Here is a 57,671-nt window from a genome sequence, read left to right as displayed (position 1 = left end):
GGAACTTTCTCATCTGTTAGCTCCTGCTCTGTTTTACCGATACAAGAGATTTCAGGAATGGTATAGATACCAGTCGGTACACTAGATACTGGTTCCGCATCACTGTCACCAACCATAAATGCAGCGGCACAGCGACCTTGATCGTAAGCAGCTGAGGCTAGTGATGGCCAACCGATGACATCACCCGCAGCATAGATATTGTCAATACCAGTACAATAAGTATCATCTACTTTTAGCTGACCACGGCTATTTGCTTTTAGTCCAATGGCTTCTAAATTCAGGCCTTCGGTGTTACCTGAGCGACCATTTGACCAAAGAATGGCATCGGATTTGATGCGCTTGCCACTCTTTAAATGTAACACTACATAATCATCATGAGTTTCTAGATGATCAATCTCTTCATTACTACGGATAAGCACACCGAACTGCCTAAAGTCATGCGCGATCGCGTCACTGATTTCGCTGTCTAGATAGTTGAGCAACTGATCTTGGTTATTGATTAGATCGACCTTGTAGCCAAGACCAGTAAAGATAGACGCATACTCACACCCAATCACCCCTGCACCATAGATGATGATTTTTTTGACCACATAATCCATTTGTAGGATTTTGTCAGAGTCAAAAACGCGTGGATGATCGAAGTCTAGAATATCCGGACGATAAGGACGACTACCGACAGTGATGATAGCTTTATTAAAGGTAATAGTTTCGTAGACATTGTCGTCGACTTCAATGCGCAGCGTATGAGCGTCAATGAAACTTGCCCAGCCTTGAATCACTTCGATACGGTTGCGCTCATAAAAACGGGTATGGGTACTGACTTGACGACGAATTACTTGACGCGCCTTAGCCAATACTTCATTTAGCGGAACTTGCTTATACTCCATCGCTTTGGTAAACATTGGATCGCGACGGTAGTTAATTAAGTTAAATACAGATTGGCGCAATGCTTTGCTTGGAATGGTGCCAACATGGGTAGAGTTACCACCTACCTGATCTCGCGGATCAACGACTACCACTCTTTTGCCAGATTTTGTCAGCTTCATGGCAGCCGCTTCACCAGCAGGACCAGCCCCTAAAACCACCGCATCATACTCATACTCATGATCGTCACTTTTTAGTCGACGAGAATCTTTGGTAAATCCAGATTTGATATCAATACGAGTGTCATCAAGCGGGTTGATGAGGTCAGGGTGGTGCATGATATCTTCAGTGACCTGCTCATGAGTCTGCTCGATTTTTTGTTTTGTGTCTTTACCTTCAGTATGTTCAGGACTGGGTGAACGGCCATTAGATTTATTCGATACTTCAGTATGGACGTCTTTACCAGTATCATTGGTTGCGTCACTTATATTCTTACTTACCATCATGTCCTCTTTATGTATTGTTTGCTCTATTAATATCTATGTGCACGAGTTAATATTTTTAATATTCAAGCAACTTAGTGAAGTTGTACTCACAATAAGGCATGAATATACTTTTTACAAACTTGATGACGATTACATATTATAAAATTAATAGTCCATTACCCAATGCGGCGTTTAAGACCTGTCATTTGTAAGATACGCGTCGCAATCTCTTCAACAGACATCTCTGATACATCTAAGCTTGGGATACCATGCGTGATATAAATCCCCTGAATTGCACGCTGCTCTTGCTGGCATTGCTGATAACTTGAGTAACGACTGCCTGCACGGCGCTCTTGACGGATTTTTACCAAGCGATCGGTATCAATGAGTAAACCAAACAGTTTGTCTTTATGCTCACGTAGTGCCTTTGGTAGTTGATTGTCGTACAAATCATCTTCAGTCAAAGGATAGTTAGCGGCTCGAATACCGAATTGTAATGCCAAGTATAGAGAAGTCGGTGTCTTACCAGAGCGTGACACACCCACCAAAATAATATCTGCTGCATTATAATGACGAGTACGCGCGCCATCATCGTTGTCTAAGGCGAAATGGACTGCATCGATACGCTCTTTGTATGTCTCAGAATCAACATCATCATGCGCATGACCTGAATGACCATCTGGCTCTACGCCAGTCTCTTCCGCAACACGACCAATCAACCCTTCGTACATATCCAAATTACAGCTGTGTGCTGAATTGATTTTTTCACGAATCTCTGGATTAACGATCGTATCAAACACTAACGGTAACGACCCATCACGTTGATACGCCATGTTGATTTGCTCCACAGCATCATCAGCACGCTCTAGGCTATCGACGTATGGCAACACTCTTGTCTCAAAAGGGACCGAGGCAAACTGACTCAAAATAGCGCGTCCGAGAGTCTCAGCCGTAATCGCGGTGCCATCTGAGATAAAAAACGCCGTTCTAATGGCTTGTGAGCTATCCAAATTCAACGCATGACGATTTTGGATAGTGGACTTAACTTGTTCAGATGGATTGCTTGAGTACATAACGTTGACACCTCGGTTGAAAACTCAATAATGATCTTCATTTCATTTTTAGTATTGATCTAATAGCATTTATCTAACTTTGGCTGCCTTATCTCTTTTAAATGCAGAACGATGGCAGCGCTGCTATTGCACATTTATATAGCCATATGCATCACTTATCTATCCGCTACATTATACGCATATTAGCACCCTAATAGAAATCAATGTTACAGGTGTACACTTAGAGACTCATGCTGTTTTAAGTTCATACATCACCCCTAATTTGTGTTCAGTTATCTGCTGTTGATATCACATGCCGTATATAAAGGTAGAAATTTTGCGAATAATTCGAATAAACCTGCTTTAGACATGTCTATTTTTAACCTCTTTAGCAATTATTAATACATATCATCATCTCTACTACTGATATTTTTTATCTTGCTAAGGGTAATATCTTTAGAAACTTGCCTTAATTTATATGGCAATTCCTACAATTTGTGTATTTTTAACAAGTTTTTTGGTAAAACCCCTCGAATTCCTCCTAATATGGCGGTATAATTCACCGTTATAATCTTTACTAAATAACCTTATTTTCTGGAGTTATCATGGCAGCGCAATCTACAGCACTTGTAATCAATCTTGATCAGCTAGGAAAAGACGACATCGAAATGGTTGGTGGCAAGAATGCCTCACTTGGCGAGATGATCAGCCATCTTTCTGATTTAGGCGTTAGTGTTCCAGGCGGCTTTGCCACCACTTCAAATGCATTCAATCGCTTTTTAACAGAAACAGGTTTACTAGAAAAAATCAACAGTGAGCTAAACACATTGGACGTCAATGATGTTAATAAGCTTGCGGCGACTGGTAAAAAAATCCGTACGTGGATTATTGAACAAGAACTGCCAAAAGATCTTGAGCAAGAAGTACGCGAATCATTTGAAACCATGAGCGGCGGCGAAGACATCGCTGTTGCTGTACGCTCTTCTGCTACCGCTGAAGATTTGCCAGATGCGTCATTTGCTGGTCAACAAGAAACTTTCTTGAACATTCGCGGTATTGATAACGTCCTAATTGCTATTAAAGAAGTATTTGCCTCGCTATATAACGACCGTGCCATCTCTTACCGTGTACACAAAGGTTTTGAGCACGAAGGCGTTGCATTGTCTGCTGCCGTACAGCGTATGGTACGTTCAGAGACTGGTGCGGCTGGTGTTATGTTCACGCTAGATACCGAAAGCGGTTTTGATCAAGTCGTGTTCATCACGTCAAGCTATGGCCTAGGTGAAATGGTTGTACAGGGCGCGGTTAACCCAGATGAATTCTATATCTCAAAACGTCTGCTAGCCGATGGTAAGCCTTCTGTTATCCGTCGCAACCTAGGCAGCAAGCACAAGAAAATGGTTTATGGTGACGAAGGCAGCACCGCAAAATCAGTGAAAACAGTCGATGTTGAAAAACAAGATCGCATGCAATTCTCTTTATCTACTGAAGAGCTAACCTCTCTTGCCAAGCAAGCGGTCACGATCGAGCAGCATTACGGCCACGCGATGGATATCGAATGGGCAAAAGACGGTGACAGCGGTGAAATCTTTATCGTTCAAGCACGTCCTGAAACTGTTAAGAGTCGCCAAGACAGCAATGTCATGGAGCGTTATGTCATCGACACGACTGGCGCAAAAGTATTGTGTGAAGGTCGTTCAATCGGTCAGCGTATCGGTTCAGGTAAAGTCCGTATCGTTACTCATTTAAACGAGATGGACAAAGTAGAAGAAGGCGACGTATTAGTATCAGACATGACTGATCCAGATTGGGAACCAGTCATGAAGCGCGCTTCTGCCATCATCACCAACCGCGGTGGTCGTACATGTCACGCAGCCATTATCGCGCGTGAGCTAGGTGTGCCAGCCATCGTTGGTTGTGGTAACGCCACTGAGCTATTGGTTGACGGTCAAGAAGTGACTGCGTCTTGTGCTGAAGGCGACACTGGTTTTATTTATGAAAGCCAGATTGATTTTGAAGTGCAGACTAACTCGGTTGAGTCTATGCCAGAGCTTGCATTCAAAGTCATGATGAACGTTGGTAACCCTGATCGCGCCTTCTCATTCACCCAAATGCCAAACGAAGGTATTGGTCTTGCGCGTCTTGAGTTCATTATCAACCGTATGATTGGTGTGCATCCAAAAGCGCTACTAAACATGAACAGCTTGCCACGTGAGATCTCACAAGCCATTCAAGAGCGTATCGCAGGCTATGCCTCACCTGTTGACTTTTATGTTGATAAATTGGTTGAAGGCATCTCGACCTTAGCCGTTGCTTTCATGGATCAGCCAGTTATCGTTCGTATGTCAGATTTCAAATCAAACGAATATGCTAACTTGCTTGGTGGTAAGCTGTACGAGCCATCAGAAGAAAACCCAATGCTTGGTTTCCGCGGTGCTAGCCGTTATGTGTCTGATAACTTCCGTGACTGTTTTGAGCTTGAGTGTAAAGCGCTAAAACGTGTTCGTGATGAGATGGGCTTAACCAACGTCGAGATTATGATTCCATTCGTCCGCACCACTGGCGAAGCGGCGCAAGTAATCGAGTTACTTGAGAAAAATGGTCTAAAACGCGGTGAAAATGGTCTACGCATCATCATGATGTGTGAGCTACCAACCAACGCGCTATTAGCAGAAGAGTTCCTAGAATACTTCGATGGTTTCTCAATCGGCTCTAACGATTTGACTCAGTTAACGCTTGGTCTTGATCGTGACTCAGGTATCGTCTCACATCTATTTGATGAGCGTGACCCTGCTGTTAAGAAATTGCTCACTATGGCTATCGACGCTTGCCGTAAGCAAAACAAATATGTCGGCATCTGTGGTCAGGGCCCATCAGACCATCCAGATCTAGCGTTCTGGCTAATGGAGCAAGGTATCAGCTCGGTATCATTGAACCCTGATTCTGTACTAGATACTTGGTTCTTCCTAGCTGGTGAAGAAAAGTAGACCGTTACGTTCAGTCGCAACGGTAACTCACACAGTCATTAAAGATACCACTATTAGGGTCTATTTGATTTTTTCAAATAGACCCTAATATAATGTCTTAAGACATGACTAACTATGCAGGCAATTATGCAGATTTTCCTTGCTCGAAATAACGTACAAGCTGGTCCATATAATTTGGAACAGCTTAATATCATGCTGGCATCAGGCGAAGTATTGCTTGATGATTTAATCTGGCATGAAGGCTTAGATCAGTGGCAGCGCGTAGGAAATGTGACCAATAATCAAACGGTTTATCGACCGACTGGTGCCACCACCCCTGATGCGAATGATTCTATTATCAATAATGTGACCGTCTTCCCTGAGGAGACGACCAGCAATACTAAAGATAATAATTCAGTATCATTAGATAGACTATATGGCAAGCCTGAACGTTCTAAAAATGTGAAGGCCGATATGACGACCAATCGTCATCAGACGCCACACAATAATGTATCATTAAGCAAGCCGACTATTAAGAAGACTGCCACGGACAAAGATAAAACCGTGGGCAACGTGGTACTTGCCCCGATTATGTCGCGAGTATTGGCGACTGCGCTTAATGGGCTGCTGTATGTATTGGCCATATTGCCATTAGTAATGGCATTGACCAAAATGGATGTGGACTATACCAAATTTCAAAACATCCAAGATATGGATGCTGCTTATCAATACTCAATGACATTGATGGAAAGCCTTCCTAGTAGCACGCTCATGATGTCGCAAGTTATGGTTTTTGGCTTGTTTGCACTGCAGCTGGTATTTATCACCATGCGTGGTCAATCCCTAGGCAAAGTAATCACTGGTATTCGGGTTGTGGATCAGACCACACACCGTCTACCCTCGTTTATTAAGCTTGTCGGCACACGTACATTACTGTTGTTTATTATTTATAATCTACTGTTTTCGTTTACTAGCTTTTTAGGTTTTGTGATTATTGCCATTCATTATTACATGGCATCAAAAAGCCCTGAAAATATTGGTTGGCATGACAAACTTGCCAAAACCTTAGTGGTCAAAGCTGACAGCAGTCAACTGGTAAAGAAATCAAAATCTGAGTAAATGTTTTTTAACCATATAATTCATGATAGTCATGAAAAAGCTGCGCATGATCGCAGCTTTTTTATTGAGCAAACACAATAATTATATGATCTCTAAATTTTATTGACAGCCGCTTGGTTATTAACCTTTGTTTTAATCGCCAAGTACTGTTATAATACGGCGCTTTATAAACTAAGCTTATTTCTTACTATATTTTTAAGAACGTGGGCTTACCTTATAAATCTCCTTGCTATTAACATAGGGTTAATAGCTACTAATCCGTAAGGAGTCATAATGCGACATTACGAACTGGTGTTACTTGTACACCCAGACCAAAGCGACCAAGTGGTTGGCATGGTTGAGCGCTACATCAAGTTAGTTCAAGACAACAACGGTGTTATCCATCGTCTAGAAGATTGGGGCCGTCGTCAATTGGCTTACCCAATCAACAAGATTCACAAAGCTCATTACGTTCTTTTCAACATTGAAACTGACGGCGAGACTTTGGCTGAACTTGAAGAATTATTCCGCTATAACGACGCGATCATTCGTAGTCTAGTTATGCGCCGTGACGAAGCTGTCACTGAAGAGTCGCAGTTAGCCAAGAATGCCGATGAAAAACGCGCACGCAAAGCAACTACTCGTCGTCCAGACAATCGTGAAAACGATAATGACGACAACGACAACAGTGAAGACTAATTAAAGGAGAATACTCATGGCACGTTTCTATCGCCGTCGCAAATTCTGCCGTTTCACTGCTGAAGGCATTACTCACATCGACTATAAAGATGTTGAATTGCTAAAACAGTACATTAGTGATAATGGCAAAATCGTACCAAGCCGTATTACCGGTACGTCTACTAAATATCAGCGTCAACTAGCGACTGCTATCAAGCAAGCTCGTTATTTATCGCTACTTCCATACACTGATAACCATCAAGGTTAACCGCTAACTAGGAATGACTCATGCAAATTATTTTGTTACAGCGTATCGTCAACCTTGGTAAACTCGGTGAAACTGTCGATGTAAAACCAGGTTACGGTCGTAACTTTCTTATCCCTCAAGGCCGCGCTCTACCTGCGACTAAAGCTAACATTGAAAAGTTCGAAGCACGTCGTGCTGAGCTTGAAGCTGAAGAAGCAAAAGAGATCGCAGTTGCTCAAGAGCGTGCTGATGCACTAACTGACGTTAATGTTATCATGCGTGCGAAATCAGGTGACGAAGGCAAGCTATTCGGCTCTATCGGTACTCGCGATATCGCTGAAGCATTGACTAACTCAGGTCTAGAAGTAGACCGTGCTGAAATCAAGCTACCTGAAGGCACTCTACGTCAAGTTGGCGAATACAATGTTGATATTCAGCTACACCATGACGTTACTGCTAGCATCTTAGTTACTATTCTTTCTGAAGATGGTAACAACGAAGATTCAGCTGACGAAGAAGAAGCTGACGAAGATTATTCTGAAGAGTAATCTTCTAGATAATTAGACTCAGTCTATAAAAAAGCCAGTGACCTTGTGTTGCTGGCTTTTTTATATCTATATATTCTCTATTGACTAATTGACTAGACGGCAACTCTCGCTACACTCATGCCACTAAAATTACTATCCTATCTCGACTTTTGACCCTGTTATGATCATGATATATACCAGTAACCATCTGCAACAACTAACTCAAAAACATCATACCAAACAATAAGATACTGTCTATGTATTACGAATATAATTTTAGCCGCAAACAGCATTCAGATACTGCTCCATATTATTTATAAAAGGCCATCATATGATAAACGACAATGAGATACATACCGATGATAAGTTAATGTGCATTCAAGGCAATACCTTTTATTCGAAGGGTCAGATTTACACGGTAGGTAGAATCGTTAATGATAAATACTTTCAGATACTGACCAGCGGCGATGATGATCACTGGTATGCAACGCTAGATGATAAAGGTATTTATGTAAGCTTCGATTCTATGATAGCCACTGACAATAAAGCGTTCTTCGATAAGATTGCTTAGATTGGAATTTATATAAAAAACTCATCTTGAACAAAAAAATAAGCGATACCTTATAAAAGACTGGCCATCTATAGTGGTCAGTCTTTTTTTTAGCGAAAAACCTTGATTAAAGGCGGTCTGAAATTCGAAAAAACGATAACCCTGCAGGCACAATAATGCCACTACTCTCATCAGAAAATGTTCATATCGCCATAACAAACAGCATCTATTTGACAAATGTATTTCCTAGTGACGCCTATTTGCTATAAAATATGCCCCTTCAAAATTTCGTATCGTTATTGATGCCTGTTCGCATGAATAACTCATTAAGATATAAACCATATTGAGACAGTGATGATTGTATTTTGGCTTTTGCTGACCATTCTTTTTATTATTTTCGCTACCGCAAAATTGAAGTGGCATCCTTTTTTAGTGTTAATTTTGTCCGCTTTTTTGGTCGCGCTATTTTATCAAGTACCACTTAATACGGTCGCAAAAACGATCTCTGATGGTTTCGGTGGTATTTTAGGCTATATCGGTCTGGTTATCGTATTTGGTACGATTATCGGCTTAATCCTTGAAAAAACGGGTGCTGCTATCGTGATGGCAGAGTCAGTCATCAAAGTATTGGGGCCACGCTTCCCTACTTTGACCATGTCTATCGTCGGTGCGGTCGTTTCGATACCTGTATTTTGTGACTCTGGCTATATTATCTTAAACTCTCTGAAAGAGTCTTTGGCTGAGCGCCTACATGTATCAAGTGTCGCGATGAGTATTGCCTTGGCCACTGGTCTATATGCTACCCATACCTTTGTCCCGCCTACGCCGGGTCCAATCGCGGCAGCAGGTAACTTAGGTCTAGAGTCCAACCTAGGTTTGGTCATTATGGTCGGTGTGGTCGTGACAGCAGTTGCAGTACTGGCTGGCTGGTGGTGGTCTAATCGCTTTCTTAACGCGACTCCTGATAATATCAATGCGGTGGATGCTCCAGCAGCCATGCCTGAAGGAATGAAAACTCGTGACGATTATAGTCACCTGCCTTCAGCGACAATGGCGTTTTTACCTATCATTGTTCCTATCATTCTAATCTGCCTGTCGTCGGTTGCTAATTTCCCAAGTGCACCATTTGGCAGTAGCATGGTAGCAGAGATTTTAATATTCATTGGTAACCCATTGACTGCGCTACTTATCGGTTTGTTCTTATCCTTTTTCTTGATTAAATCAAGCCAAAAAACGCAAGAAATCAGCGAGAGCATCTCGCAAGGTTTGGTAGTAGCAGCCCCTATCCTATTGATCACTGGTGCTGGTGGCGCGTTTGGTGCCATGCTAAAAGTGACACCCATTGGTGACTACCTAGGCTCAACGCTATCTGCTTTGGGTTTAGGTATCTTTATGCCATTTATCGTCTCTGCTGCGCTAAAAACAGCACAAGGCTCGACCACAGTGGCATTGGTTACGACTTCTGCTATGGTTGCACCACTATTGAGTCAGATCGGCCTAGACAGTGAACTTGGACGCGTGTTCTGCGTGATGGCAATTGGTGCTGGTGCCATGACCATCTCACATGCCAATGACAGCTTCTTTTGGATTGTTAGCCAGTTCAGTCGCATGAGCGTGGCACAAGCGTACAAAGCCCATTCCATGGCCACTGGTATCCAAGGTGTGACTAGCATCGTATTTATCTGGTTGTTGACCCTAGTGTTTATCTAGTTCATGAGATTGGGTACGTATACATACGTTTATTTTATGATTGCTAAGTAAACGTTTTAAAGCATGACACTATCGCAACGATCGTGTCATTAAGATATTCAAAGAGAGCCGTATGAAAGTTTTGATCGCCCCTGACTCGTTTAAAGAAAGTTTAGAAGCACTGGACGTGTGCCATGCTATTCAATCTGGCTTTAGCCAAGTGTTTCCAGATGCTGACTACAAGCTATTGCCAATGGCCGATGGTGGTGAAGGTACTTCAGCGGTATTGTCTTATGTATTGGGCGGGCGCTGGAAAGAAGTCAGAGTACATGACCCATTGATGAGACCGATTACGGCAAAGTATCTGTTATTGCCTGATGCGACTGCTGTTATTGAAGTGGCTCAAGCGTGCGGATTGCATCTACTGACAGCTGATGAGCGTAATCCTGTTATTGCGAGCAGTTATGGTGTTGGGGAGCTGATCGAAGATGCATTAGAAGAAGGTGCTAAGCGTATTGTCATTGGTCTAGGTGGTAGCGCAACCAATGATGCAGGACTTGGTATGCTAATGGCGCTAGGCATCACCTTTCATGACATTAATGACAGCCTACTCACTCATGGTGGTGGCGCACTTGCCAGCCTACATAAGCTCGATAATACTAGCCTGCATGCACAGATATCAGACACGGTATTTGAGGTTGCTTGTGATGTGACCAATCTACTATGCGGTCTGCTGGGTGCAAGCGCAGTATTTGGCCCACAAAAAGGCGCCTGTCCAGAGCAGGTTAATACCTTGGATAAAGCACTCAGTCACTTTGCTACCATATGTGGACAGCATGGCTATGAAGACTGTCAATACGTTGAAGGCGCTGGCGCTGCTGGCGGTCTTGGTTATGCGATGATGACTTTCTTTCAAGCTCAGTTAAAGTCAGGCTTCGATACGGTTGCCGAAGTGGCTCACCTATCACAGCATATCGCAGAGGCTGATCTCGTCATCACTGGCGAAGGCAAGCTCGATGCGCAAACAGCCATGGGTAAAGTGGCAGGCGGTATCAGCCAAATCGCTAAGGCTAGCCGTACTCCTGTCATCGCTATCTGCGGCAGTGTCGACGGACTAAAACCTGCCCAGACCAGCCAGTTCGATGTGGTCATGCCAAGTATCCAAAAAGTAGACACGATTGATAATGTGTTAGGCTCTGCTTATAACAACATTGAAACGACTGCTGCTAATATTGCTGCAAGTATCAAACTTGGGCAGACTTTAAAATAGACGCAAGTTTTAAAATAGACGGCAATCTATCAAGAAGACTCTTTTGTTAAACGCACAGCTATTTAACCTTTTATTAGCCCTTTGTTAGCTGTGCATTTATCACTCTCAATATATCTACAGGCATTTTTTTACTTCATCAATGACCGTCTGCATTCTATTAGAGAGTGCCTGCTGTCGTCTGACTGCCAGATATAGCGTTTCTCTAACGGCAACTGATAGATAGTGACTGTTAATCAGCTCAGGCTTCGGATAAGCAGCTACGGCATGTGATGGCAAGACAGTAAAACCTATTCCTCTGCTGACTGGCTCTAAAATCAGGCCAATCTGATTCGAAAAGCCCTTTTTCTCAAAATTATTAATATGCTGGAATTGCTCATAATTGGCGGTCAGTAGCATGCCTGCATGATGAGCGCCATCTGGATGATCGATAAATCCCAGCTCGATAAGTTGCTCCCAGCTCGGCTCCACTGTGGCCGCAGGAGTCACTAGTATCAATGCTTCTTGTGCCATAGGTCTGCAGCTAACCGTTTCATCATCTGAGATATCCGTCATAAAGCCGATATCAATCTCGTGATTAGCCAGTGCTCGCTCTATATCAGAATTGGGTGCAAAACGATAATCAATGACTAGCTTTGGGTGCTGCTGCTGTAGTGTCAAAAGCTGCGGATACAGTTTAAGTCCCACACTCCCCGGTGACATCAACCGTACCAATCCTTCATAAGGCGGATCTTCACCGATACGTTGCTCTAAATTTGATAGACGCTGCAATATCTCGCCTGCCTCCTTATAGAGCTGCTCTCCTGCATTGGTCAGTGAGAACTGCTTTCCTTGTCGAATCAACAAGTCTGTATCTAGTTGCTCCTCTAACTTACTTATGTGTTGGCTCACACCAGACTGCGTCATATATAGACGTTCAGCTGTGCGGGTAAAGTGCCCAACTTCAGCAAGCGTACAAAAGGTGCGTAACCATGTGATATTTATCATTACGTTTTATACTTATTTATATAATATTTGATAATTTTACATAATGAATGTGCGTTTGTATACTGGTCTCACGTTAAACAAGCGTACAGCAAACAGGAGCACAAGTTATGAACAACATTTATCCAAGAAGCTTTTCGCACATCGGTCTATCAGTCCCAGACCTAGATGCTGCCGTAAAATTTTATACTGAAGTAATGGGATGGTACACCATCATGGAACCAACTGAGATTGTCGAAGATGACAGTCCGATTGGTGAGATGTGTACTGAAGTATTTGGTTCTGGTTGGGGCAGCTTCCGTATCGCTCACTTGTCTACTGGTGACCGTATCGGTGTTGAGATTTTTGAATTCAAAAATCAAGAAAACCCTGAAAACAACTTTGAATATTGGAAAACAGGTATCTTTCACTTCTGCGTTCAAGATCCAAACGTGGAAGAGTTGGCTGAGCGTATGGTTACCGCAGGCGGTAAAAAGCGTATGGAAAAACCACGCTACTACTATCCTGGTGAAAAACCTTACCGCATGATTTATATGGAAGACCCGTTCGGCAACATCGTCGAGATATATAGCCACAGCTATGAGCTTATCTATAGCGAAGGCGCATACTAGGTTCAGTATAAATACAGCTTATATCTGATTAAAAATCCAATAGCGTACTCATAATCTGAGTGCGCTATTTTTTTGTGAGCTTTCTATGTCAGTCATCTATTGTATAGGATATGAGCCATGCTACTATTTAGTTAGCTATATATAAAATTATAAACCAACCCATTATCAAGGATGATAAATGACTCAATCTGACATTACTCTAGACCTAGACGACCTTTTGGTTATTAGAGAAGACAGTACAGAAAGTGGCGTCGTCACACTTACCTTAAACCAACCCAAACAATTCAATGCGTTGTCCGTTGAAGTACTATCTACCATGCAAGCAGAACTGGACAATATCGCTCAAGACGATACGATCAGAGTGGTGGTTATTCAGGCGACGGGCAAGGCGTTCTGTGCGGGTCACAATCTAAAACAAATGCGTGCAAACGATGATGAAGCGTTTCATCGTGCCCTATTCCAACAATGCAGCCAGATGATGCTTACCATCAACCGTATGCCGCAAGTTGTTATCGCAAAAGTACAAGGTATTGCCACAGCCGCAGGATGTCAGCTAGTCGCAGCTTGTGACTTAGCCGTTGCCGCTGATGATGCGAAGTTTGCCACCTCTGGGATAAACGTTGGACTTTTTTGCTCTACGCCTGCCGTTGCCGTCAGTCGTAATTTGCCCCGTAAGCAAGCATTTGAGATGCTAATTACAGGTGAATTTATCGATGCGCATACTGCCTTACAATATGGATTGATCAATCGAGTTGCGCCAGCAGAGCAACTCGATCAAGTGCTAGACGCTCTGATCATGGCCATTACTGCTAAATCTCCAGTAGCAGTAAAAACTGGCAAAGATATGTTTTACAAACAGCTGGATATGAGTGTCGAAGACGCTTATGACTATGCCAGTGAGGTAATGACTTGCAATATGATGGCAGACGATGTGGGTGAAGGGATTGATGCTTTTATTGAGAAACGCCAAGCAGTATGGAAAGGGTGTTAGCCTATATAATATTAATCATTGTATTGCTTAGCTGACATTACACAGCGCAGGCTTTATTTGGAAAGCTAGCATATTCCTCTTTAATAATCGAGTTGGCTTATTGCTACGTATAGAAAAGGCCATGATAGCGATATCATGGCCTTTTTTATTTCTATTTGATACAGGTGCTATAGGTACTATGAGCAGTCTTTACTCAGCAGCGATAGCTATCATTTCAACCAATAACTCAGGACGTGCCAAAGCTGACTCACCACAAGCGCGAGCTGGTGGCTGAATACCTTCAAACCACTGGTCGTAGACTTCATTCATAGCAGCAAAGTCTGCCATGTCTTTGATCCAGACAGTTACTGATAGTAGCTTTGATTTGTCGCTACCCACTTCTTCTAATAGCGTTTGGATTTTTTCCAAGCAAGTCAATGTTTGCGCTTTGATATCGTCTTCTGCATTACCGACCTGACCACACAAATAGATAGTTTGGTTATGGATTACGGTTTTGCTCATACGTTGATTGCTGTGTAGCTTCTTAATCATGTCTATACCTTTTATTTATTAATTTAATTCTGTGCTAACTATAGTCAATCCACTATAAAAGCGTTACAGCGTTAACCTCGCTTGAAGTATGACATATACATCTGCACTCGGTTGCCTTGTACCGCTCTTAAATTGGATCAACTATATATTAGATACGCGCTTAGTTAGAAAAACGCTGAGCGCTAAATGGCGCTAAATCGACCAATGCTGGCTTATTATGAATCATCTCTTCAACCAGACGGCCGGTCATTGGCCCTAATGTAAAGCCTTGATGGCTATGACCAAAGGCGAACCAGAGCTTATCATGCTTATCAGCAGGACCGATGACTGGCTTCATGTCAGGCATACAAGGACGTGAGCCTGCCCATGCTTCACTCTCAACCGCATCTTCTAATGGCAAGATTTTTTTAGCAAGCTTCAATACGGTTTGCAATTGACCAAAGTTCTTTGGCGCATTCATGGTAGTCATCTCAGCACCCGTGGTGATACGAATACCCTGCTGCATTGGCCCCATGACAAAACCTTTGTCCATATCAAACATACTGTGATGGATGGTATTTTTTTCTGTCACTTTGAAATGCTGATGATAACCACGCATTGGGAACAGTGGCAGATTGTAACCAAGTGGTTTGATCAAATCGTTTGACCAAGGGCCTGCTGCGATGACCAATTTATCACTATAATACGTATCTTTATCAGTGATAACTTTCCAGCCGTCCGCTTCTTGGACGATTTCTTTTACATCATTTTCTTTGATCGTACCTTGCATGTCTTGGAAGTTTTTCGCGTAGGCTTTTACAAGCGAGCTTGGGTTTGATACTTGCCATGAATTTAACCAATGAATGGCACCAACAAAACCTTCGAAATTGGCACGAGGCTCCATTGCTTTTAGCTCTTCAAGGTTTAATACATTATGCTCAACACCTTGGTTACGCGCATCAATGGCGGATGCTTGCGCTTCTTTGAACGTCTCTTCTGAGCGATGTAGTTGTAACCAACCATCACGAGTGATCAATTCATCAGCACCAGAAGCGCTAATCATGGTTTGGTGCTCACTAGTGCAATGCTCAATCAACGTCTGCCACTCTGACTCGATTTTTTTGACAGACGCAGGCGTAGAGTATTTCCAGTATTGCAGTAGCGCTTGATGATAACGCAGAATGGCTGGAATACGATAACGAATATCAGTACCTTGGTTCGGCAATACTCGGATCATCTCTGTCAGCTGACGAGGAAAAGGATGCGTATGAATCGCTTCGCGCTGAATCAATCCTGCATTGCCATATGAGGTCTCTGACCCTGGCAATTTCTTGTCTAAGAGTAATACATTTGAGTTATTTTTTTGTAGATGCCACGCGATTGACGTGCCAACCATACCTGCACCGATAACGATAACTTCATAGCGCATAACCTATCCTTTTCTTAGAGTGTTAATACAGAGTATCAAATATAAAGGTCTAACCAAATTAGGTGGTAATAGTAACGCATTGTGCTCAATATTAAACCCTTATCTGAAAAATATTTTTACTATTAAATACTTTTGGCTATACCTTTATTTGCAGGTCATTTTTAAAAGGAATAGTTGGCGTATGAAGCCATGATTTGGCGATAAACACAAAGCAACATTATCTGAAATTTAGAACAAAGATATTCGTTAATGACAATTAGAAATCACCACCACATTGGATCATCGTTATCTATGACAGGCAGCTTGGTTGTTTCAACTGTCACTTCATTATCAGATAACTCTGCAATAAAGCGTGAGGCCATGTCAAAGTATCCAGAATAACTAGAAAAATAATTCGGCGCGGTCAGATACAGCTGAGTTTTTGCACGGCTACAAGCCACATAAAACAGCTTGCGCTCTTCTTCTAATGCTTCAAAGTCGTCCAGCGAGCGGTGATGCGGCGTGATGCCATCGACCAATGAGTTGACGAACACCACTGGCCACTCTAGCCCTTTTGCGCTATGAATGGTTGAGATAGTGACTTTATCATTACTTTGTCCATCTTCAGAGCTTCCCATGACAGCAACTGAGTCATTCGGTGGGTCTAAAGCTAGATTTTCCAAAAAGCTATCAAGGCTAGCGTGTTCTGTCGCTAAGTTTTTTAGTACGCGAAAGTCTTCGGTACGCTCACGCCAATTGTCTTCAATCAGCTTTAATACTGGAATATAAAACTCAAGAATATGCTCAATGGCTGTCTCAACCGTTTCCGCTTGCTGTGCATTGGTAAGCGTGTGGTAAAGCGGTTTCAGCTGATCGCTTTTTTTGGCAAACGGTGCTGCTAGTAACGGCTCAAACGCATTATTGTCAGCAGTAATGGCTTGGGTTAACCGTGTCGCGGTGACTGCGCCTACTCCTTTGAACAAGGTCAAGATGCGGTGCCAAGCAATCGTATCATTTGGATTATAGAGGATTTTGACAAATGCTAACACGTCTTTGATGTGGCGTCTTTCAATGAACTTAATACCGCCTACCACGATAAAGGGAATATTGCGCGCCATAAATTCTAGCTGCACATAGTTGGACTGGAAAGACGTGCGGCATAATACAGCAAAGTCGTTGTAGTCATACTCTGGCTTTAGCGTGATGATCTTGTCAGTTATATAGCTGGCTTCTTTTGTCTCTTCGCTGAGTCGTCGGAATATTGGCTTCTCCCCTTCTATCGGTGCGTCAGAGTAAAGCTGCTTTTGATAGCCTAGCGTGATTTGTGCTGACAACGCATTGATATATGTTAAAACTGACGGCGAGCTACGATAATTTTGTTCAAGCTTGATAAGTTTGGCATTGGGATACGTCTCACCAAAGAGCAAGATATTTTCGTAATTGGCGCCGCGAAAGGCGTAGATGCTTTGATTGTCATCGCCAACGACCATTAGCGATACTGACTCAGGCTCACATATTAAGTCAATTAGCTGCTTTTGCGGAATATTGGTGTCTTGATATTCGTCAACCATGACATAACGATAGGTGTTTTGGAGTCGCTGCCTAAAGGTGTCGTTGGTTTTTAGATGACGTACCACTTGACTGATGATATCGTCAAAATCGTATAAATGATTGGCGCGCTTATACTCATGAAAATCGATTGCCAATTGCTCGATGATAGGAATGTGTACGGCAATATCAGGATAATTAGTCTCGATTAAGTCACGAATATGAATCCGTCTATTTCTAGACGTCGATATGATATTTTGCAGCGTTTTTTTGCGCGGAAAGGCTTGATTTTTGGTCTGCGTGGAATACTTTTTTTCTTTATGTACCAAGTCGATAGCATCCTCGCTATCGCCAGTATCTAAAATCGTAAATCGTGGATTGATACCGAGCAGACCAGAGTATTGACGCAGCAGCATATTGCAAAACGAATGAAAGGTACCACTCGTGATGCTGTTTAAGGCCTTGTCGGTTGGCAGCTTATCTTCAGCCAATGCATCATCAGATAGCTCTTGATTTGAAAGACTACTTGCCAGCAAAGACTTAGCGCGATCTTTGATTTCGTTTGCCGCTTTGCGCGTAAAAGTCAGCAGTAATATCTCTTTAGGCGATATACCGTTTTCGAGCAAATAACTGGTGCGATAGGTCAAAGTCTTGGTTTTGCCCGATCCTGCACCCGCAATCACCAGCACTTTACCTTCGATAGTAGTGGCAGCCATGAGCTGATCGGGATTGAGCTCACTGGCATAATCTACTTTCAACCTTAAATGACTATCCAATCTTTGCGTCAACAAATTCGTGTTTGCTTGATCATTAGCATCAATGAGGTTTGCCTCTAGCTTTTTGATGGCCTGTTCAAGTCGAGCAAGTTTTGGCTTCATCTCAAGGAAGTTTTGTGGATATTTATAGCGGCGTGTGTCAAAAATCGAGGTTGTCATTATCGGATATTGCCTTACATTTTGTTTTGGAGCGAGCTGATTGTTTGAAAAAAATTAAACCAGCCAGCAGATTGCACTTACTGTTTGTGAGCCTGATGCCACTATTTATCTATGATAACTTACTATAGCAAAAAATACTGAATACCAAATCGAACACAACTTATCTAAATAAAAAGCAACCCATTGTATTCACTTTTCAGCGTCTGACATATCCTAACCTTAGTAGAAACACACCTGCCATCGCTGAGTAAAAACCTAAGCATATACCGTAACAACCTCACCCCTATTCCGGTAAATTTGCTACAATGTGCCCAATTTTGATTTACTATTTGACTAATATTTCAAACAAGCTGAGTTTTAGATGAACTCAGTTTTATCCTGACTAAATATCAAGTCTTATATTAGCTCAGTACCAACTATTTTATTAATACATTGAGAGACTGTTATGGGTTTTAATTGCGGCATCGTCGGCCTACCAAACGTGGGTAAATCCACCTTGTTTAATGCGTTGACCAAAGCGGGTATCGCCGCTGAAAACTTTCCGTTTTGTACCAAAGATCCCAATACCGGTATCGTACCAGTACCAGATCCACGTCTAAAGAAACTGGCTGATATCGTTAACCCTGAACGCGTATTGCCAACGACGATGGAGTTTGTGGACATCGCAGGTTTGGTCGCAGGCGCGTCAAAAGGCGAAGGCATGGGCAACCAGTTCTTGGCTAACATCCGCGAAACTGATGCGATTGCTCACGTCGTTCGCTGTTTTGATGATGACAACGTGGTACACGTCGATGGCCGCGTTAGCCCGATTGATGATATTGAAACCATCAATACTGAACTGGCATTGGCAGATTTGGAAGCGGTTGAACGCGCGATACTGAACTTGACCAAAAAAGCCAAAGGCGGCGACAAAGACGCGAGCGCCATGCTGGATGTGTTCAAAAAGATTGAGCCATTATTAGCAGAAGGCAAAGCGGCGCGCGCGGCCAACCTAGACGCTGATGAGAAAAAACTCATCCGTAGCTACGGTTTAATTACTCTAAAGCCAACCATGTATATTGCCAACGTTGCTGAAGATGGTTTTGAAAACAATCCATATCTCGACGCTGTTCGTGATTACGCGACTGGTGAAGAATCTATCGTTATTGCCCTATGCAACCAAATCGAAGCTGAAATTGCCCAGCTTGATGAAGAAGACAAAAAAGACTTTTTGGCTGAAATGGACATGGAAGAGGCCGGTCTTGATCAAGTGATTCGCGGTGGTTATGACTTACTTGATATGCAGACTTACTTCACCGCTGGTGTCAAAGAAGTACGTGCATGGACCGTCGCTATTGGCGCTACTGCCCCGCAAGCCGCTGGCGTGATTCATACGGATTTTGAGCGCGGCTTCATTCGTGCCGAAGTCATCGCTTATGATGATTTCATCGAATACAACGGTGAAAAAGGCGCTGCTGCCGCTGGTAAGTCACGCCTAGAAGGCAAAACTTATATCGTTCAAGATGGCGATGTCATGCACTTTAGATTTAACGTGTAGCTTTAGCTAGTCAATACTGTCTGATAGCTAATCAGCCGATGTTGGATATTTTCCAGCATCGGCTTTATTTTATCGACTTATTGTTATAATATAACATATCTTTATCTTACTTATTTGAGGGCTTATATTTTGACTGACTTTTTCTCTTTTTCCAAATTTGCAAGCGCTGCTATAGTAGGCAGTGTTATGACAGTTTCACTATTAGGCTGCCAGCCAAAAACAGACGGTGAGCCAGCAGTATCTGAAGACGTGACAACCGTAGACAGTCACGAAGCGCACGATGAACATGTCCATGAGGGGCATGACCACGAAGCCCATGATGATATGGAACACGATCATGAAGGACATGACCATGAAAGTCATAATGACATGGACGTTCACGAAGGACATGATCATTCTGAGCACGCTAGCAACAGCACACCATTCTCTTGTGAGCCTACTGCTACTATCGGCGTATACTATCATACCGATGCCACACCGCAGACCGCGCACCTACTTATTGACGGTATCGAATACGATTTGACAGCTGCCTCTGGTAGCGACGCCCTTACTGACAAAACCATCTATACAAGTGATATTGGATTAGATAACACTCATGGCATTATATGGCAAGTGGATGGTGACAACGCAACCTTGCTAAACAAAACACTAAATAGTGATGTGTCTATCGAAGAGGAAGACGTTCTTTTTGATTGCCAGAAGTCTTAGTAGCTGTACCAAGGGCGCTATTTTGTTATGCTAGAGGCTCCCTTGGTTTCGGATGTTCCAATATGCTAAGTACCCCAACCTCTTTGTCGTCTTCTACTGCGCAATGGTCTCATCTTCTCAACTCACAGCGTCTTGGCGCTGCCAAAAAATTCAACGCTAATACGAGTACTCGCTCTCAGTTTCACAAAGACTATGACAGACTGGTGTTCTCTCACTCATTTCGCCAGTTGAATCAAAAAACCCAAGTCCACCCATTGACCAATCAGCTAGGTATCCATACTCGCCTGACCCATTCGCTTGAGGTCTCCTCTATTGGAAGATCTTTGGGCATGATGACCGCAGAAAAGCTCCATGATAAGCTAGGCAATGGTCTACTAGCAGGAGTTTCGCCATCTGATATTGGTGTGATCGTACAAGCAGCCTGCCTCGCTCACGATATTGGTAATCCGCCGTTTGGTCATGCTGGAGAGTACGCCATTCGTGATTGGTTTCGGCAGCCTAATCCTCAAGCGATTTTGCAAAAACTAAGCAGCAATGAGCGACTGGACTTATTGGCCTACGAAGGCAATGCACAAGGGTTTCGGTTACTAGTACGCAATGAGCACCATCCTGATAAAGGTGGCATGCGTCTTACCTGCGCAACGCTAGGCGCTTTTATGAAATACCCTTGGCTTGCCACTCACAGCAATGATGCGAATGACAACGCCCATAATGTACAGAAATTCGGCTGCTTTTATAGCGAGGCCTCTCAGTTAGAGGAGCTGGCAGCATGTTTGCATTTGCCACGCTCAACACATCACGATGGCTTTGCACGCCATCCGTTGGCGTACCTGTTAGAAGCTGCAGATGATATCTGTTATGCGCTGATAGATTTAGAAGATGGTATTAATCTGAATATGCTAACCTATAGTGAGGTTGCCACGATATTTTACGAGCTGATTGGCGAGCGTCCTGATAGCGTGAGCTTGCCCACGCATATGTCAGTCAGGCAGAGTCTGGCCTCTTTGCGATCACGCGCTATGATGCGCTTGGTCAATACGATCACCGATGCTTTTGTGGCCAATAGTGAAGACTTGCTGGCAGGTACGCTCCAAGGCAGCTTGTTTGCGCATTGCGACACCAGTGTGCAAAACGGTATCTTGCAGGCCAAGCAATTGGCCCGCGAAAAAATATTTAATCATCCAAACAAAGTAAGAATGGAGTTAATGGCCAATCAATGCTTGCATCGCCTAATGGATGCCTTTGTACCACTGGCTTGGACGGGCACTGAGGCATTAGAAGCTGCTGCATCATCTATGTCGTTTGAACAGCAGAGTCTACTAAGATTACTACAGCCACACTTAGGTGAGCATCGCCGCGTGTTATCAGACAATATTTATCACAATATATTGAATATTTTAGATTTTATTACAGGTATGAATGACCACGAAGCCTATCGATTGGCGCAAGAATTGCAAGGTCACTGGGGTACGGTGGTTTAAAAGATTAATTAGTGCAGGCTTAGTAAATTAGCACGAATTGTGCATTTCAGTCGTATTTGTGCGCTGAAATGAGTATGATAAACCTCTATCGGACAATTTTGAAACATTATGAGCAGTCGCGAACAAAAAAAACTTCAAACTCGGCACGCTTTTTTTAATGCCGTACTCGATCTATGTATGACAGGGCAATCTTTTAGCTCTATTAGTCTTAGACAAGTCACGCGTGAGGTTGGCGTTGTGCCGACTGCGTTTTATCGCCATTTTGATGATATGGAGTCGCTCGGTCGCGCCTTAGTCATCGAAGAGTTGGGTGGTACGCTCGCCACACTTAGCGATAGCCTACAAATTGGACGCAAGCGTAGCTTTGATCGTCAGATAGCGAAGAGCATTCAGCTGTTCTTGTATATGGTCAGCGATCAGCCTTATTACTGGCAGTTTTTGGTCAGCGAGCGCTACGGTGGCTCAGAATCTGTGCGAAAAGCCATCAATGAGCTGGTTAAAAAGCACGCCCAAAGTTTGGCAGATGACCTAGCATTACAGCCAGCATTTACCCATATCAATGATTATGACCGTCGTCTATTGGCTGAAGCTGGCGTAAATATGTTCTTTTCTTGGATTATCGACTGGTTAGAATTGACCTACACTGAAGATCACGATGATGAGATCGATCTAAATGTCATCGAAGAGAATAAACAGTTGATGCTACATAACTGCACTCGCCAAGCGCAGATGTTATTTTATGGGGCATACAACTGGAAATCTAGTGAAGAGACCCGCTTGAGAGATTAATGAAAAGCGCACTACCATTCATCAAAAGCTAGGACGAAACGCCCATAGTCGCTGCGTGACCACTTTGACTTCTTTGGGCTTTTCGCTAGTGATATCGCTACTGTTACCACTAGTGTCATTTGTGGCTTGACTGTCGTTCGCTGCGTTTTTACTAATCAATACGGTAGCAAAGCGCTGTCTTGCCTGACCAACAGTTGCATTATCACTCGCGGTAATAAGCGCCATAAAGGCTTGACTATCAACTGCCAACAAAGGCGTCAATGCTGCACGCCGCTTTTCATCTAAGCCATTCAAAATTGGCAGTTGCCATAGCTCATCGATAGACGTGAGCGCTTGCTTACTGCGCGTATCGACTATCCCTTGCATCTGCTGACTGGTTGCGCCATCGATCAGTGCGGCAAGCAATGCAGGGCTCGCAGTATTAATATTGATAGGCAAATAATAAGGAACCGCCGTCAGATAAGGTCGTAGTGTCGCTAGCACTTCTGCACTCACCCCTCGAACCTCTTGTAGCTGATCAACGCTAACAAATGGCTGGTTTGGTAATGAACCACCTACTGAACTGTTTCGCTGCTGAGTATATACCGCACTTTCATCAACGCTATCTAGATAGACCTCACTGTCCGTATCTTGCCAATCAAGGACGGCAACCGCAATATCTGGTTCTAAATTCAACTGTGTTAAGAGACGCTGAAACACTTCTAAAGCAGCAGTATCAACCGTACCACCTTGGTACAAGTTATTGATATTAAAACGCCCCGCCTCATCACGCAGCTCGATGCTGACACTATGGTTTGCTAATGTGTATGGCGGTATCGGCTGTGCCCAGATATCTTGCTCACTATCGGTGTCGTTGAGTTTGCTGTCCGCACGAATCATGGTCACTGCTAACTGCTGACCGGCATCGATATCTTGCAATAGCTGATTTTGATCAAACAATAATCCGCTACGCCTAATCGCAACTTTTTGGCTAGCAAGCATCGCGCCTGCAACCACAGTGATGCTCACCACCAATAGCAAGATAGTGAGCAGCGCCACACCGCGCTGAGAGTTTGCTTTCATTGTCATAGAGAGCTTATGTTGCTGAGCAAATGATGCATGTTAAATACTACCTTCTCAATTACTGTTTTCCACACTGCTATTATCTGTATTACTACCGCTATTACTGTTGTTACTGTTATTATCATTGTTACTACTATCGTTGCTATTGGCAGCCTTTGCGCTACTACGGGGTATTGGTTGTGGCGCTAGGGCCCACTGCCAAGTGATAGGCATGTCTTGATAAATAAAGTTGACGGCAATCCCTTTCGGTAGCAAAACAACATCGGGCTTAGCACCCGCTGCTTGCCCCAATGCTATATTTGTATTGCTACTATCATTGACGTCATCGCTTGGAAATTCGGTGCTCAGCTCTGGCAAATAGGCTTGCCAACGCCCAGCAGTAACACCTTCTAATAATACGCTGTCTAGACTGACGCTATCGCGCTTATCTTCAAGACTGGTATATTGACGACGTATCAGGCGCTCATCTGCAAAAATATATTCAATATGCTGTAGACTAGTGCTGCTTTGATAACGTGGATCAGGATCAGCAAAGCGTACAAAGCTGACACGCTCACCCTCTACCCTCATAAAAGGCTCAGGTGCTATTTCATTTTTTTGCTCGCCTGCTTGGTTATTGTTGTCTGTACTGTCGTTTGTACTGCTATTTGCCGCACCAATATTCTGAGTACTAGGCGCTTGATAAGGAATCACTTGCGCCATGTCTTGCTGCAGTTGTAGATAGGCGTATTGTAGTACGGCCAAATTATCAGCATGGAACTGTGCTCGCTCACGCGCGCGGTTGACACTGTCAAATACTTGCCAGCCTGCGACTGCCAACATGGCAAATATTGCCATAGCAACCATCAGCTCAAGCAGCGTAAACCCGCGCTGTAGTCTCACACTCACAAGCCGCCCTCTGCTTGCCCGATACTACTTTCACCACCCAAATCTAAACTGCCCGTATCTTGGTTGGCATTGCTTAACATGACACTAATATCAGTGACCGACGCGCCTGTCTGTCCGTCTATGATAGGCACCACTGCGATATTTACTTGTTTTAGTGCAGGTGTGATGGCATCACCGACAGTCATGACTATTTGCCAGTCACGCCCTTGAGCGTTAATCGTTTGAGTACGGTTGGCGGTCAACCATGTGTCTTGAATACGTAAATCAGCAGCGGCATTTTGTGCAACAAAATGAGCAAGCGTGCGGGTGCGCAATATATCAACCGATTTCAAATATGCACTGCTAGCACGGCTCGCCGCGACGGCTACTACTGCCAGAATGGCTAAGGCAACCATTACCTCAATCAAGGTAAAGCCACTCTCGCGCCCAGACTTGAGTGATATAGACTTGAGAGGCATAGACTGAGCCTTCGTCACAGAATATTTGGACAACTTATTCACTATAATCCCTGCCCTATCATCATACTACCATCGGGCATTATCGTAATTACCTCACCCACCAGACGCGAATCGTGAATCACTTCTATGGTGACTGGCGTCGCTTGGCCCGTACCAAACCACAATACCTGCGGCACGCTTTGATTACTAAACCAAGGCTGTAGCGTTTGCGTCTGCCCTGTACTCGTTGAATTACTAGTATCCAAGCTCTGCACTCTGATACTCACGCCAGCGGGCAGCTCAGGCAAGCTAACCTCTGGCTCAACCTCCCAGCTCGGTGTTGGCTGCGTCTCTCCAGTAGAGTCTGACAGACTGCTCAAATCAGCAGACAGCTCCATTGCGTTCTTGGGCTGGCTGTCCCTGCTACCTACTGCAATATCAGCCGTTTGATAGGCAATATAAGGATTCGATAAGGTAACGATTACAGGCGCTACCTGCCCCTGCTTATCTGCCTGCAAACGCAAACCCATCGGCTGCATACGCTCAGCTGATAGCAAACGGACGTAGCTCAGTGAATCAGTGAGATGTTCATAAAAGGCGCGGTTTTTGCGAGAGTCACTACTGCCGACAGACAGACTCATCATGCCAGCAAATATAGATAGAATAACCACCACTACTACGATTTCAACGAGCGTAAAGCCAGCCTGCCTATGACTGCTTATTGATAAGGTATGTTGTGAGGGACATGCATTACTTGATAGGGAGAGACAACTACAATCAGACGATGTAGCTAAAATACCAAAGCGATTTGGACAAGGCGTTTGACCGACTATGGCTAAAGGGCAATTGGCCGCTGAGCTGGACTGAGTCTTGACAGTGACCGGCATATTGCACCTATAAGCCTGTAATTCAGTTTTGTATATAGGACGATAACGTTCATTTTTATGAACGCTCAGAAAGATAGATTTTGACGTGCTGTCATATCAGGTATGACAACACATAACACTAAATAATCAATGATATCGAAAATCAGTCGACATTCTAATAATTGGTATTGCGATGCTCTTCTGATTCAGTATCGATCTGCTCTACTAATTCTTGCATATCTTCATCCATGACTTCATCTTCTTCAGCAGGATAGTGACTGGGCAATTCTAGCATTTGCTGAACAAAGGCGTAGCGCAAGGTATCACGGCGACCCAAATAACGCTGATAAAAGCTTGAGTTTAGTAGACCCGCACCGCCTTGACCCATCGCCCAAATAGAAGATAAATAATCGCGAGTACTCAGACTACTATGCTCGTCTTTCAGATAGGCACTGATAATATCAATCAAGCGCTTCATACGCTGGCGACGAATATCATACAACTCGCCAAATAAGCGATTCAGACCAGTGACCGATGCTGCCAGACGCTCTTCGATTTGATTCAATAGCATGGCTTTTTGCGGATTAAATAGCTGCTGAAAAATCATGCGGGCAACGCCTGCCGATGGGCAGTCATCAATACGGTTGATATCAAATAGCTGCTCTTCGTAACGAATAATAATACGCAGATAAAGCTCATCTTTACTAGAAAAATGCTTATATAGCGTGCCTTTAGCCAAGTCGAGCTGATCTGCCAAACTATCCAAAGTAATATCACCATCGCCTGACTCAAGTAGCAATTGCTCTGCCATCGCTAAAATATTTTCTTCTCGTGCCTTAAACTGATGCTGACGACTCATAATCTCTCCTAAAACATGACAAGATTAAGCATACAACCATCATTTACGGCAGTACATCGGCAATGAAAGTATGGGACTGTACCAAGACTGCTCGAGGACCACAAAAGGGAATATGCTTATGTTTGCTAAATAGTCATTGATAATCAGGTGGCTATATTTAGTATGATAAATACCTAAGGGGATTGAACCACAAGACTATCGAATAAATGACTGAGTGGTCATAGCATAACCATTTTAATGATACTGTGCCAGTAAATTTTCAAAGTTTTTTGCCGTCAGTGCACCGACTTCCTCGCTACTACATCCATACATGTCTGCGATACAGCTTGCCACGTAGGGAACATATGCAGGCTCGTTTGGTCTGCCGCGTTTGGGGACTGGCGCCAAATATGGACTGTCGGTTTCAATGAGTATTCTGTCTCTAGGCATTTTTTGGGCTGCATCTTTGATGTCTTGCGCACTCTTAAAACTCACGATACCTGAGAATGAGATATAAAACCCTAGATCTAGCGCGCGCTTCGCCGTCTCCCAATCTTCAGTAAAACAATGAATGATGCCATGTTCAGCACCTTCACTTTTTAGAATATCAATCGTGTCTTCTTTGGCATCACGCATATGGATGACGAGTGGCTTTTTTGATTGTTGGCTGGCATGAATATGACGTGCAAGGCTGGCTTGCTGCGCTTTTTTATTTTCGGTCGACCAGTAGTAATCCAAACCAGTTTCTCCTATGGCCCATACATGATCGGAGCTAGCGGTCTCTATCAGACGCTCTACGGTCGCTGACTGTAATATACCCATGTCCTCACAAGGATGGATACCGACGCTCATCCCTAGATTTAGCATCTCGTCACCATAGGTGCTGACAATATTAGCGATTTCATCATATTCAGCAAAATCACACATAATGGCCATCGCGCGAGTCACATTGGCAGTTTTCATGGCATCAATCGCGCCGGACAACTGGCCATCATATTTGGTTAAATCTAAACGGTTGAGGTGGCAATGCGTATCTGTAAACATAAATAATCTCGTTATTGGAACAATATCAGTAAAAGTTATTGAAATTTAAAATTCGTTGATAAGTTGATTGCTATAAAGGGTGCTGTTTTCAAGTAGCGCAAATGTGAGCGTTTTTAAAGGCTTGCGCATAAATGCCTAAAATCAATGCAGCGGCACAATACTCAGTGCAGCGGCACGACGCGCATCACTTCTTCTATCGTTGTCACCCCTTCACTAATGCGTTTTGCACCTGATAGACGTAGAGGCTGCACCCCTTCTCGGTACGCTTGCTGCTTGAGCACATCCAAGTTAGCATCGGCGGCGACCAATTTTTTTAACTCATTGGATAGCGGCATAATCTCGTAGAGTCCGACTCGACCTTGATAGCCAGTATGTCGACAGTGCTCGCAGCCTTGCGCAGTATAAATCTGTGTGGGTACTGGCGCGCGCCAAGGTTGTACCAACTCTTGCCACTGGATGGCTATTTCGCTGTCCGGTGTCACCTCTACTGCTTTTTTGCAGTGCGGACATAGCGTCCGTAACAAGCGCTGTGCCATAACCCCTAATATAGTCGCTGACGTCAAAAAAGGCTGGATACCGAGATCATGCAAGCGAGTGATGGAACTTGGCGCATCGTTGGTATGTAATGTCGAGAGCACCAAATGTCCTGTAAGTGAGGCTTGTACTGCCATATTTGCTGTTTCTGCATCCCGAATCTCTCCAACCATAATGATGTCGGGATCTTGACGCATCAGGGAGCGAATACCATCCGCAAAGTACAAATCGACACCTGGGTTGACCTGCATTTGGTTAAAGGCAGGCTCAATCATCTCAATAGGGTCTTCAATCGTACAGACATTCACTTGCTCAGTGGCTAGCTGCTTGAGCGTGCTATAAAGGGTGGTGGTTTTACCTGATCCGGTTGGGCCCGTGACCAAAATAATGCCGTTGGGATTTGCGGTCAGCTCATGCCACGTCTCAAGCTGCTTACCCGACAGACCAAGCTGCGCGAACGAGCGCACGAGCACTTCAGGGTCAAAGACTCGCATGACCAGCTTTTCACCAAAGGCAGTGGGCATGGTAGAGAGACGTAGCTCAGTCTCTAACCCTTTCGGCGTACGGGTTTTTAGTCGACCATCTTGCGGCTTACGTTTTTCTGCAACGTTCAGACGCCCTAAGATTTTGATACGTGCCGTCACTGCCACGATAATCGCGAGTGGCATCTCGTACACCGTATGTAGCACACCATCAATACGAAAACGCACTTTGCCCGTCTCACGGCGCGGCTCTAAGTGGATATCACTGGCGCGCTGCTCAAAAGCATATTGTAGCAACCAATCAACGACTCTAACGATATGCTGGTCATTGGCATCAGGGTTGGTATTATCACCCAGTTGCAGCAATGCTTCGACATTAGTAACATCAGCCGCGGCACGTTTGTGAACACTATTTGCCCCTGCTATGGCTTGCGTGACTTGATAGAACTCTTGGCGGTAGCGATTGATTTGCTCAGGATTAATATAAACCGTACGATAGCTTTTTGATTTAATCAGCTTTTCGATATTTGAGTGCCAGTCGGTATAAAAAGGCTGATCTGTCCCGATGACCACTTCATCTAAAGTGACCTCAATAGGCAAAATATACTGTGAGCGTGCATATTCAAAAGACATCAGCTGCGTCACTGCCGGGACGTCAACTTTTAATGGATCAATACGAACGAGTGGCATGTCTGCTTTGGCCGCTAGCCACTGATTTAGCCATGCCAGCGTCAGCTTATTGTCAGAGTTACCATCGAGGGCGTGTCCATTGGGCAAGCCAAACTCACTAATCGTCAGTAGTGGATGCTGTGCTTTGTTTCGGCGGCTGGTAATTACTAGATTATAGCCACGTTGATCAATGACTTTATCTGCCAATAACTCATCTAGGCACCAGCGTAAATCAATCACTATCGAATAATTCTGAGCAGCCATATTTTTCTTCTTTCATTGTTTGGGGTACGTTGACAAACATGCTATCGATTCATATCACTTATATTGCCACTACCGCTGTTATTTGCAACTGTCCTGAATCTATCAACCAAAAGCTCACATCAACAGACTTATAGCGCATGATAAAGGAGGTTTCTTTCTCTTTACGGCGGTATGCAGGCCTTGGATCTTGCGCAATTAACGCTTTGATAGCATCAATATCAGAGACTCGCAATTGGCTTTGTATTTGCTCAACTATCGAAGCAACTGTAGCACTTTTCGATACATTCTTTACAGAGCTATGGCTTGCATCATTATTACTGATTTCAGCAGGCTCTCCTACGCTCGCTAGCAGCATAAATTGTTCGTAAGCCACCTCTGTCATCACTACCTCTAACAATGATGGCGCAATTGGCGCAAATCCACTTTTTGCATCCGAAAGCGCGTCGCTGTAAGCCACGTACGGCTTTATATCGATAATTGGCGTGCCATCTATCATATCAGCACCCTTGATGATAAGTAACACGCGACCTTGTACTATCTCGATACGCTCAAGTTTGACGACGGACAGTCCCAGCGCTGATGGGCGGTACATACTGCGACTGGCAAATACCCCTATCTTTTGATTACCACCCAATCTTGGTGGCCGCACTTGCGCTCGAAAGCTACTATTGGCTTGATTACTGTCCTTATGTCGGTAGTTATGGTGAAACTGCCAACTGATCCATATATGGCTAAAGGCCTCTAAACCCTCAAACGCGACTGGCATATCATAGGGCGCTAGCATTTCAATGACACTGGTCAGCGCGACCAAATTCGGCTGCCTCGGCGCACCAAATTTCTGCGAGAGTGGCGCACGATGGTAGCCAATAATGGGGACTTGGTGAGAGTTATCTAAAGACATATTGTCATCAGACATAGAGCAGCTCCAGTAATAAAAAACGGTCCTTTTTAGACAATTCGGCCAAATGATACAAAATTACTCACTAACGATATTCCATTTTATCATGCTGGTGGGTAGCAGCTAGACGGATTTTTACTTTAAAGTTTGGTATCATGTGCAAGAAATTTTTTGATGAGAGTCTTTTACATTTGGCTTATTTGTAACTCCTCTTATCAATACTGATGATTTAACATGCACAAAAAATAGTCTACAGGCCTATCGGCTGGTAGATACACTTTATTATTGAATTTTACGGTAGGTACGTTTTAACATTCAGCTTTTTCGATAACTATTAGAATACTGATAGGTTTTTATATTTTTTAATCTATCATTGAAAATTTTGATTTAATACGTATTTAAACCTAACGACACCGATAGCAACCTATTAATTAACGAGGACTTTATGTCAAAACTTCGCACCGAAACGGTCACAGAGGTTCATCATTGGAATGACTCTCTATTTAGTATCAAAACCACTCGTGACGATGGCTTACGCTTTCGTAATGGCGAATTTGCGATGATTGGTCTTGTTGTCGACGGTAGACCACTGTTGCGTGCTTATTCGATTGCCAGCCCTAATTACGAAGACCAGTTAGAGTTCTTTTCTATCAAAGTGCAAGACGGTCCGCTCACCTCACGCTTACAGCACATCAAAGTAGGCGATGAGCTATTGGTCAGCAAAAAACCGACAGGTACATTGGTATTAGACGATCTACTGCCGGGCAAGCATCTATATATGCTGTCAACAGGTACCGGACTTGCCCCTTTCTTGGCATTGGCACGTGACCCTGAAGTATATGAGCGCTTTGATAAAGTCATCCTAGTACATGGTGTCCGTCACGTCCATGATTTGGCTTATCGCGACATGTTCGAAAATGAGCTGCCGAATGATGAAATCTTTGGTGAATGGTTCCGCGAAAAGTTCATCTACTACCCGACTGTCACTCGTGAAGAGTTTAGAAACCAAGGCCGAGTCACAGACCTGATGAAGTCTGGTAAATTATTCGAAGATATCGGTTTACCACCGATGAATAAAGACGACGACCGTGTCATGATTTGCGGTAGCATGCCGTTCAATGCTGAAATTTCAGCCATTTTGGATGACTTTGGCCTGACCGTTTCACCGCGCATGGGTGTGCAAGCAGACTACGCGGTTGAGCGTGCTTTTGTAGGATAAAATATTTTTTTGAATTAATATTAAATAATTCTTGACGAAGAAAAATAGGCTGCTATAATACGCAGCCTATACAGAGTTAACCCTGTACCAAATTCGATAATATTTATTTAATAGACATTATCTTCTAACATGCCAGTGTGATGGAATTGGTAGACATGACGGATTCAAAATCCGTTGCCTTTAAAAGCGTGTCGGTTCGAGTCCGACCACTGGTACCAATATGTAGTACAATCTAACCTCCCTTTTCGGAGGTTTTTTTGTGTCTGTTAATTTTATACCTGTGATATTTTTTGTTTACATCGCTACTTCAGATTCTCTAACAACACTTATCTTGATCGGTACGGCATAGCTCCATGGCATGCCAGCACTGCAATAAAAAGACCCATCACGAAACGACACAATATATGCTGTAAAATCATTACCACAATGATCCATCATGGCTTGCTCGTCGCTATCATCGCAAACTGCACACCATATTCGTTTTTCGCCGCGCGCTAGCATTGCCCGTGTTAAATCGCTCCCTTTCAATTCGTTATTCATTTTCTGCTCCTTGATCGTTCTGAACTCTCTAGCAACGATATGTTTTTAAAGAGTTGATCTACCAGTACTCCATTCACAAGTTTGGTATAAGAGCTACAAACAACGTCTTTCTACAGTACTAAAAATATATGAGGCGTTATCTACTCTTGTTACCTTGCCTATCATTGTGAATACTTATAGTTTAAAACTTTAATGTGCTAACTGTAATAGATATCCATCGAATTTACGATGAATAGCAAATCTATTAAGATAGACGGTTTATTGAGATAAAATAACTTGACAAACGCTTTCACAAAAGAGGCCGATAGAAAACAACTGTTTGCTAATGTCAGCGTAAGTATTAGAAAGCTGTGTTATTTACTGTACATAATCTTACACTATATTTAATTACTGATATATATCAATAATTAAATATTATTGTGATTTAGTCAAAAATTTATGGGAAAGCCACTTTGGGCTCTAACAATTGATAATAGAAAAAGCCATTAATTCAGGTAAAATACTGAACATGACAGACTCCAAACAATCAAATCCTCGTAAAATCATTCATATCGATATGGATGCCTTTTATGCCAGTGTGGAGCAGCGTGACTTTCCTGAACTGCGTGGTAAACCATTGGTGGTTGGCGGTGATCCTAATGGTCGCGGTGTAGTTGCTGCTGCCAGTTATGAGGTGCGTCAATTTGGCGTACGCTCAGCCATGTCTTGCTATGAAGCTCGCAAACGCTGCCCAGAAGTTATATTTGTAAGACCACGTTTCGAGGTTTATAGAGCCGTCAGTGGTGATATTCGCCGCATTATGCATAGTTTAACGCCCCATGTAGAGCCGCTATCATTAGATGAAGCGTATCTTGATGTCACAGGGCTATCTGTACACAAAGGCTCAGCGACATTGATGGCCAATTGGTTACGCGCGCAGATATTAGAACATACAGGATTGACTGCTTCTGCTGGTGTGTCATTTAATAAAATGCTTGCCAAGATTGCTTCTGACATCAATAAACCTAATGGTACAGCCATCATCACGCCACAAGAGGCAGATCACTTCATCAGTACATTACCTATTGAGCGTTTTCATGGCATAGGTAAAGCAACGGCAAAGCGCTTACATGCGATGGGTGTGAGTAATGGCGCTGATCTTCGGCGTACATCGGCTGCCGTGTTGGTAAAAGAATTTGGTAAACGTGGTCAGTTTTATCATGATATCGCTCATGGCCGCGATGAACGCCCTGTCAAATCTGAACGTACGCACAAGTCTGTTGGTTCAGAGACGACATTCAGAGACAATCTGAATGATGATGACGCATTACTCACGCAAATATATGAGCAAAACGCGGATGCCTTTAATCAAATGTACCAAAAGCAGCTAGTCGCTCATACCATTACTCTAAAAATCAAATATTCAGACTTTACTCAAATCACCCGCTCACATACGCTTTCGACGACGTTTGATAGCGCCGAGTCTGCACATTATTGGCTAGACAAGCTATTTTTGGATATTCCGCGTCAGCTCCCCATTCGACTGGTTGGTGTGACTTTTTCTTCGTTAGCACCTGCCGCTCAGTTACTGCCTCAGCTAAATCTGTTTGAGTAAATTAATCTACAACTGATAAAAAATTCGTTGTAAATTAACATAGCCAATAATATTTACTTAGGCTATTTATAGGTTTGAAATATATCTTATACATGATTACTGCTGAGCAAAGTATCCTCTCACAAAGGTATTTCTGCTACAATTATGCCAAAATTCCTATCCATTTAAAGACTGATTATGACCGACTCTCACATTGACTCTGCTGATACTAACGCACCAACTGATACCGACAAAAACAACGACGTCTTGGATTATCTGAGCGTTGAAGATTATGATTATGAGCTGCCAGATAGCCTGATTGCACGCTACCCATTAGCGCAGCGCTCTGCTTCAAAGCTTTTATACTTGCCAGCTCATACTCAAATAAATGACACTCGTGTAGAAGATCGTTTGTTTTCTGAGTTGCCTGACTTATTAGAAGCTGGAGATCTCATTGTCTTTAATGATACCAAGGTGATGAAAGCACGCTTGTTTGGTCAAAAGGATACTGGCGGTAAACTTGAAGTACTGATTGAACGCCTAGTCGATATCTCGGACTTAGATGAAGTGACACTGCATCTAAAAGACACCAATGATGAAGCGGTCAATCAAGAGCATATTGCCCTTTGCCATGTCAAAGCCAGCAAAGCGCTCAAGCTTGGTCAACGCTTACAACTTGCCGATGGTCATATGAGTGGCACAATGATTGGTCGTCAAGACAACTTATTCATTTTGGCGTTTGATGCGCCGATCTTGCCGAATCTAGAGCTTTATGGTGAATTGCCTATCCCGCCCTACTTTGAGCGTCATGCTGATGACACTGACAACACTCGTTATCAAACCGTTTTTCATGATCCGGCCAAGCTCGCCAGCGTGGCTGCACCGACAGCAAGCTTACATTTCGATGAATCCGTACTAAGCAAGCTTGACGAGAAAGGTATTAACACCGCTTTTGTCACATTGCACGTTGGCGCGGGTACCTTTGCTCCCGTCAAAACAGACAATCTGCTCAATCACACCATGCATAGTGAATATGCACATTTGCCACAAACGACTGCAGACCTCATCAATCAAACGCACGCGAATGGCAAAAAGGTTATCGCGATTGGCACAACAGTGACGCGTGTTCTTGAAACGGCTTATCAAAAAACTGCCATTGATGGCCAAGCACTCTCTAGTTGGTCAGGCGATACAGATATATTTATTTATCCTGGGTTCAAATTCGGCGTTATTGATCGGTTACTGACTAACTTCCACTTACCTAAATCGACACTACTGATGCTAGTATCGGCATTTTCAGGTAAGTCATCTATCGAACACGCCTATCAACATGCTATCGAAAAACAGTATCGATTTTTTAGTTATGGCGATGCCATGCTACTAGATAGAAAAGCTGATTGAACACTACAAAGACATTTTGTGCATTGGACACAACAGTTGTGAAATAAACTGGTAAACTAAACGGTATTTTGTTATAACAGCAAAGACAACTTATTTATACTAAAGGGCTGCTCATGTCTTGTCATCTATCTCGTCGCTTGACTACTATACATCGCGCGGTATCGATGGCACTACTTTGTTCTGTAGGGTGCGCCGTCTTAGTACCGAGCGTACAAGCAGCAACCATTGGTAAGACGGTGGTCACTTCAGCCCAGCATGAGCCTTTAGTAGCAAGCATCGTCGTCAGTAATATTCGAGCCGCTGACTTTTCTGCCAGTTTGGCAAACTCGACCATTTACCAGCAAATGGGTTTGACCCCGACTGACTCTATGACGGTACGCTTTCAGCCCACCTCCGCGACCAGCGGTCAGGTTTTTATTACCACATCACAGCCGGTATCTAAGCCTTTTGCTGATGTCGTATTAGCGATAAATGATAATGGCCAGCGTAACATGGTACCCAAAACGCTACTGATGCCATTAAAAGATAGCGTGCCTATCAATACTGGTAAAAATATCGCCACAGGTGCCAAGAAGCCAAATTTGCCTAGCGTTTCTGCAAGTAATGCCATGCCTTTGACGGTCAGAAAAGGCGCGCCGCCGCCATTGATGTCTACCCCTGCTATATCCTCGCCCAAGTTATCAAAGCCAAACAAACCAGCGACTGAATTGTTGGCTTCTACATCACCCGCACCTAATATTCAGGCGCCAACAGTGACAGCTACCTCACAGGTCAACAGTCTTACTTATACACCTAGCCGCCTCAATAATGGTCGTTTAAATAGCAGTGCTGACATAAACAATAGTACCAGTCGTTCAACTGCTATTGGTAACAGCCAAAGCTCGGTAAACACTTTGGATAACAGTGCATTAAGTGTAGCAAGTAGTAATAGCGGTACAATGATACCTGATAACAAAGGCGGTACTGACGCGCGCGCTTATAACAACCGCGCTTATAATAATGTAGTTGCGGCGGATAAGCAAAGTACTGACAAGCAGCTTGATATCCTAAACATACAAGTGACGCGCCAAATACAGCCAAGCAGTAAAGCAGACTCTGACCTCATGGCAAGCTCACCTGTCAAAGCAACAACCACTAAAGCGATAGATAAATCAAAAAGTGTAATCGACTCAGATAGCACTGTTATCGCCACAGCTCAAGGCAGCAATATACCTGCTAATACAGCATCATCTGTGCCATCCAAAACGACGACTAATCCAAGTACAGCTAGCAATAAAGTAACGAGTAATGCGACCACTCAATATCAGGTGCAACGCAATGATAGCTTGTGGATGATCGCGGAGCAGATCGCGCGCGAGAACAATCTAGATACGCCAACAGTGATGAAGCAGATTCAGTCACAGAATCCTGATGCTTTTATCAACAAAGATGCTGATCAGTTAAAAGCCGATGCTAAGCTTAGCCTACCTAGCTACGATGTCATCCCTTCACAGCAACATTTAGAAGCTGCCATCAATGCCCAAAGACAATACAGTCGTAGAGCGAATACGCCTGTGGTAAAAAAGTCAGCGCAGACAGTGTCCAAAAAGTCGTCTGAGACAGCACAAGTGGCCAGCGTACCTAAGAAACCAACCACCACTAAAACACAGAAACTGCCACAAGCACAGTTTTCTGTCCTTGCCCCTGGTCATGATGGTAATGCAGATGGCACTCAGGCGAAATCAGCGGCAGATAAGGGCAATGGTCTAAGCACCGATATATTAGCAACGCTAAAAGCCTCAAGACAAGAGACTGCCTCACAAGCTCAGCGCCTGTCAAAAACCAGCAGCGCGCTGGACAACTATACGAAAAAGATCCAATTACAAAATCAAAAACTGGCTGAGCTACAAGCTCGTCTCAAAAAACTACGCAATCAATAATTGCCTAACGGATCAACGCACGATGCTGTGATCTTGGGAGTAGGAATAACTATGGACAATATGCTATATATCATCGCCGGATTGGTGCTTATCCTGTTAGTCGCTGGTTTTTTATTGCGCAAAAATAAAGCACAAAAGCAAAGTGCACAACCACCTGTAAGCTCAGTAAGAAAGGCCGCTGCACCAGCATCAAAAACGGATTATGGCACTGCTGCCCAAACCAATCAAAATGATAGCAATAAGTTTGACCACATTACGATTGCCCAGCGTTTTATGGATCAACAGCGCTACGACAAAGCCATTGAAACGATCAATCGCGGACTAAACGAAAAGCCTAATGACTGTCAGTTATCTATCAAGCTACTGAGCATATACGCTACGCTAGATCAGCCAGAAAACTTTCATGATGTCTATAACCGCATTAAAACGCATAACGATGCTAAAACTATTACGCTTGCTGATGAATTGAAAGATTTATACATTGGAGAGCAAAGTCCAGTAGCCACGCCAAAAGTAGCAATAGAAGATAATAATGATCGTTTTGATAGTCTAGATTTCGATTTATCTACCACTAATCAAGCCGATGATACAGCTGACATATCTGATCGTCCCGTTATTGAAGATAATAACGATGCTGTAATAGATGAACCTATTGATAGCCCAGTGTTTTCAAGTGAGCCTACTAAAAACGTAGACGATAGCTTTGATCTGACGCTCAGTGATTTAGAAGATGATTTCAATGAGTCAAATGCTACTGGTGAGACTCCCGTTACATCATTGGCCACAGATGATGATAGCCTTCATATTTCTACAAGCGACCATACTGATACCATCAAAAATAACGAGGTCAAAAATGATGAGGTCATAGAAGACAATGATCTTAGTGACTTTGAGTTCGATTTTGACTCACCTGCAGAAAACACTTTAATTGAAAATTCTGACGTATCAGATGTCCAAGACGGTGAAAGCGAAGCGTTAGTGTTAGAAGACGACTTCATCTTAGATTTTGATGATTTAGCAGCCGATGCAGATAAAGATACTTCTGTTAATAAAAATGAAGAAGAAGCTTCTAGCAATGCTGTTCAAAACAATGAAGATGACTTTACTTTGTCTTTAGACGATCTGGATGAATCAGACGACAGTGATACCGTTAACACTTTCGCGATTAATGAGCCATCTACTACTGACGTAAGTAGTGATATCGATGGCTTTGTTTTGGAAGATATTGACTTTGAAAACGCTGATAATGACAGTAGTACTCTCGAAGATGATAGCGTTGCAGACTTAAGTTTTGAAGAACAACTGATCAACGATGACACCGACATTGATGCTTTTGAAGCATCAGATACTACGCCAGTTACGTCGTTAAGATTTGATGATGACACGCCTATAGCTGATGACTTCGATATCATAGACACTGATTCTTTATTAGATTCTTCTGTAGCGACGTCCCCAGCCTCTACCGTTGCACCAGTGGAATCTGAAACAGATATCAGTCATGAAGCGGTTGAATCAGCAGAAGATTTTTCATCGCGCTTTGCAGCAGATTTTGACTTTGTAAAATCATTAGATAGCAATCAAGTGACGCTAGATTTAGCCAATCAGTATTTACAATTAGGCGAATATGACAGTGCCAAACGTTTGCTTAATGAAGTGATCGCTCAGGGTAATAGTGAGCAGAAACAACAAGCACAACTATTACTTGAGCGCACAGCATAATCAGTCGTCCGGATGCATATCAGCAAGTACTCTCTTATTATCGGAGGCTTGCTGATTTTTTGCATTTAATTCTGATACTATCTATTACTGACCTCTCAACCTGTCACTAATAAACGCTCTGGCGCTTCTTTTTTCATAATTATTTACTGTGTTGATACTATGCCATCTTCTTTTATGACCAAAAACATGTCTGACCCCGTTCAATTGATCTATGCTGGTGGTACCTTTGGTAGCTACGGTAAGCCGCTCGCGCCTTTATCGGCAGACGTCTTTTTACCTACGCTACAAAAGTTACTGACTGAGCAAAGCAATACGACTGGTTCACCAGCAATTTCATGGCTAGACAACACGCTGATCAAAGACAGTAGCCAGCTTACGCCAGTTGATTTTGTACATTTTTATCAGCTATTACTGAATGCTTATGGTCAAGGTGATAGACGCTTTGTCCTGATTAGTGGCACTGACACGTTGAGTTATTTAGGTGCATTTTTAGCAGAAGCTTTTGCCGGTAGCGATATTTGTATTGTAGTCACTGGAAGTATGCGGCCGTTATTAGATAGTGAAGTGCTGCATTCCTACGATATCGATGCTGATAGCGATGCTTGGGGCAACCTTAACGACTCATTGAAGTTAGCTGCGGCTGGTGAATCAGGTGTCAAGATTAGTTTTGGCGGCGAGTCATGGCCTGCACAAACCGTGCAAAAAATTCACAGTCATGACCTTATGGCATTTACTGGGCATTCTCGAGCAGCATATCCAGCCAACAGTTATATAAAAAATCTATCAGATACTCGTAGGCAGCATTGGCTGGATGATCAGAAAGACTTACTACTCAATATTAAAGCAAGTGCTGAACAGGCCAAGATCCATGCTTTATACTGCTTACCTAATGATGTTCAGGTGATCAATGATCAACTACAAGCATTATTATCACAGCCGCCATGTGGCATTATCCTGCTAGGGTTTGGCGCTGGTAACATTCCTTATTCAGATACGCTAGCAGATACGCTCAATCTTGCTCATGAGCATGGACACATGGTGATATCTGCCAGTCAATGTCCGTTTGGCGGTGTGAGCGACAGCTACGCGGCGGGCAGTTGGCAATATGACTATCATGTTATTGCTGGTGGACGCTTAACCATTCCTGCTATTTATGCACGGTTGTTATGGTTGCTACTGCGCTATGATAGTCCAGCAAGACGTCGACAGCGCTGGTTGAATAATGTCAGTCAACCTGGCACAAGCATCAAAAAGCGATAAATGCTCCTTAATTAATTCCAACTTTATAAGCTTAGAAACCAAAATGTCTAAGATTGAAACTATCGAACCTGAACGTTCACCAACTTATACTTTAGCGATTGCGATTGAGTTTTTGGGTACGCACTATCATGGTTGGCAGCGGCAACGAGAAGTGCTGGGTGTACAAGAAGCACTAGAAACCGCTATCGGCAAAGTCGCCAATGAATCCGTCGAAGTCATCGCCGCTGGGCGTACTGATGCCAGTGTCCATGCCAGCAATATGATTGCTCATTTTACCACTCATGCGTATCGCCCTACTCATAACTGGTTACGCGGTGTCAATAGCCTACTACCTGACGATATTGCTTTGCGCTGGATTCAGCCGATGCCAGCTGATTTCCATGCGCGTTTTGGTGCGATTGCTCGTCGTTATCGTTATATCACCCTTAATCAAGCGCAGCGTCCTGCGATACTCAATCATCAGGTTACCCATATCTATGAGCCTTTAGACCTAGCAGCGATGCAAAAGGCAGCTGCCGATATCGTTGGTACTCACAATTTTAGCAGCTACCGTGCGGCGGCCTGTCAGTCCAATCAGCCAGTACGTACCGTCAGCCATGCCGACCTTTTCGCTCATGGTCAGTTTATTGTGTTCGATATACAAGCAGATGGATTTTTACATCACATGGTTCGTAACTTGATGGGTACGCTATACGCGATTGGCAGACATGAGCTAGAACCAGCAGACTTTTTAAATATTTTGAGCAAAGAGGATCGGACAATTGCGCCGCCTACAGCCTCAGGGGATGGCTTATACTTCATTAATGCCTATTATCCTGAGCATTTCCAGCGCCTATTGCCGCAGGCACCCCTCACACCGATTTGGTTAAACTTACCTGACTAAATCAGTGTAAATTAACATACATATCACTTACATGCTGTCAAGTCAAAACCAGGTTCTGTATTGCTTTAATCTGCTAACTTACGTATAATATGGGCTTATTTTTAATTGATTGATACAAATTATGGCAAAAGACGATATTATCGAATTTGAAGGCGAAGTCATTGATACCCTTCCTAACACTTTGTTCAAAGTTCGTTTAGAAAACGGACACGAAATCATTGCACACATCTCAGGTAAGATGCGTAAGCATTATATTCGTATCTTGACAGGTGATAAAGTTAAGGTTGAAATGACCCCTTATGACCTATCTAAAGGTCGTATTACTTACCGTGGTAAAAACTAAATACTCGCCAACTCATATGGTTATGAAAGTATTTATAAAAATACAGCCAATAGCCGAATAGCTATTTTATCGCTGATAGCTGACATAGACGCTTGAGTGGTTTAACTGATAATAATAATGAAAACGCTAACCTGCTCATTATTGCCTATCACTGTTTTAGTTATTTAGTATTCGCTGTTTGTTTTACAATAAAAAATACCGCTCAATATCAGCGGTATTTTTTTGTCTGCGTTTTATGAAATAATTAAACGATGAGTTATTTGAACTCGACAGTGGCATCGTTCTTGATAACACCTAGCAGACTCAGTGCATCCCAGTTAGTAAGGCGAACACAACCTGCTGATGCTTGACGGCTGATACGTTCAGGATCAGGCGAGCCATGAATGCCATATGATGGTTTGCTAAGGCCAATCCATACCACACCAACAGGATTATTAGGGCCTGGCGGGATAATAGATTTTTTGCCATTATCGCTAGTATAGGTGTAGTTTGGCTCGTGAATTTTAACTTTGACCTTATGCGTACCCGTTGGTGAAGGTGTCGCTGTGCTACCTACTGTGGTTGGATAACTGGCAACCAGATTGTTACTGTCATCGTATGCATATAAGGTTTGCGTTTCTTTATCAGCGACCACTCGGCTCACTGGTGTTGTATTAGGGTTGCCAGGGTTATAGACGATGATGGTTTCGCCACTTCTGAAATTGGCATTGGGGTTAAGCGATTTGAGATAATCACGACTGATATGAAATTTTTCGCCCAAGGCTTCGAGGACGCTTTCATAATACATACCATCTAGCTTGGCTTTGGCTTCAGCACTAACAGGAATTTGGGTAGTTTTGACATTCACATCAGCATCTGTCAGCTGATAACTGACCAATACAGGCTGTGAAGTAAGCGTAGAGTTCTTAGTCAATGCTTTCCACGTCTCTTCATTGACCGCTTCGGTTACTGGTAATCCTTGAGCCTTTTGAAAAGCTTGCATGGCTTTGCGCGTGTTCTTGCCCCAATAGCCATCCACCGCACCCACACCACTATGATTCCAGTTCAGTAGCGCTTGTAATTTGGTACCGACATTACGATCAATTTTGGTATCAGCTTTCCATGTTGCTTTATTTACCTTTTCGGCAGTTTCTGATAGATTTTCTGTACTGTATTCAATTTTAGTTAATAATTTATTTAGCGAATTTGCGGCTTTGCTATTACCATCTATTTGCTGACTAACACCATTGGTTACTGGACTGATATCGTTACTATCAGTCATCGTGCTGTCCATCGTATCAGCATCCATATTTTGACCACTAGTTTGGTTACTAGTAGATTGATTGCTACTAGTACTCATCTCTGCTTCGGTGCCTGCATTGTTATTATTATCTTTTGTAGTGTCTGTCATACCACTGTTAGACGACTTGCTCTCATTAGTCGTTTGTACGCTATTTTCAGTACTGTTAGCATTGCTGCTGCAACCCACTAATAATGCAGACGCTGTTCCCATCGCTATAACAAGGCTGCCAACCTTAAGTAGTTGAGACATAAAAAAACTCCCTAAATAATTACCATGTATCAAAAAATATCTAAAAATTTATTATAGAAATATATTGCCATAGCTTTACCACGATTCCCTAACAGCTTTATGTTAATAACTGACTCTTCCTACTGTGCATTTGTTAATAGGGTGAACAAACACACTGATCCGTTTACAATAAGGCATGATTCAATACCATATAACAGAAAAAACCCATAAATTGCTTAGCAACTTATGGGTATAAAATGAACGAGATTAAACTGTAAAAACTACATAAAAATGGTCCGCATTAGATTAGCTAATTTATACCAGTTTAGCCAATACCGCTTGCCCCATCTCTTGGCAGCCCACTTGCTTGAGTCCAGCTTCACTGCTATCTAAAATATCAAGTGTACGCAAGCCATCATCAAGCACATCACTAACTGCTTGCTCGATCGCTTGTGCGGCTTCCTCTTGCTTAAAGGTATAACGCAGCATCATAGCGACAGACAAAATAGTCGCCAATGGATTGGCTTTATCTTGCCCAGCGATATCAGGCGCGGAACCATGACATGGCTCATACATACCTTTGCCAGACTCATCTAAGCTCGCTGATGGCAACATACCAATAGAACCGGTCAACATTGCCGCTTCATCAGATAAGATGTCACCAAACATATTGCCTGTTACCATGACATCAAATTGCTTAGGATCTTTGATCAACTGCATACAAGCATTGTCAGCATACATGTGGGATAACGCCACATCGCTATACTCTGCTTGCTGCATCTGAATCATTGTTTGCTTCCAAAGCTCAGTCACTTCTAAGACATTGGCTTTATCTACTGAACATACTTTGGGCGCTGTACCTGCAGCTTGAGCGCGCGTTTTTGCTAACTCAAAAGCAACTTTACCGATGCGCTGAATCTCACTGGTGCTATACACCATCGTGTTATAGCCTTGCTGCTCACCATTTTCTAGTGTGCGAATACCACGTGGCTCACCAAAATAGATACCACCTGTCAGTTCGCGAACAATCAGCAAATCTAAACCAGATATAATTTCAGGCTTGATACTTGACGCATTGGCTAGCTGCGGATAAAGCTTTGCCACACGTAAATTGGCAAACAAACCCAGCTCACCACGGATTTTAAGCAGACCGCGCTCAGGGCGCTTACTGCGTTCAATCGTATCCCATTTAGGGCCGCCGACAGCGCCTAATAATACAGCATCTGCTGCACGTGCACGCGCTAACGTTTCATCAGGTAAAGGCTCACCTGTGGCATCAATAGCCACACCACCAATCAATCCAGACTCTAATGTCAAATCAAGTGAAAACTTCTCATTGACCGCCTTGAGTACATCAATGGCTTGAGTCATGATTTCAGGGCCAATACCATCGCCCGCTAATGTTAAAATCGTTGCCATACTAATCCTTTTAGATATATTTTTATTAATTAATTTTTATTACGCTGTGGTCTTTTTAGATTTAGATGCTGACGTTACTGTTTTGACCATGCCTGTCTCTACAAACTCACCTTGGTGCTCAGACCCTAACTGTTTACAGAATCGGCGCTGCACCTTATTACCTTGTAATAGATCAATACATAGAGGCTCAGGCGACGCTGTATCCAATAAACTGCCAGATTTTTCACTGCTTTTCTTTTGATAAGCACGTAACTGATAAGTACCCGCGTCCGCAAAATCATGAATCATCGCAAAACGCTCAACGTATCCCATGTTATTCTCTGGATAAAAATTGACATGGACTTCACGTTTTGCAGGCATCATCCGTGCATAATAGTTGGTCAACCCTGGCATACCAGATGCGGCTAATGGCACTATCTTTATAGATTTTTTACTCATGAATGGTGTCATCTCTACGCTCATTTGGGGCGTTGCAGCGCCTTTATAACTTGGTAAAGACGCTACAATCTGAGGATTAACTGGCTCATGATTGTCAGGAGACACAATCAGTGTCTTATCTATTTGCACGATTTCACAATGGTAAGTACCCACGCACGCGATGTTCACTTCGCCAGCAACGGGTTGAATCTTACCTACCCACGCTTTCGCACTTTCTGCCTCATCTATTTTTTGATAGCCTGTCAATAGCTGGCAGCCTGACAAAAATAAGCTTGCAGCAACAATCGTACTTGTCGATAGAGCATAACGTTTTTTATTCATAATGGCGGCTACTATTCATAAGAGAGATAATAAAGTATGGTAAAAACTACCCTTCATTTTAGCTAGTTCACCGCCATAACTCAACGCTGCGTTGCGACTGGCCAGCAGTTTTGTGAGCAGTAAATCATAAAATCCTTACCTAAGCGCGTACATCGTTAAAGATCCACGGCGTTTTTTGCATCATTTTATGCTCATAGTCCTTGATAGCATCGCTTTGCTGCAAGGTTAAACCGATATCATCTAGCCCATTTAACAAGCAATGTTTGCGAAAAGCATCCACTTCAAAAGCATACTCTTCACCTGTTGGCGTAATGACTACCTGACGCTCAAGATCTGCCGTCAGCTCATAGCCTTCATTGGCAACAGTCGCCTTCATTAAGGTATCTACAATCGCCTCATCTAGTACAATCGGTAACATGCCATTTTTAAAGCAGTTATTGTAAAAGATATCAGCAAAACTTGGTGCGATAACTGTACGAAAGCCATACTCAGAAAGCGCCCAAGGTGCATGCTCACGACTAGAGCCACAGCCAAAGTTTCTGCGTGCTAGCAATATAGTAGCTCCTTGATAGCGGGGTTTATTCAATACAAAGTCTGGATTGATAACGCGTGTGCTGTTGTCTTGGCCCGGATATCCTTCATCAAGATAGCGCCAATCGTCAAATAAATTCACGCCAAAGCCTGTACGTTTAATAGACTTCAAAAACTGTTTTGCGATAATTTGATCGGTATCGACGTTTGCGCGATCAAGTGGGCAAACGATACCCGTTTGAGTGTTATAAGCTTGCATAAAATTTCCTATCAATTATATTCTTGGTGTCAAATGACGTTTATAAGCGAATTAGACAGCAACCAGCTTCTCACTGCCTCTGACAACGCGCTTTGCAGGAATAATAGACACGCAGGCACATTGTCAGCAACTCTAGCCAGCTCTAAAACGTACGAACGTCTACAAAATGACCAGCTAACGCAGCGGCGGCAGCCATCGCTGGACTGACCAAATGCGTACGACCACCATTACCCTGCCGACCTTCAAAGTTACGGTTAGAGGTCGATGCACAATGCTCTTGCGGCTCAAGTTTGTCAGCATTCATGGCAAGACACATTGAACAACCCGGCTCGCGCCATTCAAAACCCGCTTCGGTAAACAAAGCATCTAAACCTTCAGCCTCTGCTTGCAGTTTTACTTGTCCAGAGCCTGCAACCACGATGGCTTCTTTGATATTATCCGCCACTTTGCGTCCTTTGATAACTGCCGCAGCGTCCCGCAAATCTTCGATACGCGAGTTGGTACATGAGCCAATAAATATACGATCAAGCTGAATGTCCGTGATTTTCTGACCAGCCTCTAAGCCCATATAAGTATAAGCGCGTAACCAACCCTCTTCTTGCGCTTCATCAATGGCTTGGTCAGGTGTTGGTACTGATTGCGTGATATCAACGACCATCTCAGGTGAGGTGCCCCAAGATACTTGCGGTGCTATTTGGCTACCATCGATCTCAACCACTGTATCAAATACTGCGTCATCATCTGAATATAATGTACGCCAGTAGGCTTCAGCTTGTGGCCACTGCGACTCGTTTGGCGCGTACGGGCGACCTCTGACATAGTCTATCGTCGTGTCATCAACAGCCACCATACCTACGCGAGCACCAGCCTCAATTGCCATATTACAGACGGTCATACGACCTTCCATACTCATGTCTTCAAACACTTGACCTGCAAACTCAATCGCATGTCCTGTGCCACCTGCCGTACCAATTTTTGCAATAATGGCCAGTACCACATCTTTTGAGGTCACGCCCGCACCAAGTTGACCAGTGACGCGGATTTGCATGTTTTTTGATTTCTTTTGGATCAAGCACTGCGTTGCCAATACATGCTCAACTTCAGAGGTGCCGATACCATGTGCTAAGCAACCAAGTGCACCATGTGTCGCTGTGTGCGAATCACCGCAAACAACGGTCATGCCTGGCAATACAAGACCTTGCTCAGGACCAACGACATGCAAAATGCCTTGACGCGCATCATTAATTGTAAATTCTGCGATATCAAATTTGGTGCAGTTCTCGTCCAAAGTGACAACCTGAAGACGTGATACCTTGTCTTTAATACCAGGGACACCTGCTGAGCGCTCTTTGGTGACTGTTGGCACATTATGGTCAGGACTGGCGATATTGGCAGACAGACGCCATGGCGCTCTATTGGCAAGCTCCAATCCTTCAAACGCTTGTGGACTCGTCACTTCATGCAACAGATGGCGATCGATATAAATTAAGCTCGAACCGTCGTCACGCTTGGTGACTTCGTGAGCATTCCAAAGTTTGTCATATAAAGTTTGACCGGCCATGATGCTATCCTTTATTAATTACTACTGACTTGATTTTCGCTTGCTCACCTGTTGGTAAGCTAAGGTTCTGTTTGTTCAATTAACGATTAGATTTATCTATAATGTTATATTTAACCGCATGATAGCTCTTTATGATTTGTGTGAGAGCATCACTTTGCAATAATTTCTACTTAATCAATGATATTGAAATATATATTCTGTAATTGCTATATTTTGTGTAGTATAAATATTATTCATTAATAATTTTAGATTTGTAGCTGTAATCAGCGCCCAAAACACGCTTGAGACTGTAAATAATCAACTTAAAAGAATAAATATGTGACAATACGCCTTGATGTCTTGTGATTATAGCAGGCAAATCCTATAATAATAATTGATGATTTTTAACTAGATGCAAACTTTTATTTCTAATACGTTATAATTGGCTCAGCCCACTTTTATTTATAGCTCACAAAGTAGCTAAGGAAATCCGTTTGAACACCACAAACTTGACGACATTCGTTACCGTTATGCACACTGGCAGTATTTCAGGTGCCGCAGAAAAGCTGTTCATCACTCAGCCTGCCGTCAGTAAGCGCATCAAAAACTTAGAAGATGAGTTTAATATTACTTTATTTGATACGGTAGGCCGCGGGATTGTGCCCACGCAGGCCGCCAGTGAGATGCTGCCACATGCAAAACGTTGGTTAGAAGATTATGAGAACTTCAAGATTAACTTGCAGCATTCTCAGCATATCGTCTCTGGCAAGCTCGTGATTGGCACGAGCCATCATATTGGTTTGCATCATCTAGCACCTGTGCTTAAGCATTTTATTCAGACTTATCCCGCTGTTCAGTTAGAAGTTCATTTTGTCGATTCAGAAAAAGCACACAAAGCCGTATTAGATGGTGATTTATCGTTAGCATTTGTCACGCTACCTCCTGTATACGATAAACGCCTGACCTATCACACGCTTTGGTCAGATCCACTTTATTTTATGACGGGTACTTTGTCACCTTTGGCAACTAAATCTAATGTCACTTTAGAGCAGTTAGCACGCTATCCTGCTATTTTACCTTCTGCTAATACCTTTACCAGTCAGATTACTTTGGCTGAGTTTGCTAAGCATAACCTAAAACCTTATGCCACGATGAGTACCAATCCGCTTGAATCCATTCGGATGCTGGTTTCTGTTGGACTGGGTTGGTCAGTCCTTCCGCAAACTATGGTCAGTCAAGACTTGGAACGTATCGATATGGCCGACAATATTGAGTTACAACGTTATTTAGGTGTGGTTATCAATCCGAAGCTAACACAATCTAGTAGCGTAACCGCACTACTCGATTTACTCGCGCCTATTGAGTAAAAACATCCTAATATAACAATTTAAGTATTTAAGCTATTCGCATTTGTGACTCTCATACGTTATAATATGCTTGACGTTGTTTTAATAACAAAAATTTACCACAAGGACACTGATAGTCATATATTGAATACTTCTAGTAAGATATGATGGTTAACAGTAGGTTTAATGGTTTCACTGATTGGTTATGTAGGTTGCTAATACTCATATATAAATAGCAGATGCGAGCAATAACAGTATATAAGTGGAATGCGAGGTTCCCATTGTTCTCTATCTCTATATGAGTGCTAGCCATATAACGACATCAATCATATAAAACTACAAAAGATACTGAAAAAAGCCATTATGTCTTAATTAATGGCTTTTTTTGTCTTTAAATATTTTTTGAGACATCTTGTTTGAGGCATCGTCTTGTAGGACAGAACTTTTATAGTTAAAAAATAATTAAAGCCAACGATGTTGGTTAAGGATAACTTATATGAACGGAGTTTCTAGTGGCGTGCTCATATCACTTGGCGCCTATTTTTTAGTGATGATTGGGATTGGTGTTTACGCTTATTTTAAGCAAGCCAATGATACCGAGGGTTATCTTTTAGGAGGACGTAATCTAGGTCCAGCAGTTACTGCACTTTCAGCAGGCGCATCGGACATGTCAGGTTGGTTGCTACTCGGACTACCAGGCTATATGTATGCAGATGGTGTAGTGAGTATTTGGATCGCACTTGGTTTGACCCTTGGTGCCTTCTTAAACTATATCATCGTAGCACCGCGTCTTCGTGTTTATACTGAAGTCGCTGATAATGCTATTACTTTGCCTGACTATTTTGCCAACCGCTTCGAAGATAAATCGCATATGCTGCGTGTAATCTCTGCTTTGGTTATCATTCTATTCTTTACCGTCTATACTGCTGCAAGTCTCGTAGGTGGTGGTAAGCTTTTTGAAAGCTCACTTAACCTATCTTACACCACAGGGCTTTGGGTGACTGCTGGCGTCGTTGTCGGTTACACACTATTCGGTGGTTTCTTAGCAGTATCGATGACTGACTTTGTTCAGGGTATCATCATGCTGTTTGCGATGGTCATTGTACCTGTCGTTGCCTTTACGGATCTTGGCGGTGTTTCAGCTACAACTGAAGCCGTTAGAAACATTGATCCAAGCCTACTAAATATTACTAGCGGTATGAGTGTCATCGGTATCATTTCACTTATGGCATGGGGTTTAGGATATTTTGGTCAGCCGCATATTATTGTACGTTTTATGGCAATCCGCTCAGTCAAAGATGTGCCTACTGCACGTAATATCGGTATGAGCTGGATGATTGTCAGTCTTATTGGTGCGCTAATGACTGGTTTTGCTGGTCGTGCTTATGTACAAAAGACGGCTATGACGTTAGATGATCCTGAGACTATCTTCTTAGTATTCACTCAGTTCTTATTCCACCCGCTGGTTTCAGGTTTCCTATTAGCAGCGATTTTAGCAGCTATTATGAGTACTATCTCATCGCAGCTATTGGTAGTATCAAGCTCACTAACCAAAGACGTTTACAAATTGTTCTTTGATAAAGATGCACCAGAAGCTCGTCAAGTATTAGTTGGTCGTATTTCAGTTGTGGCCGTTGCTCTCGCCGCTATTATGCTAGCCGCTAATCCAGACAGCTCAGTTTTAGACTTGGTTTCTAATGCTTGGGCAGGATTCGGTGCAGCATTTGGACCGTTGGTCATCTTCAGTCTCACATGGCGCCGCATGAACCGTAATGGTGCTGTAGCTGGTATGGTTGTTGGTGCATTGACTGTGATCTTATGGATTTATGGTCCATTCCAAATGAATGGTATGGCACTTAACAGCTGGTTGTTTGCTATCGTTCCAGGCTTTATCTTAAGTACTATCGCTATCTTTGCAGTAAGTATCATGACTGGTGGCCCAAGAGAAACGGTATCTGCTAAGTACAGAGAGATGGAATTGAATTTAAACAAATAAGTTTATACAGTAACTTTACCTTATCACTATAAAAAAACCTCGCCACTAATGGCGAGGTTTTTTATTGGTAGCTATTAATTATGATCTAAGTAGCTACTACTATAAGTAGGAAGGCTGCTCTAACCTTCTATTATGAGTATCTACTCTTAATAGAATAGCTATCTATAGTACTATTGCTAAATGCATCTGTCTAAACACGCACCCTACCTATATGGATAGCTAACTATCATATAGGTAGCGACAATGGATACATTACTTACCATTTAATAAACTGGAAGGTGGCTATCACACGTATAACAACATATGAGCAGTAAGTAGGTTATATCTATCAGTTATTAATTTACTCTCTATAAAACACTCTAAGTATCCATTTATATCTAAGAGTTTTTATTCAATTCAAAATATTGGAATCAATAAAAAAGCGACCTATGACAGGTCGCTTTTTTATTATCTAACAGTTATGTGAGCAAACTATTTCCCTTGATAAGAAATCTTCAAACCAGCGATATAGCCATCATTATCCTGGAAATCACCAACGATTTTTCCACTAGGTAGACGGCCTTTTGCATCACCGAACCATAAGTATTTACCACCAGCGGATACTGCCCAGTTTTCCGTCACGTTGTATTTAGCACCAAGACCGACGCTATAATAGCCATCGACAGGACCTAACGACGTTGTTGGATCACCAGCACCACTATCCCAACCAACAGTACCACTAATGGCAAGTGCAGGTGCGACACGCTTGGCAAGACCAAGCTCCACTTGCCATTGGTCATCTTCGTATTCAACCAAGTTCAAGCCATCAGGACCATAACTTATTTTACTAGTGTCGTTATAAAGTGGTGGTGTAATGACAAAATCACTCCACGGTACCCAACGTACTTTTGCAGTGGCTAAAGTCGTTGGGTTAATACCTGTTTGAAAATCAAAATTTACTGATTTAGGCGTGGTAATTTCATATGTACTGTCTCTATTTGCTGCTGCTGCTGCTTGTTCTGGAGTAGCTCCTGCTGCTATAGCTCTAATTGCTACTAAAGGATAAGACTCGGATATTTCTATATCATGGTCAATCTCAGAACGATAAGTCAACGCCGCTTTTAAAGCAATTTCAGGCTTGCTATAGGCAATACCTGCTATATAACCGTAATCCATATCAGGATTGCTGTTTGAGGTATAACCACTAGCAGGTCCATAAGCTAAGCCGCGCAGTTTAGTTTCAGATTGGATACGCTGGGCAACTGGACCACCATAAATTTGGAAGTTTTTATTCGCGCCGAACTTCATACCAAGGATACCCGTTAGGCTTTGGCTACGAACTTCTACATTGGTATTTTCACCTGCAGTACTTGCTTCGGCTAGTGCTACTGCTACTGCTCCACGCAATCCATCTAATTGAGCTTGCTGTACTGGGGTTAGTACTCCAGCTGTTTCTCCTGGGGTAAGCGCATCGATTGCACCTTGAGCTGCTGCAAAGCTAGGAGCACTACCATTAGTGATAGAAGCAACAGAAGCATCTAAATCTCCTTGCGATACGAAATTACTTTGGGTATATTCAGCAGCTGCACCGAAAGGTTCGTCATATAAAATACCAACACTAAAGGTATCGTTAATGTCAGCTTTTACGCCATAGCGGAAAAAGTCATAAGACTCAGCGATATCACCTGTCTTATCACCACGTACGTAGTCATTCTGAGAAGGGTTAGTGTTAGCACTATCATAACCACTTACATCAGCATCAATATAAGTATAGACGGCTTCTGCATAGGTACCATCTTGAAAGAAAGCAGTGACATCTTGGCCTGAACGATCAAGACCAGCAGCATTAGTCATGCTAGCAACAGAGAGAGTAGCAATTGCTACTGCAAGGGTTTTTAAGTGAAAGGTAGTGCGCATTGTATATCTCCAACGGTCCTTGTTGTATTACTACTTTACTAATCATTATCTAGCATTACTGTGCTTAATATTGATATTACTAAAGTCGTGTCCTAAGTTGAATACTAATGCCTTTTTGACACTAAAACAACAATTAAAGTGCTTTATTTCTCTATTATGACTAAACAGTACAAATAAGATATAAATAGAAAGTTGACGTTTACTTCTCGTCTTCACTATGCTTTTTTAAAATGTTGCGTATGAATAGTAAATAAGCATTTACTTTGCTTGAAATTTTTTAAGTATGATTTTTCGCTAAGAAATAGTACATAAAAAAAGCGATCCATAAAGGATCGCTTTTTTCGTTGCTAAATGACAAGTATCATCATATAGCTAATTTATAATTTACTGGGCTTGGTAAGAAACTTTTACACCCAATACAAAACCGTCATTGCTTTCAAAATCACTAACGATGGTTTTACTTGGGATTTGACCTTCGGCATCACCGAACCATAAGTACTTACCACCAGCAGATACTGCCCAGTTTTCGGTCACGTTGTATTTGGCACCAAGACCCGCACTATAATAGCCTTCGATAGGTCCTAGTGAGGTTACAGGATTACCTGCACCGCTATCCCAACCTACAGTACCACTAACAGCCAATGCTGGCGCGAGGCGCTTGGCTAGACCCAACTCTACTTGCCATTGGTCGTCGTCATAACTGACAAGCGCTAAACCATCAGGGCGAAACGCTGGATTAGCTGTACTAACTTCGTTATATAGTGATGGGACGATAGCAAAATCACTCCATGGCACCCAGCGTACTTTTGCAGTTGCTAGTGTCGTTGGATTAATGCCCGTCTGAAAATCAAGGTTCACTGACTCTGGTGTAGTAATCTCGATATCATTATATCTAGTAGTTGGCAATGCTAAGCCAGCTGTAGCTCCAGCAGCAGTAGCAATAGGATAAACCTCAGCAGCTTTTGCATCATGTTTAATCTCTGAGCGATAAGTCAACGCTGCTTTTAATGCAATTTCAGGCTTACTATAAGCCACACCGGCGATATAGCCGTAATCTTGATCTGGATTAATATGTGTTGTATATCCATTGGCAGCACTATAAGCAGAACCACGTAACTTTACGTCAGCTTGTACGCGCTGGGCTACTGGACCACCATATACTTGGAAGTTTTTGTTTTGACCAAATTTTGCACCAAGGATACCAGTGATGCTCTCTGTACGCACCTCTACCTGTGTGGTTTCGCCTGCAGTATCTGCCAGTCCTTTTGCAGCCTCAAGTGCGATCAACTGACCCTGAAACTCTTGTAGTTGCTCAGGTGAAAAGTTACCTGGATTTCCTGGAGTAAGCGCTCCTTGAAGCTGAGTGATATTTTGGTCAACTAAACTTTCATTTAAATTAGGATTGCCTGTGAACCCTTGAATAAGAGCATCTGCATCGCTGTTGGTAACAAAATCATTGTTACCAGTATAATCAGCTGCTGCACCAAAAGGTTCGTCATATAAGATACCAATGCTGAAAGTATCATTGATATCTGCTTTTACGCCATAACGAAAAAAGTCATAAGACTCTGCGATATCATCAATCTTGTTACCTGAGGTATCTTTACCGTTAACGTCAGCATCGATATAAGTGTAGACAGCTTCTGCATAAGTGCCGTCTTGTAGGAATGCGGTGATATCTTGGCCTGAGCGATCAAGACCAGCAGCATTAGCCATGCTAGCGACAGATAGAGTAGCAACAGCTACTGCAAGAGTTTTTAAATGAAAGGTGTGGCGCATTTTATATCTCCAAACATCCGCATTGTTTTACTGTTTTACCTAATTTTCATAGATAAGCAGTATCCGAGGTGGAAGATAGTAAAGATTTTTTAACACTAAAACAACTACAAAAACACATTATTTCTATGTTATGACCACATAGTCATCAGAGAGTATCTATATATAAAAGCGCGTATATATTTTCCACTATTAAAGGCTTTTCTTTTCAAATCTTACTTATTAATAATGTGGTGGTCTGTCTGCCATTACATCGAACGGTGCAATACCACTTTCCGTATCCTGACCCTCGATTTGTTTATAAATAAGCTGTAGTTGACGTTGCAACGTATGAATATATCTGTCTTGTCGCGTAATTACGTCATCCAGTCGTTCGACCGTTACTTCAAGATGCGCGAGGCTCATTTGTAAATCGATCACTTGGGCTTGCAAATCATTTTGAATATCAGAAGTATCATCTGTAATTTTAGGTTGGTTCATATTTTTCTCTAAATTATAGTAAGTATTAAATTGAAAGGATGGATTATTAAAGGGTTTGAAGGGTACCGTAAATTAGCGATAAACCTACAAACATAGTCATGGAATAGCAGCAGTTAGTAAAAGCAATAAATAGTACTGATAAAACTATTTACTCGCACTACAGTAACGCGGTGGCATGTTATACTGCAGGCAATTTTGCAACAACCCCTACCTCACTATTATATAAGCTTAAGATACTCTATGGCACTGATTCATTTAAAAGACATTCACTTAGCCTTTGGCGTCGCGCCTGTTCTTGATGGTATTGATTTTTCTATCAATACAGGCGAGCGTGTGTGCTTGATTGGCCGCAACGGCGAAGGTAAATCCACTTTGTTTAAACTGATCAATGGCTCATTGCAGCCTGACAGTGGCGAGATTATTACCAACAGTAGCATGCGTGTAGCGATGCTAGAGCAAGACGTTCCTGAGACCAGCGGTCGCATATTAGACATCGTTATGGGCGGTAGTCGTCGTACGGCTGATTTGCTCATTAACTATAATAAGCAAGTCGATATGTGTGCGAATGGCGATATGGATGCCTGTGAGCATATGGCGACCCTACAACATGATATCGATGCGGTACATGGCTGGGACTTAGAACGCGATGCCATGCGTCTGATTACGACCATGGGTCTTAATCCAGAAGATGACTTATCATCACTATCTGGTGGTCGTAAACGCCGCGTGTTGCTTGCTCGTGCGCTAGTTACCAAGCCTGATGTACTACTACTAGATGAGCCAACCAACCATTTGGATGTCGAAAGTATCGAATGGCTAGAGCGCTTTTTGCTGGATTGGCAAGGTTTGACGTTGTTGTTCGTGACTCATGATAGAGCATTCGTCAATAAGCTATCGACTCGCATTATTGAGCTTGACCGTGGCCAATTGACCAGCTATGACGTGACACAAGGCGAAGGTGGTTACGCGCGCTATCAAGAGCTAAAAGAACTACAGTTACAGGCTGAAGAAAAGAACAATGCCAACTTTGATAAAAAACTGGCACAAGAAGAAGTTTGGATTCGCCAAGGTATCAAAGCACGTCGTACCCGTAACGAAGGCCGTGTCCGTGAATTAAAAGCCTTACGTGAAGAGCGTAGCGATCGCCGTGAGCAAGTGGGCAATGTAAACATCACCATGGGTCAAGGCGAGAAAAGCGGTAAGCTTGTCTGTAAAGTTAAAAACTTACATCTTGAATATGACGGTAACGTACTAGTAGATGATTTTACGACCACTATTATGCGTGGCGATAAGATTGGTATTGTCGGCCCTAACGGTGCGGGTAAAACTACGCTTATTAAAGCCCTACTCGATATGTCTGATGACGAAGTCACTAAGTCTGGTAGTGTCGAATTAGGTACTAATCTGAAAATCGCCTTTTTCGATCAGCTGCGTGATCAGTTAGACCTTGAAGCAAGCGTTGCACAAAACGTTTCGGAAGGTTCTGACTTTGTCGAAGTTGGCGGTCGCAAGACGCACATCATGAGCTACTTGCAAGATTTCTTATTTGCACCAGAGCGCGCACGTACACCTGTTAAAGCACTGTCTGGTGGTGAGCGTAACCGAGTACTACTGGCCAAACAACTATTAAAACCTGCCAATATTTTGGTACTCGATGAGCCAACCAACGATTTGGATATGGCAACACTTGAGTTGTTAGAAGAATCCGTCGCCAGCTTTGGTGGTACGATTTTGCTGATCAGTCATGATCGCTCATTCATGGACAACGTCGTCACCTCTACGTGGGTGTTTGGCGAAGATGAAGATGGTAAAGGAGTGGTCAGTGAGTATGTAGGTGGTTATCAAGAGTACCTCGTACAAAAGAACCGTGAAGAAGCATCCCGTGCTGCCAAAGCACCTGCCAACAATGCAGCAAGCAGTAAAGCGGCAAACAAGTCTGGCGCAGCAGCGAAACCAAATAAGGCAGCCAAAAAGCTAAATTATAATGATCAACGTGAACTAGATAACTTGCCAAAAGAAATCGCTGCACTCGAAGCCGAACAAGCTCAATTGCAAGAAAAGCTGGCCGATGGCTCTTGGTTCAATACTGACTTTGATGCGGCGACAGCTGCTAGTGAACGTCTTTTAACCATCGAAGATGAGATGATGCATAAGCTTGAACGTTGGAGTGAGCTTGAAGGCTAGTATTGGCAACTCTCTAGCTGAGTTTATTGGAATATCGCATGTGTACTTTGCATTGCGTATTTCGATAAACAAGTTTCTTATAGTCTGACAAAATATTATTAATTATTATGAAGACATCACCACTTTATTATATAGAGTGGTGATATTTGTTTTACAGCAACTTACAAAGTAGTTAGATGGTGAAAGTTAGTGAACATTACCTTAATTTCAA

At 43.0% G+C, this 57,671-nt stretch carries 48 protein-coding genes and 1 tRNA gene (1 of these 49 cut by a window edge); 26 read left to right on the top strand and 23 right to left on the bottom strand.

Going from position 1 to position 57,671, the window contains the following annotated elements:
* Together sthA and QO189_RS01820 are read right to left on the bottom strand one after the other, a co-directional pair.
* On the bottom strand, window positions 1-1,367 hold the 5' portion of the coding sequence (sthA, locus tag QO189_RS01825) for a Si-specific NAD(P)(+) transhydrogenase (protein ID WP_371531259.1). The gene continues 283 nt to the left of window position 1, outside the view; only the first 1,367 of its 1,650 coding nucleotides appear in the window; the start codon lies at window positions 1,365-1,367; its stop codon lies off the left edge, out of view.
* A gap of 158 nt (window positions 1,368-1,525) precedes the next feature.
* Window positions 1,526-2,422, bottom strand: a complete 897-nt coding sequence (locus QO189_RS01820) for a pyruvate, water dikinase regulatory protein (RefSeq protein WP_371531258.1) — start codon at window positions 2,420-2,422, stop codon at window positions 1,526-1,528.
* 584 nt (window positions 2,423-3,006) lie between these two features.
* On the opposite strand from QO189_RS01820, the gene ppsA reads away from it, so the two are divergent.
* The 8 genes from ppsA (at window position 3,007) to QO189_RS01780 (ending at window position 11,426) form a co-directional block, all read left to right on the top strand.
* Complete coding sequence (ppsA, locus tag QO189_RS01815; RefSeq protein ID WP_238037460.1) at window positions 3,007-5,388, top strand: phosphoenolpyruvate synthase; 2,382 nt, start codon at window positions 3,007-3,009, stop codon at window positions 5,386-5,388.
* Between the two features lie 126 nt (window positions 5,389-5,514).
* Window positions 5,515-6,486, top strand: a complete 972-nt coding sequence (locus QO189_RS01810; protein ID WP_371531257.1) for an RDD family protein — start codon at window positions 5,515-5,517, stop codon at window positions 6,484-6,486.
* Between the two features lie 273 nt (window positions 6,487-6,759).
* Window positions 6,760-7,164: a 30S ribosomal protein S6 gene (gene rpsF / locus QO189_RS01805; protein ID WP_101205443.1), complete on the top strand. Its 405-nt coding sequence runs from the start codon at window positions 6,760-6,762 to the stop codon at window positions 7,162-7,164.
* A 16-nt stretch (window positions 7,165-7,180) separates the two neighbouring features.
* The gene (gene rpsR, locus QO189_RS01800; RefSeq protein WP_010198808.1) at window positions 7,181-7,411 is read left to right on the top strand and encodes a 30S ribosomal protein S18; all 231 of its coding nucleotides are present in this window, start codon (window positions 7,181-7,183) and stop codon (window positions 7,409-7,411) included.
* Window positions 7,412-7,431: 20 nt separating this feature from the next.
* Entirely contained in the window at window positions 7,432-7,938 is a 507-nt protein-coding gene (gene rplI, locus QO189_RS01795) for a 50S ribosomal protein L9 (protein ID WP_201599665.1), read from the top strand.
* A gap of 310 nt (window positions 7,939-8,248) precedes the next feature.
* Window positions 8,249-8,488 (top strand): hypothetical protein, encoded by a 240-nt coding sequence (locus tag QO189_RS01790; protein WP_238037454.1) that lies wholly within the window; start codon window positions 8,249-8,251, stop codon window positions 8,486-8,488.
* Between the two features lie 333 nt (window positions 8,489-8,821).
* Window positions 8,822-10,177, top strand: coding sequence for a GntP family permease (locus QO189_RS01785; protein ID WP_371531256.1), 1,356 nt, complete (start codon window positions 8,822-8,824; stop codon window positions 10,175-10,177).
* 112 nt (window positions 10,178-10,289) lie between these two features.
* On the top strand, window positions 10,290-11,426 hold the full coding sequence (locus QO189_RS01780; RefSeq protein ID WP_371531255.1) for a glycerate kinase: 1,137 nt from the start codon (window positions 10,290-10,292) through the stop codon (window positions 11,424-11,426).
* 114 nt (window positions 11,427-11,540) lie between these two features.
* Here the strand turns inward: QO189_RS01780 and QO189_RS01775 are convergent, their stop codons facing one another.
* Entirely contained in the window at window positions 11,541-12,410 is an 870-nt protein-coding gene (locus QO189_RS01775) for a LysR family transcriptional regulator (protein WP_371531254.1), read from the bottom strand.
* 107 nt (window positions 12,411-12,517) lie between these two features.
* On the opposite strand from QO189_RS01775, the gene QO189_RS01770 reads away from it, so the two are divergent.
* Window positions 12,518-13,018 carry a lactoylglutathione lyase family protein gene (locus QO189_RS01770; protein ID WP_371531253.1) on the top strand — a complete coding sequence of 167 codons (501 nt, stop codon included), beginning with the start codon at window positions 12,518-12,520 and terminating at the stop codon, window positions 13,016-13,018.
* Between the two features lie 178 nt (window positions 13,019-13,196).
* Window positions 13,197-14,009: an enoyl-CoA hydratase gene (locus tag QO189_RS01765; protein WP_371531252.1), complete on the top strand. Its 813-nt coding sequence runs from the start codon at window positions 13,197-13,199 to the stop codon at window positions 14,007-14,009.
* Window positions 14,010-14,198: 189 nt separating this feature from the next.
* On the opposite strand, the gene QO189_RS01760 is transcribed toward QO189_RS01765, so the two are convergent.
* From QO189_RS01760 to QO189_RS01750, 3 genes are all read right to left on the bottom strand, one after another.
* Complete coding sequence (locus QO189_RS01760) at window positions 14,199-14,537, bottom strand: RidA family protein (RefSeq protein ID WP_055124581.1); 339 nt, start codon at window positions 14,535-14,537, stop codon at window positions 14,199-14,201.
* A 163-nt stretch (window positions 14,538-14,700) separates the two neighbouring features.
* Complete coding sequence (locus tag QO189_RS01755; protein ID WP_371531251.1) at window positions 14,701-15,948, bottom strand: NAD(P)/FAD-dependent oxidoreductase; 1,248 nt, start codon at window positions 15,946-15,948, stop codon at window positions 14,701-14,703.
* Window positions 15,949-16,211: 263 nt separating this feature from the next.
* Window positions 16,212-18,410, bottom strand: coding sequence for an ATP-dependent helicase (locus QO189_RS01750; RefSeq protein ID WP_371531250.1), 2,199 nt, complete (start codon window positions 18,408-18,410; stop codon window positions 16,212-16,214).
* A 445-nt stretch (window positions 18,411-18,855) separates the two neighbouring features.
* Between QO189_RS01750 and ychF the strand changes: the two genes are divergently transcribed.
* The 4 genes from ychF (at window position 18,856) to QO189_RS01730 (ending at window position 22,925) form a co-directional block, all read left to right on the top strand.
* On the top strand, window positions 18,856-19,947 hold the full coding sequence (gene ychF, locus QO189_RS01745; RefSeq protein WP_057759361.1) for a redox-regulated ATPase YchF: 1,092 nt from the start codon (window positions 18,856-18,858) through the stop codon (window positions 19,945-19,947).
* 186 nt (window positions 19,948-20,133) lie between these two features.
* A complete protein-coding gene (locus tag QO189_RS01740; protein ID WP_371531249.1) occupies window positions 20,134-20,655 on the top strand; it encodes a hypothetical protein in 522 nt (173 codons plus the stop codon).
* Window positions 20,656-20,717: 62 nt separating this feature from the next.
* Window positions 20,718-22,136, top strand: coding sequence for a deoxyguanosinetriphosphate triphosphohydrolase (locus tag QO189_RS01735; RefSeq protein ID WP_371531248.1), 1,419 nt, complete (start codon window positions 20,718-20,720; stop codon window positions 22,134-22,136).
* A 108-nt stretch (window positions 22,137-22,244) separates the two neighbouring features.
* Window positions 22,245-22,925 carry a TetR family transcriptional regulator gene (locus QO189_RS01730; RefSeq protein WP_058023818.1) on the top strand — a complete coding sequence of 227 codons (681 nt, stop codon included), beginning with the start codon at window positions 22,245-22,247 and terminating at the stop codon, window positions 22,923-22,925.
* A 21-nt stretch (window positions 22,926-22,946) separates the two neighbouring features.
* On the opposite strand, the gene gspK is transcribed toward QO189_RS01730, so the two are convergent.
* From gspK to tsaA, 8 genes are all read right to left on the bottom strand, one after another.
* Window positions 22,947-23,993 carry a type II secretion system minor pseudopilin GspK gene (gene gspK / locus QO189_RS01725; RefSeq protein WP_371531247.1) on the bottom strand — a complete coding sequence of 349 codons (1,047 nt, stop codon included), beginning with the start codon at window positions 23,991-23,993 and terminating at the stop codon, window positions 22,947-22,949.
* Window positions 23,994-24,041: 48 nt separating this feature from the next.
* Window positions 24,042-24,875 carry a type II secretion system minor pseudopilin GspJ gene (gene gspJ / locus QO189_RS01720; RefSeq protein WP_371531246.1) on the bottom strand — a complete coding sequence of 278 codons (834 nt, stop codon included), beginning with the start codon at window positions 24,873-24,875 and terminating at the stop codon, window positions 24,042-24,044.
* On the bottom strand, window positions 24,872-25,333 hold the full coding sequence (gspI, locus tag QO189_RS01715; RefSeq protein WP_371531245.1) for a type II secretion system minor pseudopilin GspI: 462 nt from the start codon (window positions 25,331-25,333) through the stop codon (window positions 24,872-24,874). Before gspI ends, gspJ begins: the two co-directional genes overlap by 4 nt.
* A 41-nt stretch (window positions 25,334-25,374) precedes the next feature.
* Window positions 25,375-26,199, bottom strand: a complete 825-nt coding sequence (locus tag QO189_RS01710; protein WP_371531244.1) for a prepilin-type N-terminal cleavage/methylation domain-containing protein — start codon at window positions 26,197-26,199, stop codon at window positions 25,375-25,377.
* A gap of 154 nt (window positions 26,200-26,353) precedes the next feature.
* Window positions 26,354-27,037, bottom strand: coding sequence for a TetR/AcrR family transcriptional regulator (locus QO189_RS01705; protein WP_201599651.1), 684 nt, complete (start codon window positions 27,035-27,037; stop codon window positions 26,354-26,356).
* Between the two features lie 234 nt (window positions 27,038-27,271).
* Window positions 27,272-28,060 carry a TatD family hydrolase gene (locus tag QO189_RS01700; protein ID WP_371531243.1) on the bottom strand — a complete coding sequence of 263 codons (789 nt, stop codon included), beginning with the start codon at window positions 28,058-28,060 and terminating at the stop codon, window positions 27,272-27,274.
* 161 nt (window positions 28,061-28,221) lie between these two features.
* On the bottom strand, window positions 28,222-30,009 hold the full coding sequence (locus QO189_RS01695; RefSeq protein ID WP_371531242.1) for a GspE/PulE family protein: 1,788 nt from the start codon (window positions 30,007-30,009) through the stop codon (window positions 28,222-28,224).
* Between the two features lie 58 nt (window positions 30,010-30,067).
* Window positions 30,068-30,925, bottom strand: coding sequence for a tRNA (N6-threonylcarbamoyladenosine(37)-N6)-methyltransferase TrmO (tsaA, locus tag QO189_RS01690; RefSeq protein WP_371531241.1), 858 nt, complete (start codon window positions 30,923-30,925; stop codon window positions 30,068-30,070).
* A 427-nt stretch (window positions 30,926-31,352) separates the two neighbouring features.
* Between tsaA and QO189_RS01685 the strand changes: the two genes are divergently transcribed.
* Together QO189_RS01685 and QO189_RS01680 are read left to right on the top strand one after the other, a co-directional pair.
* Window positions 31,353-32,126, top strand: coding sequence for a ferredoxin--NADP reductase (locus tag QO189_RS01685; RefSeq protein ID WP_371531240.1), 774 nt, complete (start codon window positions 31,353-31,355; stop codon window positions 32,124-32,126).
* 131 nt (window positions 32,127-32,257) lie between these two features.
* Window positions 32,258-32,344: transfer RNA gene (locus QO189_RS01680), tRNA-Leu, on the top strand.
* A 76-nt stretch (window positions 32,345-32,420) separates the two neighbouring features.
* Here the strand turns inward: QO189_RS01680 and QO189_RS01675 are convergent.
* Window positions 32,421-32,666 (bottom strand): hypothetical protein, encoded by a 246-nt coding sequence (locus QO189_RS01675; protein ID WP_238037420.1) that lies wholly within the window; start codon window positions 32,664-32,666, stop codon window positions 32,421-32,423.
* A 508-nt stretch (window positions 32,667-33,174) separates the two neighbouring features.
* Between QO189_RS01675 and dinB the strand changes: the two genes are divergently transcribed.
* The 7 genes from dinB to infA all read left to right on the top strand — a co-directional run bounded on the left by dinB (window position 33,175) and on the right by infA (window position 41,764).
* Window positions 33,175-34,260: a DNA polymerase IV gene (gene dinB, locus QO189_RS01670; RefSeq protein WP_371531239.1), complete on the top strand. Its 1,086-nt coding sequence runs from the start codon at window positions 33,175-33,177 to the stop codon at window positions 34,258-34,260.
* Window positions 34,261-34,437: 177 nt separating this feature from the next.
* Window positions 34,438-35,640: a tRNA preQ1(34) S-adenosylmethionine ribosyltransferase-isomerase QueA gene (gene queA / locus QO189_RS01665; RefSeq protein ID WP_371531238.1), complete on the top strand. Its 1,203-nt coding sequence runs from the start codon at window positions 34,438-34,440 to the stop codon at window positions 35,638-35,640.
* Between the two features lie 113 nt (window positions 35,641-35,753).
* Window positions 35,754-37,559, top strand: a complete 1,806-nt coding sequence (locus tag QO189_RS01660) for a peptigoglycan-binding protein LysM (protein WP_371531237.1) — start codon at window positions 35,754-35,756, stop codon at window positions 37,557-37,559.
* A 51-nt stretch (window positions 37,560-37,610) separates the two neighbouring features.
* On the top strand, window positions 37,611-39,278 hold the full coding sequence (locus tag QO189_RS01655) for a FimV/HubP family polar landmark protein (RefSeq protein WP_371531236.1): 1,668 nt from the start codon (window positions 37,611-37,613) through the stop codon (window positions 39,276-39,278).
* Window positions 39,279-39,464: 186 nt separating this feature from the next.
* Window positions 39,465-40,538: an asparaginase gene (locus QO189_RS01650; protein WP_371531235.1), complete on the top strand. Its 1,074-nt coding sequence runs from the start codon at window positions 39,465-39,467 to the stop codon at window positions 40,536-40,538.
* Window positions 40,539-40,581: 43 nt separating this feature from the next.
* Window positions 40,582-41,421: a tRNA pseudouridine(38-40) synthase TruA gene (gene truA / locus QO189_RS01645; protein WP_071003569.1), complete on the top strand. Its 840-nt coding sequence runs from the start codon at window positions 40,582-40,584 to the stop codon at window positions 41,419-41,421.
* Between the two features lie 121 nt (window positions 41,422-41,542).
* Window positions 41,543-41,764 (top strand): translation initiation factor IF-1, encoded by a 222-nt coding sequence (gene infA / locus QO189_RS01640; RefSeq protein ID WP_021814850.1) that lies wholly within the window; start codon window positions 41,543-41,545, stop codon window positions 41,762-41,764.
* A gap of 256 nt (window positions 41,765-42,020) precedes the next feature.
* Here the strand turns inward: infA and QO189_RS01635 are convergent, their stop codons facing one another.
* From QO189_RS01635 to leuC, 5 genes are all read right to left on the bottom strand, one after another.
* Entirely contained in the window at window positions 42,021-43,295 is a 1,275-nt protein-coding gene (locus tag QO189_RS01635) for a L,D-transpeptidase family protein (protein ID WP_371531234.1), read from the bottom strand.
* 294 nt (window positions 43,296-43,589) lie between these two features.
* A complete protein-coding gene (gene leuB, locus QO189_RS01630; RefSeq protein WP_371531233.1) occupies window positions 43,590-44,693 on the bottom strand; it encodes a 3-isopropylmalate dehydrogenase in 1,104 nt (367 codons plus the stop codon).
* Between the two features lie 39 nt (window positions 44,694-44,732).
* The gene (locus QO189_RS01625) at window positions 44,733-45,452 is read right to left on the bottom strand and encodes a hypothetical protein (protein WP_371531232.1); all 720 of its coding nucleotides are present in this window, start codon (window positions 45,450-45,452) and stop codon (window positions 44,733-44,735) included.
* A 139-nt stretch (window positions 45,453-45,591) separates the two neighbouring features.
* Entirely contained in the window at window positions 45,592-46,242 is a 651-nt protein-coding gene (leuD, locus tag QO189_RS01620; protein ID WP_201599633.1) for a 3-isopropylmalate dehydratase small subunit, read from the bottom strand.
* A gap of 142 nt (window positions 46,243-46,384) precedes the next feature.
* Window positions 46,385-47,803, bottom strand: a complete 1,419-nt coding sequence (gene leuC / locus QO189_RS01615; RefSeq protein WP_371531231.1) for a 3-isopropylmalate dehydratase large subunit — start codon at window positions 47,801-47,803, stop codon at window positions 46,385-46,387.
* 473 nt (window positions 47,804-48,276) lie between these two features.
* Between leuC and QO189_RS01610 the strand changes: the two genes are divergently transcribed.
* Window positions 48,277-49,149 (top strand): LysR family transcriptional regulator, encoded by an 873-nt coding sequence (locus QO189_RS01610; RefSeq protein ID WP_058023799.1) that lies wholly within the window; start codon window positions 48,277-48,279, stop codon window positions 49,147-49,149.
* A 475-nt stretch (window positions 49,150-49,624) separates the two neighbouring features.
* Window positions 49,625-51,124, top strand: coding sequence for a sodium/proline symporter PutP (gene putP / locus QO189_RS01605; RefSeq protein ID WP_371531230.1), 1,500 nt, complete (start codon window positions 49,625-49,627; stop codon window positions 51,122-51,124).
* 471 nt (window positions 51,125-51,595) lie between these two features.
* Here putP and QO189_RS01600 read toward each other — a convergent pair whose 3' ends face one another.
* The 3 genes from QO189_RS01600 to QO189_RS01590 form a co-directional block, all read right to left on the bottom strand.
* On the bottom strand, window positions 51,596-53,020 hold the full coding sequence (locus QO189_RS01600; protein WP_371531229.1) for an outer membrane protein transport protein: 1,425 nt from the start codon (window positions 53,018-53,020) through the stop codon (window positions 51,596-51,598).
* 384 nt (window positions 53,021-53,404) lie between these two features.
* The gene (locus QO189_RS01595; protein WP_371531228.1) at window positions 53,405-54,799 is read right to left on the bottom strand and encodes an outer membrane protein transport protein; all 1,395 of its coding nucleotides are present in this window, start codon (window positions 54,797-54,799) and stop codon (window positions 53,405-53,407) included.
* Window positions 54,800-55,018: 219 nt separating this feature from the next.
* Window positions 55,019-55,276 (bottom strand): SlyX family protein, encoded by a 258-nt coding sequence (locus QO189_RS01590; protein ID WP_371531227.1) that lies wholly within the window; start codon window positions 55,274-55,276, stop codon window positions 55,019-55,021.
* A 240-nt stretch (window positions 55,277-55,516) separates the two neighbouring features.
* Here QO189_RS01590 and QO189_RS01585 point away from each other — a divergent pair, with 240 nt between their 5' ends.
* On the top strand, window positions 55,517-57,460 hold the full coding sequence (locus tag QO189_RS01585; protein ID WP_371531226.1) for an ATP-binding cassette domain-containing protein: 1,944 nt from the start codon (window positions 55,517-55,519) through the stop codon (window positions 57,458-57,460).
* Window positions 57,461-57,671 lie beyond the last annotated feature (211 nt).

Source organism: Psychrobacter sp. Arc29 (assembly GCF_041431175.1).
In the GTDB taxonomy this organism is placed as follows: domain Bacteria; phylum Pseudomonadota; class Gammaproteobacteria; order Pseudomonadales; family Moraxellaceae; genus Psychrobacter.
Note: the sequence above shows the minus strand (reverse complement) of the source record. Positions and strands in the feature narration are given on the sequence as shown.

Excerpts from the sequence above, each read along its gene's own strand:
- QO189_RS01700 (WP_371531243.1), bottom strand. The coding sequence starts at position 28,060 with ATGTTTACAGATACGCATTGCCACCTCAACCGTTTAGATTTAACCAAA.
- QO189_RS01790 (WP_238037454.1), top strand. The coding sequence starts at position 8,249 with ATGATAAACGACAATGAGATACATACCGATGATAAGTTAATGTGCATT.
- rpsR (WP_010198808.1), top strand. The coding sequence starts at position 7,181 with ATGGCACGTTTCTATCGCCGTCGCAAATTCTGCCGTTTCACTGCTGAA.
- dinB (WP_371531239.1), top strand. The coding sequence starts at position 33,175 with ATGACAGACTCCAAACAATCAAATCCTCGTAAAATCATTCATATCGAT.
- rplI (WP_201599665.1), top strand. The coding sequence starts at position 7,432 with ATGCAAATTATTTTGTTACAGCGTATCGTCAACCTTGGTAAACTCGGT.
- QO189_RS01625 (WP_371531232.1), bottom strand. The coding sequence starts at position 45,452 with ATGAATAAAAAACGTTATGCTCTATCGACAAGTACGATTGTTGCTGCA.
- truA (WP_071003569.1), top strand. The coding sequence starts at position 40,582 with ATGTCTAAGATTGAAACTATCGAACCTGAACGTTCACCAACTTATACT.
- ychF (WP_057759361.1), top strand. The coding sequence starts at position 18,856 with ATGGGTTTTAATTGCGGCATCGTCGGCCTACCAAACGTGGGTAAATCC.
- QO189_RS01735 (WP_371531248.1), top strand. The coding sequence starts at position 20,718 with ATGCTAAGTACCCCAACCTCTTTGTCGTCTTCTACTGCGCAATGGTCT.
- tsaA (WP_371531241.1), bottom strand. The coding sequence starts at position 30,925 with ATGTCTGATGACAATATGTCTTTAGATAACTCTCACCAAGTCCCCATT.
- infA (WP_021814850.1), top strand. The coding sequence starts at position 41,543 with ATGGCAAAAGACGATATTATCGAATTTGAAGGCGAAGTCATTGATACC.
- gspI (WP_371531245.1), bottom strand. The coding sequence starts at position 25,333 with ATGCCTCTCAAGTCTATATCACTCAAGTCTGGGCGCGAGAGTGGCTTT.
- leuC (WP_371531231.1), bottom strand. The coding sequence starts at position 47,803 with ATGGCCGGTCAAACTTTATATGACAAACTTTGGAATGCTCACGAAGTC.
- QO189_RS01710 (WP_371531244.1), bottom strand. The coding sequence starts at position 26,199 with ATGCCGGTCACTGTCAAGACTCAGTCCAGCTCAGCGGCCAATTGCCCT.
- QO189_RS01650 (WP_371531235.1), top strand. The coding sequence starts at position 39,465 with ATGTCTGACCCCGTTCAATTGATCTATGCTGGTGGTACCTTTGGTAGC.
- QO189_RS01765 (WP_371531252.1), top strand. The coding sequence starts at position 13,197 with ATGACTCAATCTGACATTACTCTAGACCTAGACGACCTTTTGGTTATT.
- QO189_RS01635 (WP_371531234.1), bottom strand. The coding sequence starts at position 43,295 with ATGTCTCAACTACTTAAGGTTGGCAGCCTTGTTATAGCGATGGGAACA.
- QO189_RS01595 (WP_371531228.1), bottom strand. The coding sequence starts at position 54,799 with ATGCGCCACACCTTTCATTTAAAAACTCTTGCAGTAGCTGTTGCTACT.
- QO189_RS01705 (WP_201599651.1), bottom strand. The coding sequence starts at position 27,037 with ATGAGTCGTCAGCATCAGTTTAAGGCACGAGAAGAAAATATTTTAGCG.
- leuD (WP_201599633.1), bottom strand. The coding sequence starts at position 46,242 with ATGCAAGCTTATAACACTCAAACGGGTATCGTTTGCCCACTTGATCGC.
- QO189_RS01590 (WP_371531227.1), bottom strand. The coding sequence starts at position 55,276 with ATGAACCAACCTAAAATTACAGATGATACTTCTGATATTCAAAATGAT.
- putP (WP_371531230.1), top strand. The coding sequence starts at position 49,625 with ATGAACGGAGTTTCTAGTGGCGTGCTCATATCACTTGGCGCCTATTTT.
- QO189_RS01785 (WP_371531256.1), top strand. The coding sequence starts at position 8,822 with ATGATTGTATTTTGGCTTTTGCTGACCATTCTTTTTATTATTTTCGCT.
- QO189_RS01740 (WP_371531249.1), top strand. The coding sequence starts at position 20,134 with ATGACAGTTTCACTATTAGGCTGCCAGCCAAAAACAGACGGTGAGCCA.
- QO189_RS01685 (WP_371531240.1), top strand. The coding sequence starts at position 31,353 with ATGTCAAAACTTCGCACCGAAACGGTCACAGAGGTTCATCATTGGAAT.
- QO189_RS01750 (WP_371531250.1), bottom strand. The coding sequence starts at position 18,410 with ATGACAACCTCGATTTTTGACACACGCCGCTATAAATATCCACAAAAC.
- QO189_RS01810 (WP_371531257.1), top strand. The coding sequence starts at position 5,515 with ATGCAGATTTTCCTTGCTCGAAATAACGTACAAGCTGGTCCATATAAT.
- ppsA (WP_238037460.1), top strand. The coding sequence starts at position 3,007 with ATGGCAGCGCAATCTACAGCACTTGTAATCAATCTTGATCAGCTAGGA.
- leuB (WP_371531233.1), bottom strand. The coding sequence starts at position 44,693 with ATGGCAACGATTTTAACATTAGCGGGCGATGGTATTGGCCCTGAAATC.
- QO189_RS01780 (WP_371531255.1), top strand. The coding sequence starts at position 10,290 with ATGAAAGTTTTGATCGCCCCTGACTCGTTTAAAGAAAGTTTAGAAGCA.
- queA (WP_371531238.1), top strand. The coding sequence starts at position 34,438 with ATGACCGACTCTCACATTGACTCTGCTGATACTAACGCACCAACTGAT.
- QO189_RS01660 (WP_371531237.1), top strand. The coding sequence starts at position 35,754 with ATGTCTTGTCATCTATCTCGTCGCTTGACTACTATACATCGCGCGGTA.
- QO189_RS01585 (WP_371531226.1), top strand. The coding sequence starts at position 55,517 with ATGGCACTGATTCATTTAAAAGACATTCACTTAGCCTTTGGCGTCGCG.
- QO189_RS01730 (WP_058023818.1), top strand. The coding sequence starts at position 22,245 with ATGAGCAGTCGCGAACAAAAAAAACTTCAAACTCGGCACGCTTTTTTT.
- QO189_RS01675 (WP_238037420.1), bottom strand. The coding sequence starts at position 32,666 with ATGAATAACGAATTGAAAGGGAGCGATTTAACACGGGCAATGCTAGCG.
- QO189_RS01600 (WP_371531229.1), bottom strand. The coding sequence starts at position 53,020 with ATGCGCACTACCTTTCACTTAAAAACCCTTGCAGTAGCAATTGCTACT.
- QO189_RS01655 (WP_371531236.1), top strand. The coding sequence starts at position 37,611 with ATGGACAATATGCTATATATCATCGCCGGATTGGTGCTTATCCTGTTA.
- gspK (WP_371531247.1), bottom strand. The coding sequence starts at position 23,993 with ATGACAATGAAAGCAAACTCTCAGCGCGGTGTGGCGCTGCTCACTATC.
- QO189_RS01775 (WP_371531254.1), bottom strand. The coding sequence starts at position 12,410 with ATGATAAATATCACATGGTTACGCACCTTTTGTACGCTTGCTGAAGTT.
- QO189_RS01820 (WP_371531258.1), bottom strand. The coding sequence starts at position 2,422 with ATGTACTCAAGCAATCCATCTGAACAAGTTAAGTCCACTATCCAAAAT.
- rpsF (WP_101205443.1), top strand. The coding sequence starts at position 6,760 with ATGCGACATTACGAACTGGTGTTACTTGTACACCCAGACCAAAGCGAC.
- QO189_RS01695 (WP_371531242.1), bottom strand. The coding sequence starts at position 30,009 with ATGGCTGCTCAGAATTATTCGATAGTGATTGATTTACGCTGGTGCCTA.
- QO189_RS01755 (WP_371531251.1), bottom strand. The coding sequence starts at position 15,948 with ATGCGCTATGAAGTTATCGTTATCGGTGCAGGTATGGTTGGCACGTCA.
- QO189_RS01770 (WP_371531253.1), top strand. The coding sequence starts at position 12,518 with ATGAACAACATTTATCCAAGAAGCTTTTCGCACATCGGTCTATCAGTC.